The sequence below is a fragment of the Bacillus inaquosorum KCTC 13429 genome (assembly GCF_000332645.1).
In the GTDB taxonomy this organism is placed as follows: Bacteria; Bacillota; Bacilli; order Bacillales; family Bacillaceae; genus Bacillus; species Bacillus inaquosorum.
Genome location: NZ_AMXN01000004.1, coordinates 57672 through 115342 on the forward strand (window position 1 = coordinate 57672; position 57671 = coordinate 115342).

Consider the following 57671-nt stretch of genomic DNA (forward strand, 5'->3'; position numbering starts at 1 on the left):
TCACGACATCTTTATAGGGTTCCGTCCAAACGACTTGATCCGGAGTTTCAGCTGCAAGCTTATACCATGGTCTTGATGTCGGGTCATAATCATCAGCAAAGTCGGCTTTCGGATATGTAAACATTTCTTTTTTTGCGGTGCCTATGTAAGCCATCGCAACATAATCATCGTTATCTTTGATTTGTTTAATGTCATCATTAAACAGCCGAGAAGCTTCTTTACTTGATTTCGTGACAAATGTATGAGTTAATTCTCCATTAGCCAATCTTGTTAACGAAATGGCATAACTCTTTAATTGCAATTCAATATTTTGTTCAAGTGACTGTGTCACGTTTTGAGTTGTATTTTTCCCATCCTCTGTAATCATTGGTTTTAGCGTCAGATAAGAAGACAGCATTAAAAGAACAACTGTGACGATTAACATGATCGAAACAAAAACAGCAATCTTCATGTGAAGTTTTTTAAACAAACCAATCCCCTCCTAATTTCTATATCGGCCCTTTCATTTGAAAAATGAATAATAAAAAAATAAATTATATGAAAACCGGAATATATTTACTAAAAATTCAATCTTATTTATAATAAAACACATAAGGAGGGCGATGATCATACTAAAACAAATGTACGTGCACACCGGCAGAAAATTTGAGGCTCTGACCATTCGAAACTATTCAGAGGCTGACATAAAGGGGCTGATCTCACTTCAAAGAGAATGTTTCCCCCCTCCGTTTTCTCAGGAATTGCTGTGGTCAGAGGAACAGCTTGCAAGCCATATCAAAACCTTTCCGGAAGGGGCTTTATGCGCGCTGGTCAATGGCAGAATAGTTGGTTCTATGACTGCCCTTATCGTACATTTTAAGCCAGAGTCTCCTGACCATACATGGGCGCAGGCAACAGACAACGGATCTATTAATAATCATGATCCTCATGGAAATACTTTATATGTAGTGGATATTTCCGTTTCTCCTCATTATCGAAAGCTTGGAATCGGAAAATGGTTGATGAACACGATGTATGAGCTGACTGTTGACAAGCGGCTGGAGCGCCTGCTCGGCGGCGGGCGCATTCCTTTTTATCATAAATACGCAGACGAGATCAGCGCTGTACAATACGTTGAAGATGTGATGGAGGGCAGGAAAAAAGACCCTGTGCTGTCCTTTCTCCTGCATTGCGGCCGTTCTCCGATTCGTGTAGTCAGCAATTATTTAGAGGATGAAGAATCATTGAATTTCGGCGTTTTGATGGAATGGAAAAATCCTTTTTATAAAAAAGCGAGCTGTTCGTCACAACAGCCCTTTAAGTGAAATATTCGATTTTCGCATTTGGGAAATAAGTATCAATATAGGATTCAAGCGCTTCCCGAAGTGCATGCTCTTCATCTTTCTGATAAATATATTTTCCGATCCCGTAACGGCCCCATTTATAACGCCGCTTTTCTTCATCTAATTCGAGCTTCGTCTTTGGATAATTCTTCTCAATGACTCGTTTCGCCGGTTTTGTAAAACGGTGCTGAATTAATTCAAAAGTAATATCATGTCTGACATCTTGCGGCAAAGCGGCATCAAGTTTTTCAAACAGATGTTTGTATCCTTCTTCCCAGCCTTCATGAATATAAATCGGCGCAACAATAAAGCCTAGCGGATACCCTGCTTTTGCAACTTTTACCGCCGCTTCTATCCGCTTATCAAGAGGTGAGGTTCCCGGCTCAAAATTTTTAATCACGTAGTCGGCATTAATGCTGAATCTGAATCTCGTTTTCCCGTTATGCTTTGCATCTAGTAGGTGATCGACATGATGAAATTTCGTTACAAATCTGAGCTTTCCGAGCTCACTTTGTCCAAAATGTTCAATGGCGCGCTTCAGCGTGTGTGTCAGATGATCGATTCCTACAATGTCTGACGTACATGAAGCTTCGAACCTTGTGAACTCTGGTGCGCGCTCCTTCATATACTTATCTGCCTGGTCCAATATCTCTTCGACGTTTACATAGGTTCTGATATACGGCTTTGATCCCATGGTTGTTTGCAGGTAGCAGTAATGGCAGTGCCCCATGCAGCCTGTTGCAAACGGAATGGCATATTCAGCCGAGGGTTTAGAAGAATCAAACTTTAATGTTTTCCTGACACCGATAACTAAAGTTGACTTCGCATTACGATACTGCTGAAGATGATTTTTTCCAGGAATATTACGCACCTGATTGTGGGATGTCGTTTCTCTGATTTCAATGCCCATTTTTTCAAATTTATCTTGTAATTCTTGAGCCAGCGGATATTCCAGCGCTCTCGGTTCTATATACACAAGCTGCGGAACAAATGGGTTCTGCATGATGCCACATCCTTTTCCTTTACTAACGTTACTTTTCTCATAAGGCGGAAAGGATATGAGTTGTAATGATTTCCTTGTTACTCATACGGATCGATATCAAATAGTTCTTTGTAAAGTGATTTAGCTTCTTCATAGCTTGCAAACACAGCATCGTCCTCTGCAAACGGATGATAGGTTTCATAAATAAACAGGGAAAGCTCACCTTCATGGTATGGGTGGTGCACAATTTCAGCTTCCTTTATGTGGGCAACATTGGCGGCGTGCGGATTTCTGTAGATCACGTAAACTGTATCTCCTGCGTTAAATTGGTTTGACATACTATCCCTCCTAGCCATGTTATTGTGCCCTCCTATACCCTTACTTATGAAAAAAACCAGACAGGCCGGAGGCCGTCTGGTTTTTGTACATTACTTGAATGTTTCTTTTACGAACGCGACAACTTCTTCTGTCGTGCTCATAGATAAAATTTTCTCTTTGAATGACTCAGCTTCTTGTTTAGACAATTTGCTGATTTGTGTTCTTGCCGGAAGGATAGACGTTGCACTCATTGAGAACTCATCTAAGCCTAAGCCGAGAAGGATCGGAATCGCAATCTCGTCTCCTGCCATTTCTCCGCACATGCCAACCCATTTTCCTTCTTTGTGTGCTGCTTCAATTACGAGTGTAATTAAGCGAAGGATTGCCGGGTTGTATGGCTGATACAGGTAAGATACACGTTCATTCATACGGTCAGCTGCCATCGTGTATTGGATCAAATCATTTGTTCCAATACTGAAGAAATCAACTTCTTTAGCAAACTGATCAGCGATGACTGCAGTTGACGGAATTTCAACCATCATACCGACTTCAATATCGTCAGATACAGCCTGTCCCGCTTTTACAAGCTTTTCTTTCTCTTCAAGAAGGATCGCTTTTGCTTCTTTGAATTCGTTAACTGTCGCAATCATAGGGAACATGATTTTCAGGTTTCCGTATGTACTTGCACGAAGCAGTGCGCGAAGCTGTGTTCTGAAGATTTCTTGCTCTTCAAGGCAAAGACGAATCGCTCTGTATCCCAAGAACGGGTTCATTTCTTTAGGAAGCTGCAGGTAAGGAAGCTCTTTGTCTCCGCCGATATCAAGTGTCCGTACGACAACTGATTTTCCTTCCATACGCTCAAGAACCGTTTTGTAAGCATCAAACTGCTCATCTTCTGTAGGCAGCTGATCTCTTCCCATGTAAAGGAATTCTGTACGGTAAAGGCCAACTGCTTCTCCGCCGTTTTCAAGAACGCCTTTCACATCATCAGGAGTACCGATATTCGCTGCAAGCTCTACATGATGACCGTCTTTTGAGACAGTCGGTTCATTGACCAGCTTCGCCCACTCAGCTTTTTGAGCCAAATAAGCGTTATGTTTTTCTTCATACTCTTTTACAGTTTCTGCAGAAGGATCGATAATGACATCGCCATTAATACCGTCAACGATAACAGTCACGCCGTTTTGGATCGTGCCTGTAGCCGCTTTCGTACCAACAACTGCAGGAATCTCAAGAGAACGCGCCATGATGGCAGAGTGAGATGTGCGTCCGCCGATATCAGTTGTGAATCCTTTTACGAACTCACGGTTTAATTGAGCTGTATCAGACGGTGTTAAGTCTTCAGCTATAATAATAACCTCTTCTGAGATCATGCTTGGGTTTGGAATTTCGACGCCAAGCAGGTGGCCGGTTACGCGTTTTGTTACATCGCGGATATCTGCCGCACGCTCTTTCATATATTCGTTGTCCATTGATTCAAACATGGAAACGAACATAGAAGACGTTTCTTTTAAAGCGAATTCAGCGTTCACTGAATCAGTGCTGATTTTTTCTTTCACAGGGTTTAGAAGCTCAGGATCACTGAGAACTAAAAGGTGAGCAGAAAAAATATCAGCTTTATCCTGACCAAGTTCTTTTAAAGCGTGCTCTTTGATTTTTTCGAGCTCTTCTTTTGAACGTGCAATCGCTTTATCAAAACGGCTTACTTCCGCTTCAGAATCAGAGATGTTTTTCTTTTCAACCGTTAAATCTGGCTCTTCAAGCCGGTACGCTTTGGCAATCGCGATGCCGGCTGAAGCGCCAATCCCTTTTAATTCTTGCATTACTCGCCGAGTCCTTCGCTTTTCATTGTTTCTTCTAGAGCGTTAAGAGCATCGTTTTCGTCAGCGCCAGTAGCAGAGATTGTGATCTCAGCGCCTTTAGCAATACCTAGAGACATAACACCCATGATAGATTTAAGGTTAACTGTTTTGCCGTTATATTCTAAATTAACGTCAGCGTCGTATTTGCTTGCAGTTTGTACAAGAACTGTCGCAGGACGAGCGTGGATTCCAGAATCTGCAGTTACTTTAAATGTTTTTTGTGCCATTTTTATCATTCTCCTTTTAACTTAAAGCTATATTACTTCACAATATTATATCATACAGCCGTACTTGTCATCTGACAAGCACAGCGTACTAACACCCTTATTTTTCAATCTTCACAATGTCTTCTTGCTCTCTGTTAACTGAGCCGCTTGCTTTAATGCTGACTGTTTCTCCCTCAGCAAGGTTCGTAAACACAATCGGTGTCATGAGAGACGGTACATTCGGTTTGACTGCGTCCAGATCAACTTCAAGAAGTTTTTGTCCAGGTTCAACGCGGTCTCCTTCTGATACGAAAGACGTAAATCCTTCGCCCTTCAGGCTGACCGTATCAATACCAAAGTGGATCAAAATTTCTCTTCCGCCGTCTGATTGCAGGCCGATTGCATGTTTCGTCGGGAACACATTTAGAATTTTTCCTCTAACCGGTGATACGACAATACCTTCAGAAGGGAGAATCGCAAAACCGTCACCCATCATTTTTCCTGAGAAAACTTGGTCAGGAACATCAGTAATCGGGTGAATTTCACCGGTAATCGGAGAAACGAAAACTTCCTCGCCGATTTCATTTTGCAGCGGTTCTGCAATGACCTCCTCAACCTGCTGACCTACTTCCTCTTGAGCAGATGTTTTCGGTTCAGGTCTTGGTTTGCGTCCCGCAATGATGTCTTGCATTTGTGTTTTTAAACCGTCAGAACGCGGTCCGAAAATAGCCTGAATGTTGTTGCCGACTTCCAGTACCCCGGATGCCCCAAGCTGTTTCAGACGGTCTTTATCAACCTTTTTCTGATCGTTTACAGTCACACGCAGACGAGTGATACAAGCATCAAGGTGTTTGATGTTTTCCTGGTCACCCATTGCCTGAAGGATCTCATAAGGAAGATCTCCTGCTTCACCAGTTTTCCCAGATGCTGCTGTTTCTTCCGTAGCATCCTCGCGTCCAGGTGTTTTCAAATTAAATTTGCGGATGGCAAATCGGAATCCGAAGTAGTAAATGACCGCCAGCCCTAAGCCGACAGGAATCACAAGCCACCATGCCGTCCGGTTCGGCAAAATACCGAATAGGAAGTAGTCAATTAAACCGCCGGAGAATGTCATACCAATCTTAACATTCAACAGCTGCATGACCATGAATGAAAGTCCCGCAAACACACAGTGAATCGCAAACAGGATAGGGGCAACGAATAAGAATGAGAATTCCAAGGGCTCTGTGATCCCTGTTAAGAAGGATGTCAAGGCCGCTGAACCCATAATACCTGCAACGAGTTTTTTGTTTTGCGGTTTTGCTTCATGATAAATGGCAAGCGCCGCGGCAGGCAGACCAAACATCATAAATGGATATTTACCTGTCATAAACGTACCTGCTGTTAACTGTACGCCGTCTTTAATCTGCGCCATAAAGATACGCTGATCCCCGCGGATGATTTCCCCTGCTGCACTCTTATAGCTGAAGAATTCATACCAGAACGGCGAATAGAAAATGTGGTGCAAACCGAATGGGATAAGCGAACGTTCAATCACCCCGAAGATAAATGCAGCAAGGGTTGGATTCGCTTCCACTAATCCTGTTGAAAAGGCATTCAATCCATGCTGGATCGGAGGCCAGATCACTAACATAATAAGACCCAGAATCAGTGCAGAAATTGACGTAACAATTGGAACAAAACGTTTACCCGCAAAGAAACCAAGATATTGCGGCAGTTCAATTGTGTAAAATTTGTTGAACAATAATGCAGCTAACACACCGACGATAATACCGCCGAACACGCCTGTCGCCAAGGTAGGTATACCAAGCATGTTTACATATGCGGGATGGTTTTCCGTGAAGAACTTGGCTCTTTCGATTGAATCGGAAGGAATGGTTCCGTTTGCAAGAAGAACCGCACTCATAGACACGTTCATCACCAGATAACCGATAATCGCTGCAATCCCTGCAACTCCATCACCGTTGGCAAGCCCGATGGCTACACCTACTGCGAAAAGAAGCGGAAGGTTATCGAAAACAATCTGCCCAGCGCTTTCCATAACACCTGCTACGAGCTGAACATTGTCATTGCTCAAGAAATGCAGGACTTGAATCATGTCCTTATTTTGCATTGCATTTCCGATCGCAAGCAAAATACCCGCAGCCGGTAGGATCGCAACTGGAAGCATAAGCGCGCGCCCGATTTTTTGAAGAACGCCGAATAATGCTTTAAACATAAGAATTGACCTCCTCTTTTTACTAGTCTGACCTTACAGCTAAAAATCATGACAACGAATTCACAGGCGTAAGTCTTCCAGTTTAACCGTTTACATTTGCCCTTTTACACAACAAAAAAGGCATGAGCAAATTGGGTGCACAAAAGAACGAGAATAGACTTCCCGTTTTTTCCCCTCAATCACTCATGCCTGATCGGATCAGTAACACGTTATAAGGATAAACTGAATTTATGAAATTTTATTGGTTAATCGGTACAGATGAAGCGTTAGGTAAACCGCTTCCGCCTCATGAACTGGTTTCTTCAATGTTTGCTGCAAGATTTTAATCAATTTCCAAGCTGTATTGTAGCATAGTGGATATTCATTTTTCAATAACAACATTAATTTTTCTGGTTCTTTAGTCGGTTCTTCTTTTTTGATTCTCTCTATTGTAAATCTGATATGCCGGATCAGCCGCAAATAGTGGACACTTTCCTTATTTACTTTCATTTGAAATGAGTCTTCAATCACCTCAACAAGCTGCGCCATCAGCTGCGAGTGCTGATTGACTTCAGACAGCGGACGGTTTGTCAGGGCTGAATGGATATGCAGGGCGATAAAACCGATTTCTCCTTCCGGAAGGCAAATTCCCGCTTTTTCATTAATCATATCGATAACTTCTTTGGCAATTTGGTATTCCTCCGGATATAGCGACTGAGTCTCCATTAAAAATGGATTTTTCATATCAAAGCCCTGCTGCTGCCTTTTGATCGCAAATGCGATATGGTCTGTCAGCGCAATGTGAATATGCTCATTTAATGAGTGGTTTGTCCTATTACTGATGTGGTAGATCACATCGTTTGAAATATCAACGAGCTTTTCATCAACATAGTCAAGGAGCTTTTTAAACTGCTTTTGTTCCTTCTCGTCCTTTAAAATGAACATTTTATCGTAGCCTTTATCTTCAATGACATCATCTTGTTTTTTTCCGAAACCAATACCTTTTCCGATTAAAACGACTTCGCTGTATTTATGATGAGAAGCAATTAATACGTTATTATTCAGTACCTTTTTCACTGTGAAGGACCCATTCACGATCCTCAGCTCCTTTTGTCATTCAATACCTCATATCGTACATAACGAACGGAATGCACGTCAAACCTTTTTTCGATGCTTTCACTAAACAGTCGATCTTTCGACGAGACGGTAATCCAGAACTTTCCTTTCAATCGGCTGCCCTTGAATTCTTTTTTCCAGCATGGCAAATGCCTGCTTTCCCATTTCCTTTGTCTGAATATCGATTGTTGTGATACCAAGCGATTGGCTGATTTCATGGTTATCAACGCTTAAGATTGCAAGCTCATCCGGTACCGATACCCGCTGGGCTCTTGCTTCAAGTAAAAGCCCTGCTGACACTTGATCATTGGCAACAAAAATAGCTGTCGGCTTTTCCTTCCACTTTTGCCACTTATGAAAAAGCGCCTTGCCATCATTGATTGTAATCGCTTTCTCGATCACCCAGTCTTCACGAAATGCTTCTCCGATCTCTTCCAATGCTTCTTTATAGGCCTTGATTCGGAAATGGCTGTTCATGCCCTTTTTTCTTGCCAAACAGATGGCTATTTTTGTGTGCCCTTTGGCAATTAAATAGTCCAAGCCTTTCCGGAATGCTTGTTGGTGAGGAATGCTGATGGTTGGAAAACGGCTGATATCTGAATTCTGGCAAAGCAATATCGGGCCCTCCCATTCCATGAGTTTTTCATCAGCAAGCGCCTTTGAGCAAAAAATCAACCCGTCAACCTGACGCTGCTTTAATTGGGACAGCGCAAAGATTTCTTTTTGCACATCATAGTTTGTTTGGAATAAAGAGAGGTGAATCCCGGATTCCGCGGCTGCGTCAGCTATACCTGCGATCAGCTCTGCAAAATAAGGCAGATTAATCGTCGGCAAGACAACACCAATCATGTTTGAAAATCCTTTCGACAAATGAACAGCGTGGATATTTCTCGTGTACTCTAATGCTTCCATTGCCTCGAGCACTCTATTTCTTTTGTCTTCGCTGACGTAAGGATGATTGTTTATGACTCGGGAAACCGTTGTAACGGAGACACCGGCTTTTTCTGCAATGTCTTTAATATTAGCCATAGATTCCCTTCTTTCTAAATTCCCTTGATCTGGAATGCGTTTCATACAATATGATATGAGCGTACCAGACATATTTTGTGTTTTTAGCTGAAAGGAGAAGATCACATGGGTTTCTTCATTTTAATTGGATTATGTCTGACTGTTCTCGGCGGCAGCTGTCTTGCTGTAAAACCTCTCAACCAAAAACATGAAATTAAACCCTTTCGAACATTTGATGATTTTTTTATTTAATGCAGATAAAAAAGGACGATGTCGAGAACAAAGTCCTTTTTTATTTCCTGTTACGGCAGTATGATTAATTCCTTCGGATATTGGGTCAGAGCAACCGCTCCGTCCTTTGTTACATGAACGTCATCCTCAATGCGCACGCCGCCGATCTCAGGCACATAAATACCCGGTTCGATCGTGTAGACCATGCCTTCCTGCAGCAGTGTATCGTTGGCTTGGCTCATAGACGGGTACTCATGGACGGAAATCCCGAGTCCGTGTCCCAGCCGGTGAGGAAAATAATCTCCGTATCCCGCTTTTTCAATGATCCCGCGGGCAGTTAAATCCAGATCTCCGATTCTGACACCGGGTTTGCTTGCCTCAATCGCAGCTTTTTCCGCTTGAAGAACGGTCTCATAAATCTCCTCTTGCTTCGGATTGATGGTCTTGTATGCAAACGTTCTTGTAATATCAGAGCAGTAGCCGTCAAGAATAACACCGAGATCAAATAAAACGAAATCACCTTTCTTCAATGTGGCTGTCCCTGGATTTCCATGAGGCTGGCCTGATTTTTCTCCGAATAGAACCATTGTGGAGAAAGACATGCCCTGAATTCCTTTTTTCTTCAGCTCATACTCGATTTGAGCGAGCACTTCCACTTCACTGATGCCTTCACGCAAAGCGGCTGTGCCGACTTCAACACCAAAATCAGCAAGTTTTGCCGCCTCTTTCAGCAAACGAATTTCATTGTCGTCTTTAATCAGGCGAAATTGATTGAGTGTTTCTTCTGCTGAAACAAATTGAGCCCCGCCCACTGAATGCTTCAGCTGTTCTGCGCGTGATAGTGAGATCGAATCTTTTTCTACCGCGAGTGTATGTATGCTGATATTTCGCTTTTTCAAGGCTTTCTCTATCAGCTCCCACGGATTTTCGTGATCCGCATAGCCAATGATTTCATGATTCCAGCCTGCGCTGCGTGCCTGACCTGCTTCCATTCCAGGACAAACAAAGAAAGGCTCCTCTTCTTGAAAAATAAATAAACCCATTAATCTTTCATGCGGCTCTGTGTAAAAACCGGTTAAGTAAAAAACATTTTCTTTCGTATGAATAAATGCGGCAGTATGCCCCGCTTCCTTCAGCCATGAAGAGACGCGTTGTATTCTATTCACTTCTTGTTCCTCCCTGCCATTTGCAATGCATTGTTCTGTCTTCCATTGTAACAGGTTTTACAGGTGTTTGCCTTTCGCGGCGCCTTCATTTTCAGATTCATTTTATTTCCTGCCCCCCATCCTGTATACTGACAGTAGAGTTCAATCGCAGGGAGTTGTTCCGTTTGCTGATGAATTTTTTCAGGCGAAAAGCAGTTATGCTCTTAACGATTTTGGGAATTTCCGCTCCTTTTATCGGTATGAAGATGGTCGGATTTTATTATTACAGCTCTATCATCGGTTGTGCAGCGGGCTTCCTTTGCTGCAGCCTCGCTCTCATCATGGTTACAAAAAGATCCGATAAAGACAAAAAAGAAGAGAAAGCTTGATACATAAAAAACCAGCAGTCCGATTGGACTGCTGGTTTTATTTTAAAAGCCTTAACCCGTTTAATATTACCAAGATCGTACTTCCTTCATGACCGATCACGCCAAATGGCAATTCCATCACCTGCAAAAAGTTTGCACAAATCAGCAGGCAGATCACAGCTAGAGAGAACACGATATTTTGTTTGACAATCCTGTTCATTTTCCGAGACAAGCGGCACATGTTTACGAGTTTTTTCAAATCGTTTTGCATGAGTACCATATCAGCGGTCTCAAGAGCGACATCTGTTCCGCCGCCCATTGCAATGCCGACATCCGCCGCTTTAAGTGCCGGTGCATCATTGATTCCGTCACCGACCATTGCAATCGTTCCGAATTCTTCTTTTAACCGTTTGATTTCATTCACTTTTTGGTCAGGCAGGCATTCTGCCGCAACAGTTGTCATTCCGGCTTCCTTCGCTATCGCTTGAGCCGTGTCCTTATGATCTCCTGTCAGCATGGCCGTTTTAATCCCAAGCCGGTTCAATTCTTCCATGACCTCTTTTGCTTCGGGCCTGATTTGATCTTTCAGTGCGATACAGCCTGCTATTTGATCATCCTTTTTCACAAATACAATCGTATGGCCGCTTTGAATGACATCTGATTCTGTTTGTTTTATAAATTGTTCTGCCATTTCCTCGCCGATAAAACCTGCTTTACCAATCTTCCATTTCGCGCCAGAGACTTCTGCCATAACGCCAAATCCTGATGTTTCTTCTATAGATATGTAGCCGGACTGATTCACGCCGCGGCTTACAGCGTACGACGTTATAGCTTGAGCGAGCGGATGGCTTGATTGCGTTTCGATGGCGTAGACAGCCTCAAGAACCTCCGTTTCACTGAATCCTTCTGCGATTCTGACAGTCTCGACGGCAGGCTGGCCTTTTGTTACAGTGCCCGTTTTATCAAAGGCAATCATTTGCACAGAACCGAGCTGTTCAAGAAAGACGCTACCTTTTACAAGCATACCGTTGCGGGCGCCATTCGAAATCAAGGAAAGCGCCGCGGGCATAATAGAAGCGACAAGCGCACAAGGTGAAGCGACAACCATAAACACCATTGCGCGGTAGAAGGTTTCACTCCAGCTCCAGCCTAGCGCAAAGTGCGGCACGAATAACAAGAGCCCCACCGCAATCAGCACACCTTTTACATAAGCGTTTTCAAATCGTTCAATGAAAGCCTGCGCGGGTGAAACACTGCTTTGCGCAGATTCAACCAGTTTGATAATTTTTCTGAATAACGAATCTTCATTTGCTTTCGTGACACGAACGGTCAAGGAGCCGTTGCGATTCACAGTTCCCGTAAATACAGCGTCGCCGGTGTTTTTTTCTACAGGCATTGATTCACCTGTTAATGCTGACTCGTCAAGGCTTGTTGAGCCCGATTCAATGACACCGTCTGCCGCTATGCGTTCTCCAGGTTTGATCACAATCATATCACCGGCCTGCAAGTCCGAAACCGGAACTCTTTTGGTTTCGCCATTAACCAACAGTGTTGCCTCTTCAGGCTCAAGCTGCATTAAAGATGTTAAATCTCTGCTGCTTTTATTCATCGTGTATGTTTCTAAAGCGCCGCTTAAAGAAAAAATAAATATTAAAATAGCACCCTCCGCCCAGTATCCGATCAAGGCGGAGCCGATAGCAGCGAAAATCATTAAAAGTTCTACATTCAGCGTTTTGGATTCGAGCGTTTCTTCGATTCCTTCCTTTGCTTTAGCGAATCCGCCTATCACAAAAGCCAGCAAGTAAAGCGTTACTGATATTACTTGATGTCCGGATAAGAGCCAGCCTGCCAAAATAAGAGCGCCTGACACCAGTGCTGCGATAAGCTCAGCATGCTGTACCCAGTTTTTATCTTTCTGTTCTGTTTTTAATGGCTTATGCGGATCGTGTTGAACGATAACTTGTTCATTCATATTTAATTCTCCCCTCTAATTGAGAACGTAAATCATCTTCATTTCCCTTATAAAAAACAAAATCGCCGCCCAAAAGGCAGCTTCATCGTTGTTATTTCTTGATGTCTTCCTTAATTATAGCATGCGGGAAGAAAATTTCAATTATAATTATTTTAATTTCTTTTTGATAATAATTATCATTAATATCTGTTCACCTTTCATTATATGACAAAAAAGCTGAAAGGCTACGCTTTCAGCTTATTCTTCCGTCCATTCTTTCAGTTGTTCCGCCGTCATCGGACCTATTTTTGTTTTTTCAATTTCTCCCTTTTCATTCAATAAAAACGAGGTTGGGATCGTGATGATGCGATACTCCTTCATCAATTCCCCTTTTGAGTCAAGAACAATCGGAAACGTCAGCTTGTTTGCTTTAATAAAGTCTTCAACGGCTTGCTGATTTTGTTCCGAGTTCACTAAATTCACCGTTACCAGCTTTACGTTCTCAGATTGACGGGCATCATAAAATGATTGAAATTGCGGAAGCTCTTTTTTGCAGGGCGGACACCATGATGTCCAAAAATGCAGGATGGTTTTTTGCCCTTTATTCGGGATCGAGATATCCTCCCCTTCTATCGTTTTCATAAGAAAAACAGCGGGAACGGCAGGCTGTTTATCGTCAGCAGCTGCCACATCAGGAGACCATGCAATCATCCCCAATAACATAAGGCATACAGTAAGCAAGCGCTTCGTCAACATGGAATCTTCCTTTCATGCTTTTCAATTAGCTTGCCCCTGCTTTTTCTTTATCATCCTTCAATTCGCGGCGTTCTGTTTCCTCCCGTAAGGAAAACTGATACCCCCAGCGCTTTGCAAATCTGTGTATAGTGAAGACTCGTCAGCAAAATCATGCCGGTGTTCATCCCCAGGATGATCCCGAGCATTTGCAGATTCTCCATTGATCCCAGCACATACATCATACTTAGGGCAACGATATGGCTCCACACGTTGTGATAAAACGCTTCTTTCACAAACCCCATCCCGATTAAACACGCCTGCAGCGGCATGACAAACAGATGAAAGAGAAAGTAAGGCCATAACAGCTGCAAGTAATACTGCGCTTCAGGAGAGTGAAAAAACAGGTGGGTCAGAGGCTCCGCAAACTGGAACATAATCCAAACAGCCGGTATACCGTAACCAAATGTAATGAAAATCGACTGCTTCAGCCTTTTTAATACGATGTCATATTGTGAGAGCGCATAGGCTTCAGAAATACTCGGAATCATGACAACCATTAGCGAGTGGGCAATGAAAGCAGGAAACGATCCTATCGTCACAGCCACTCCGGCCAGCATTCCGTATTGATCGATCGCTGCTGTTCCGGCAACGCCCGCTGCCAAAAGCGCTCCTTTTACTAAAAAGGGTTCTATAGCGTTGACAACGGCATGAAAAATGCGCAGTCCTGTTGTAGGAATTGAAACGGCAAGCAGTCTTTTTCTTACATCCTTTCCGCGCAAATGAATGTGCTGCTGGCCGGACATAGCCCGCCTCGCCATGATAAATTGTGAATATAAATAAACAAGCACGACCACATCACTCACGACTAGGACAAACAAGGAAATCAGCACAGCCATGTCCAATTCAAATGAGTACCATTGAAAAAAGAGGAATAAGCACAAGAGCTGGATGATTTTTTTCAGCACATTGGCGATTGCGATCTTCCCCATTTTTTGCACACCCATAAAGTAGCCCCTGGCGATTGAAGTAAAGGCCACAACAGGAATTAAGCCGATGACAATCCCTTTAATAAACGGGTGGTATGTATCAAATACCGGAATAAACGGAAGCGCGATGCTGGCGGCGGCAGTAGAAAATGCTGTAAATATGGCTGTCATTCTGAAAGCGTGCCTCAGCATGCTTTCATGAAGCTTAGGATTTGATTCAGCAATGAATTTAGAAATCGAGATCGGCAGTTCCAGGCTTGCGATGACAATAATTAAAAAGATCGTGGGCAAAATACTCATGTAAAGCCCCATCCCGTGCTCGCCAAGTTCCCGTGCCAAAATCATATTCACCACAAATTCAAGGCATTCAGCGAAAAAGGCGGCAATGGATAAAAGAATGATCCCTTTCACAAATCGATTCATGATGTCTCCCCTTGTCTCTTGTACTACCAACATCATATGAGACAAGTTCAAAAATTATTTTATTTTTACTCTTTATATGAAAAAAAGCACAGTTGAGACAAATTGTCTCTTCTATGCTTAGATGGCAAAAACGTGCCCGCCGATTCTTTCTACGATTTTTCTTGAGCGAATCCAATCATCCGACGCTGTTTTCGGATTATAAAAGAATATGGCATCTGTTTCTCTATTTTTTGAAGACAGCGCTTCTTCGGCAGCAGCAATTGATTCTTTATCAGGCTTTTGATTAATGCTTCCGTTCGCGACCGGTTCAAAAGCGTTTTTCTGATAAATAACCCCTCTTATTGTATTAGGAAAACCTTTTTTCTCCGTCCTGTTCAGCACAACGCTTGCAACAGCGACCTTTCCTTCATAGGATTCTCCCTTAGCCTCTGCGTGAACAAGACGGGAAAGCAATTCTTTTTCAGACTGTGAATATGTTTCTTCCTTATCATTCGTTTTCTTTGGTTTTTCTTCTTCTTTCTTTTCAGTGTTCGCTGATAGCTTGATCGGTTTTATTTTTTTCTTGTCCTTATCAGCAGACAGTGAAGAGAAAGATGTGTCTGTATCTTGATTTATATGTGTAAGCAGCTTAGCTTCTTCATGTTTAGTCTTCTTTGTGCTCAGTAGTGAAGCTTGTGTATGTTCAATTTTCGAAGCAGGCATGAAACAAAGAAGAAAAACAGCCAGAGCAGTAAATTTTGTCGTCATACAGTTTCCTCCTTAAAGTGCTCAAAAAACACTTCATAACCTTAACAAGAGAACAAATCATTTTCACGGAAAAAGATTTTCCAACTCTCCCAAACAGGTACCAGGATGGAATATACCGGGTGATGCGCTGGTTACTGGCAAAAAAACAGGCTGTTTTTCTATAAATCTTGTCAACAAAAAGCATATTTATCCATTTTTTTCGATTTACATTTTATTTACGAATGTTACAGCCAATGTAATAAAAGGCTGTTTTTCTGTCATATATGATAACAAGGCTTCTCACTCATGAGAAACCTTGTTAACTTCTTGGCTGTTCTAAATATTGAAACACCACATCCCCGCCTTGCTGGGCTATGCCGCGGAAATACTTAAAATCGTCTTGTTTAGATAAAACGGCCCTGAAATCAAGAAAGTCTTCTTTTTGGACTCTCAGTTCCTTTATTTCGCCAGTGCGCAGCTGCTCAATCTGTTCTGTTATGTCTTCGGGACGCAATCAAAACTCCCCCTTTTTATTCTTTGGACGAAAAACAATATATCATCTTTATAACGCCAGGACAAATCCTTAGGGAGATAAAACTCCTTATCGCTTTACTTCTCAATGAAAATACTGCAAAATACTTTCAAAAGGAATAATTATGTTTAAAGGAGAGGAAGCTTGTGAAAATCGCTAAGGTCGGAAACGTAATTGAATTTAAAAACGGGTTAACCGGTGTTGTAGAAAAAGTAAATGAGAATTCTGTTATCGTAGATGTTACCATTATGGATAACTATCGGGATCTTGAGCTAGATTCACTGACGGTTGTCAATCATAAAAATTACAAGATCATCAGAGACTCCTATTAAAACCTCCTTTCATCCACACACTTTCGCAAAAACTGCAAGACGAGAAATTAAACACCTTACATATCAAATTTAGCTTTCTCAAAAGCTGCCGCCCGGCAGCTTTTTCACATAAAAAAACACCGATTATGAATCGGCGCTCCCGTCTGTTTCCGTTATTTCGATATGGAACTCACTGACGGCTCCCGCTTCGTACAGGTTGGTCAATGACGTTGAATAATTTGTGATTTCCCCGCGGAAGGCAAGATTCTCGTCAGGAACCTCGACTTTAAACGTTTTTTCATATAACAGGACAGCGATATCTTGATAAGTCTCACTTGTGACGTGTAAGGTGAAGGCAATTTTCCTCTTCGGCTCACTCTCTTCTTGATATGAAGCCATTTCTAACGTTACATCGTTTAAACGCAATGTTTTCACTCTGTACCACTCCTTATCAGTTCATGCATCTTAACATAACTTAGCTAACGTTTACAATGAATCTGTTCGGAGCAGTTATTTTAACCATTTCTTTAAAAAAGACGCCTTTACAAACATACGTTCGATGTTTTATAATGAAACAGACGAGCTGCCATCCAGCATCCCGTCTTTTCATTAGAAGGTGGCGAGTGGCATTCCCCCCGGATTCACTCGTCTTTTTTATGTATATAATCCCCTGCATTTTCGCAGGAGAAACTATATTAATGATTATCAGTCGTCTCCGCCTATATATTTTTAAACACTTTATTCCAGAATGACGAATCCTCTTGTCCAAGACTCCAGCTGCCAAGGCCTTTCAGATTATATTTTTGAATGAGTTTTATTTTTGCTCTGAGTGACTGTTCATTTTCAAACCATAATGTATATGCTCCTGGCGGTAATGGATCCTTCTTATCGTGTTTGATCGTAAAAACAGCTTTTGGAGATTGACTCTTTGTGTCAAAAATAATTGTTCCGTTATGTCTTTTTACTAGTGAGTTAACAAGGTAAAGGGAAATGGCTTGGGAGTTAGATTGGCCTTGCATCCAGCAACGGCCGTAGAATGGCAATCCTAAAACTAGTTTTTGGGGAGAGATGTTTTGGGTTAGAGCATATTGAATGGACTTTTCCACCCATCCTACACTTGCAGTAGGCCCAGCAAGGCGGCTTTCATCATAGGCCATAACCATTAGATAGTCCGCATGTTTAGCTAAATTCTCATAATCATATGATCCGTGCCAGCCCTTCGTCCAGCCAAAAGGATTTGCCGCCACTGCAACCGATACCTCTTTACGCTTAGGAATACCTTTTCTCACCAGTCTAACAAACTCTGTAAATGCCTGCCGATCTTTCTCTGTAAGGTTTTCTATATCGATATTGACTCCGTCTAGATCCAGTTCTTCTATTGCATTAGAAATTTGTTTAGCCAAAAGCACTCGGTTCTTTAATGCAGATCGTCCCAAATCCTGATCCCAATGATTGCTTAGAAAAGGAACTACTTTTAATTTTCTTCTATGAAGAGCTTTAATTACATCGGGATTAGCTGAACGGAGAAGCAATGATCCATCTTTCCTGATATAGAAAAAGTCAGGAGACACGACATTTAATACTCCGTTCGTTTGATCAACGTGTTGAATAAAATCGCAACCTAATCCAGAATAGAAATAGCTCATTTGAAACATCTCATAACCCCTTCATCCCCAAAAATATCAAGTTCCCAACAAATAAAATGATTGATCATTTCAATTTGTTTCGTTTCCGAAACTTCATAGATTACCTCTCTCTTATCTTTATCATTTGTCCAGGATAAATAATATCTGAAGAAAGCTTATTAAGATTCATAAGTTGTTGTACCGGAATATTAAAGGATTTGGAAATCGTCCATAGTGTATCACCAGATTCCACATGATACACTTCGTATGTCACGGGAAATTCCATATAACGAGGCGTTCTTTTTACTTTATTCGCTTGGTTTCTTGTTTTAGGTATTTTCCCCTTCATTCTTATTACTCTCCTTTAGAAAAATTTATTTTTCACATCTCTAGACCGTTTCTTTCTTATTTTAATAATTTGTCCAGCATATATTTGATCTGATTTGAAATGATTAAGCTCCATGATTTGCTGCAGAGAAACTTTATACTTCATGGCAATTTTCAATAATGTTTCACCGGGAGTAACATGATGAATCTCGTATTTTTCTTTGAGAACATCTACGTAATGTATGGTTTCCCCTACGTTCCTTATGATTCCTCTTCTTGTTAGCACCTCAATCATTCTCTCAGCTCTATGCCGATAGGAGTCATTCTTCACTGCCTTTTTACCGTTTATCTGAATCTTTTTTCTCTCGCTATCATGATTCAAATAGTATTTCACCTTTTCAAATGTTTCTTTTGGGGAGGAAGAGACGATGAGATCGCGGCCAGGTTTGAATTTACCTCGAACTGCCGGTGTATCCGATGTCAATAAAACCCCGCCGGAACCAAGAATTTCATAGGTGCGCTGCGTAAGTTGGCTTTCACAGTTTTGCAAACCGATAATGATTTTTGCTGAACTGTAAACTTTATATGCTTCAGTATAATCGAGGTATCCATGAATCCAATTGCGGGGAATTTCTTTTCCTATATGTTTACTCATTTTTTCCCAATTTTTGCCCCAAAAATCTATGCGAATCCCTTTTCGTATAAGAGGGCGAATAAGCGTTTTTAAAGAGGACGAACGGAACACTTCCGGATGTTCTTCAAGATAATTAGGGTAAGCATTAGCCACCACTGCTATATCACAACTGTATTTCTCCAATGGTTTAATCTGATGATGTATACTTTCGTGATATGCAAAGTCTAAGTGAGCTGCTTTAATCCCCATGCTTTCATAAATTTTACACAGAGAAGGTGTAACGGTGAAAACAAAATCCGGTTTCATCTTTTTAATTAACGGGATGGTAAAGTTTTGAGTGTGCAGTGGGTCTTCAGTTGCCCAATAAACGAGAGGAATATTCACCTTTTTAGTTGCGTTGCGAATCCAGGCTTGCTTTTCCCTTGAATGCTCTGGTGTCCATCCCATAGATACTATTAGATCCGGTTTAAATTCGTCTATCATTTCAGTAATATTTTCCCGGCTTACAGGACCCGAAATCATTACGGTATGGCCTGCTTCCCTAAACCCATTCGGTAAACCATAGAGCCACATGGGATGACTCTCAAGAAAAAGAATTTTCACACGTTTTCGTCCTCTCTTTCACTATTTAATGTCTACTTTATTGGTATGTATTTGTAATATAACTTGTCGCGGTACTAGTCTATAAAAAACGTTCAGGTGCGAGATGACATGATAGCTTGTGCAGATGCCCCACAAAAAAAGAAAGCGATCTACAGCATATTTGCCTTTGATTTTGCTAGCTTTTCTATCAAAATATTTACGTTAATAAATTGTTTTTGTGCATAAAAAAAAGACGTACACATTTGTACGTCTTAAATTACCTCTTAAATTACCTCTGCAATATCAATTTTTCACTGCATTAAGTTACACTTCAGGTTGCACCTCAGGTCACAATTTTATTGTAACTGAGTGTGACTTCTCATTAACGATTATCAATCGTCTCCGGATACAAGTCATGATTCATCATGCGGTACTCCGCCATTTTCTCGTACTTCGTGCCCGGCTTTCCGTAGTTTGTGTACGGATCAATGGAAATCCCGCCTCTTGGCGTGAATTTGCCCCATACTTCAATGTAGCGCGGGTCCATTAATTCGATCAAGTCGTTCATGATGATGTTCATGCAGTCTTCGTGGAAGTCTCCATGGTTTCTGAAGCTGAACAGGTACAGCTTTAATGATTTGCTTTCAACCATTTTTTCATCAGGAATGTAGCTGATGTAGATTGTCGCAAAGTCAGGCTGTCCTGTTTTCGGGCATAAAGATGTGAATTCAGGACAGTTGAATTTTACAAAGTAATCACGGTTTACATGTTTGTTCGGGAAGGATTCAAGCACGTCCGGCGCATATTCGAACAAATAATTTGTTCCTTGGTTGCCAAGCAGTGTGACACCTTCTAATTCTGATTCTTTTCTTGTCGTCATATTTATCTTCCTTTCTATTATACTCCGCGTTTGTTGCCCCATAACAGGGTGTGCAGCTGCGGAAGCACTCTGACCAGATTCAGCTCCGCATCGACAGCTACCTTATCAACAAGGGCTTCATATTTTCCAAGCAAATGTGCAATCAATGTCTGATCATCTGTCGTATGCACGTCATCATTACCGACCTGTAAATAAAACGGGATTCCCGGGTAACGCTTGTGCACCGTTTTGGCAAACTCCAAATCCTCATCATTAAAAATGACTACCTTCAAGCTGACAGCATGCTGTCTATTATTCTCTTTAAGTGAAGTCAAAATGTGATCAAGCTTTTGGAAGTTCGTCACCATTTTTGAGCTTGGCGGTTTTGGAGAAATCGTCAGATCATCGATCAGTGTAAACCAGTCTTGATAAACGGTCCCCTGGGTTTCAAGCGCTGCACGGATGTCATTTTCCTTTAGCAGTTCAATAAAAGCATCCAGCTGCTTTAACAGGGCCGGGTTGCCGCCTGAGATCGTCACGTGGGAAAACGCGTCTCCCCCAATTTCCTTAAGCTCTGCAAAAATCTCCTCAGCCGTCATCCAGCGAATATCTTTTTTAGCAGACCCGTCCCAAGTGAAGGCGGAGTCACACCAGCTGCAGGAATAATCACAGCCGGCTGTCCGGACGAACATCGTTTTCTGTCCGATCACCATGCCCTCCCCTTGAATCGTCGGGCCGAAAATTTCTAATACAGGAATTCCTTTAGCCATTCAAACCACCCTTTTTCGGACGGTAGACGCAATAACTTGTCGGTGTTTCACGGACAAACACCTGTACACAGCTTGGCTTATTCTCCAATGTGTCTAAGTAAGCCTGCACCTTGTCATAAATCGTTTTCGCCACGACTTCAGTTGTCGGCAGCGAATACCGGTCGTCCTGAGAAAATTCTTCATGATCATTTAAAAGCGTATGATCATAGTTTCCGTGCACCAGTTTTTTGAGCACGCTGAAATTGACAAGGAAGCCGGATTCGTCAAGTTCGTCGCCGGCAACGGTTATATTTACGGTATACGTATGCCCGTGAACCCTGCTGCACGCTCCCGCACTTTCCCGAGGGATAAAATGAGCAGCTGAGATGTGCATGTCCTTATTCAGTTCAAATGAATATGGATGCTGGGCCTGCGGATAAATTTGAGATAACAATTTATGCACGCTCTCCTTTCATCGCCATATATTCTTCATAACCTTTTGAACGAAGGTGGCATGCCGGACATTCGCCGCAGCCGTCCGCGATGATGCCGTTATAGCAGGTCAGCGTGTTGTTTTTTACAAAATCAAGCGCGCCAAGCTCATCTGCAAGCTTCCACGTTTCCGCCTTATTGAGCCACATGAGCGGTGTATGAATCACAAACGGCTTCTCCATCGCCAGGTTTACCGTTACATTGCAAGATTTTACGAATTCATCACGGCAGTCAGGATAACCGCTGAAGTCTGTCTCGCAAACTCCTGTAATAATGTGGCGCGCACCAATTTGGTATGCCAGGATAGACGCAAAAGATAAGAATACCAAATTGCGGCCCGGAACGAATGTGGATGGCAGTTCACCATCTTTTGCTTCTATTTCAATATCATTTCTTGTCAGGGCATTCGGTGCAAGCTGATTTAAAAGTGACATATCAAGCAAATGGTTTTTCACACCAAGCTTTTCTGCAATAGATTTTGCCACTTCAATTTCCTGCGAATGACGCTGATTATAATGAAAAGTCACCGTTTCGACTTCTTCGAATTCCTTTAGAGCCCATAGTAAACATGTGGTGCTGTCTTGACCGCCGCTGAATACGACAATTGCTTTTTCTTTTTTCATGATTCCTCTCCTTCTCCGCAATAAAAACGTCGGCGAGAGACATCGCTACAGCTGATTCACACAAAAAAACACCTTTTCGGAAGGTGCTCTAGAAAAACATAAAAAAGGCCGTATCCAAGGATACAGCTCGTCCTTAGTTTTTTATAGAGGGTGTAGCTAGAACCTCTCCCGCATATCGCACGGATTTTCTTCAATTTTTCACTTCTGCTATCTTACCATAATGTTGTTTTTCTTGACAATAAAAAAGTCAGCCCCTAGCTTCCCGAACAAGCGCCGTTCTGCAATGACGGCCCGCTTTATTATATATGTAATTATAAACTGCGCCGCCGGGGAGCCTTTTTGCAAATCAGGGCGCCTATGAAGGCCAGACTCACATAGCCAAACAATGGATAAATCGTTGAAATGAGCTTGCCGTATCCAATTTGGCTCGTGATATAAGCCGTGGTCATAATGGCTGCAAAGATATATTTGCTTTTGATTGGAAGAAAGCTCTGCACTTGTTTTTCCAACCCATATAGATTGCCGATAACCGATGTGAACACTTCGCCGAAAATAATGAGCAAATAAATCAAATGGACAGATCGTGCAAAGAGATAAACCACTTGGGCCATCGGTATATCATACAAAAATACATCCGGGAGCATCGACAAAGACAGAAAACTCGCGGACAGCACAATCGTCAGTATCGTGCCTCCGATTAAAGCGCCTTTTTTTATCACTTTTTCCGATGACATTTCATTCGCAAGCGGAACCAAAACCGCTTGGGCAAGCGATAAATTCAAAGCGCCGTAAGAAAACGCTGATAAGAGCCAGTCCCAGCGATGCGGCCATACCCACTGAGCTGTGTTCCGCGACTCGCTGAAAATAAAAGAGTCGGCCACCACAATCATAGAAAAGATGATCAAAAGAGGAACAACAAACACGTTGACACCGAAAATGCCTTTTACACCTCTAGTCATCACAATTAAGCTCAACCCAATTGTAATCAGCATCCCAATTTGAGCGGACATCCCCAGCTGCTCCTCAAAAAGCGCCCCTGCCCCAGAGAGCATAACAGATGTGACGCCGAGGAGAACAAACAGCATAAACACATTGATAATCCGGCCAGCCGTCGCCCCGAACAAGAATATGTTCATTTCTTGATATGACTTGGCATTGATTCGCTTTGAAATGATCATCAGCTTGGCTCCCAGTAACGTAAACATCCCGCCGCTGACGATAATGCCGAATAAACCGAACCAGCCAAACTTCAGAAAAAACTCAACAATTTCCCTGCCAGTAGCAAATCCAGCTCCAACTACTGTGCCGATATACACGAAAGCAAGCTGACTTGCTGATCCTTTTGATTGTTCCATTTCTCCCCTCCAAACGAACCGCAGTTTTGTCCATATATGCCTTTTTATAACCTATGAGACAAGTTCCTTGAAAAGACGAAGAAAACATGTTTTACTGTGTAAACAAATCAAAAATTTTTTACGCAAATGACTTGAAAGTCAAAGATAGTCAGAGTATACTATTAATCAAAGTTGGTCAAACGAACCGGCCTTTTTTTAAAATCAATTGGTCAAAGTTAGTCAAATAGTCAGACTGCTCTGAGCATATTGTTTTGAAAGCCGATAAGTTTGCCGTATACTTATAGTCAAAGAAGGTCAAATCCAAACGGCCTTTTTATTCACATCCATTGGTCAAAGAAGATCAAACTTTTAAGGAGGTTTTGGCAAATGCGTTGTCAACATTGTCATAAAAACGAGGCGACGATTCGCCTTAACATGCAAATAAATTCTGTTCATAAACATATGGTTCTATGTGAAACTTGCTATAACGAGCTGACCCGCAAACCTTCAATGAGCATGGGTCCTCAATCTTTCGGTTTTCCGTTTGAACAAGCATTCCAGCAGAAAGAACAAAACGCAGCAAAACAAAGCGAGAAAAAAGGATTGCTTGATGAGCTGGCTCAAAATATTACAAACGGTGCAAAAGCCGGTCTCATTGATCCCGTCATCGGCCGTGATGAAGAAGTAGCGCGCGTGATCGAAATTCTGAACCGCCGCAACAAAAACAATCCGGTTCTCATTGGTGAGCCTGGCGTAGGGAAAACAGCAATCGCCGAAGGACTCGCTTTAAAAATCGCTGAAGGTGATGTTCCAAACAAACTGAAAAACAAAGAGCTTTACTTGCTTGATGTTGCATCCCTGGTTGCAAACACAGGGATCAGAGGCCAATTTGAAGAGAGAATGAAACAGCTGATCACTGAGCTGAAAGAACGAAAAAATGTCATTCTGTTCATTGATGAAATTCATCTTCTCGTTGGCGCAGGCTCTGCAGAAGGTTCAATGGACGCAGGCAATATTCTCAAGCCTGCCCTTGCCAGAGGCGAACTGCAAGTCATCGGTGCGACAACATTGAAAGAATACCGTCAAATCGAAAAAGATGCCGCACTGGAAAGACGTTTTCAGCCTGTCATGGTGCAGGAGCCTTCTATTGAACAGGCCATCCTCATTCTGCAAGGGATCAAAGACAAATACGAAGCATACCATGGCGTGACATTCAGTGATGAAGCAATCAAAGCATGTGTGACTTTATCATCCCGCTACATTCAGGACAGACACCTGCCGGATAAAGCGATTGACTTATTGGATGAAGCTGGTTCAAAAGCCAACCTGTTAATTGATGAGCTGAATGATGAGGATGCGGCTAAACGATTAACTGCGATTGAAGCTGAAAAAACAAAAGCCCTGGAAGAAGAAAATTACGAACTGGCGGCAAAACTCCGTGATGAAGAAATTGCATTGGAGAAAAAACTGAACAGCTCTTCCGCTCATTCCGCTGTCACTGTGGAAGCTGAGCACATTCAGGATATCGTTGAACAAAAAACAGGCATCCCTGTCGGCAAACTGCAGGCAGATGAACAAACAAAAATGAAAGAGCTTGAAGCAAAACTTCATGAACGTGTGATCGGACAAGAAGCCGCTGTTCAAAAAGTGGCAAAAGCGGTAAGACGAAGCCGCGCCGGATTAAAATCCAAAAACAGACCAGTCGGCTCCTTCCTCTTTGTCGGTCCTACCGGCGTAGGGAAAACAGAGCTTTCTAAAACGCTGGCAGATGAATTATTCGGCACAAAAGACTCTATTATCCGCCTCGATATGAGCGAATACATGGAGAAACACGCCGTATCTAAAATCATCGGTTCACCGCCTGGATATGTCGGCCATGAGGAAGCTGGACAATTAACAGAAAAAGTGCGCCGCAATCCTTACAGCATCGTGTTGCTGGATGAGATTGAAAAAGCACACCCTGACGTTCAGCATATGTTCCTGCAAATCATGGAGGACGGCCGTCTGACAGACAGCCAAGGCAGAACCGTAAGCTTTAAAGACACTGTGATTATCATGACAAGCAACGCGGGTACCGGCGAAAAACAAACGAAAGTCGGTTTCCAATCATCAGATGACAGTGTAATCGAAGAACAAACATTGATTGATTCACTGAGCATGTTCTTTAAACCTGAGTTCCTCAACCGTTTTGACAGCATTATTGAGTTCCGCTCACTGGAAAAAGAACATCTGATCAAAATCGTCAGCCTGCTGCTTGGAGAACTTGAAGAAACGTTGGCAGAACGCGGCATCAGCTTGAGTGTGACAGACGAAGCGAAAGAAAAAATCGCTGAGCTGGGCTACCACCCTTCATTCGGTGCACGTCCGCTCAGAAGAACCATCCAAGAATGGGTGGAGGATGAAATGACCGATCTGCTGCTTGACAATAGCGAGATCACAAGTTTTCACGTCACTGCAGAGGATAATAAAATCAAAGTACAAGCGAAATAACGATCAGCGGTTTCCTATTTAGGAAGCCGTTTTTTTATGCATTCATACTCTTGGCTGAGAAAATACCGTCCCTTCCCCTGAAGCGCTACTCCCCTTCATCCTTTACCCTTTTCTTAAGGAGGGATGGAGCTTGTTTATATACAGTGAATATTTGTTTCTATTATTATATGAAGACCACCTGAGGAACAGCTTGCAATCAAGCTGTCAATTTCAATACCGTTAAGAGGGCTTTTCAATTTTGAAAGGTCCGGTTTTGTTTATTTCTCCCTTCTATGCCTCTTCCTTGAATATTTCATGAACAAATTCACAATGTCCCTAAAGTTCCGGGCACCGAAACCGATATTAACCATAGACAAGCTAGTAAAAAAGGATTTGGTGAAAACTATGGATAAAACTTCGTTAATCGGTATTATTCTTGCTTTTGTGGCATTGAGCGTCGGGATGGTTCTGAAAGGCGTCAGTTTCAGCGCGCTTGCAAACCCCGCTGCCATCTTAATTATTATCGCCGGGACAATCTCAGCAGTCGTTATTGCGTTCCCAACTAAAGAAATTAAAAAAGTGCCTGCGCTGTTCCGAGTGTTATTTAAGGAAAACAAACAGCTGACAATAGAGGAGCTCATTCCTATGTTCTCTGAATGGGCCCAGCTTGCGCGCCGCGAAGGCCTGCTTGCTTTAGAAGCAAGCATTGAGGATGTAGATGACGCTTTCCTGAAAAACGGGCTCAGCATGGCTGTTGACGGGCAAAGCGCGGAATTTATCAGAGATATCATGACAGAGGAAGTTGAAGCGATGGAGGACAGGCACCAAGCCGGAGCCGCTATTTTTACACAGGCGGGAACTTACGCGCCGACCCTTGGAGTACTCGGCGCAGTAATCGGACTGATTGCCGCCCTCTCTCATATGGACAATACAGATGAGCTTGGACACGCCATCAGTGCAGCCTTTGTCGCCACCCTTCTCGGTATCTTTACGGGATATGTGTTATGGCATCCTTTCGCAAATAAATTAAAGCGAAAATCAAAACAAGAAGTAAAACTGCGTGAGGTTATGATTGAAGGCGTCCTGTCCGTATTAGAAGGACAAGCACCGAAAGTCATCGAACAAAAGCTTTTAATGTACCTTCCTGCGAAGGACCGCTTGAAATTTGCAGAACAAGGAGAGGCGCAAAATGGCGAGAAAAAAGAAGAAGAAGCATGAGGACGAGCACGTTGATGAATCATGGCTGGTTCCTTACGCCGATATCCTTACTCTTCTCCTGGCATTATTTATTGTGCTGTACGCAAGCAGCTCAATTGACGCAGCTAAGTTTCAAATGCTTTCAAAATCATTTAATGAAGTCTTTACAGGCGGCACCGGCGTACTGGACTACTCCAGTGTCACCCCTCCCGAAAACAACTCAGACGGAATCGATGAAGTGAAGAAGGAAAAAGAAGAGAAAGAGAAAGAGAAAAACAAGAAAGAAAGAAAGAGAAAAAGCAGCTGATCAAGAAGAGCTTAAAAATGTAAAAAGCCAGGTGGAAAAGTTCATCAAAGATAAAAAGCTGGAACATCAGCTGGAAACAAAGATGACTAGTGAAGGACTGCTGATTACGATTAAAGACAGCATTTTCTTTGATTCTGGAAAAGCGACCATACGTAAAGTAGATGTACCGCTTGCAAAAGAGATATCTAATCTTCTTGTGATTAATCCGCCGAGAAATATCATTATCAGCGGACATACTGATAATATGCCAATTAAAAATTCTGAATTCCAATCAAACTGGCATTTAAGTGTCATGAGAGCGGTAAACTTTATGGGGCTTCTGATTGAAAACCCTAAGCTAGACGCAAAAGTGTTCAGTGCCAAGGGCTACGGTGAGTATAAACCGGTGGCTTCCAACAAAACAGCGGAAGGCCGCAGCAAAAACCGGCGCGTTGAAGTTCTCATCTTGCCGAGAGGCGCAGCGGAAACAAATGAAAAATAGTAAAAAAGGAAGCCTTGTGACATATCAGGCTTCCTTTTTTTACTTATTATGAAATTGTTTTGCGTTTAATCCTACTCTTTTTAACATTTCTGTGCACATCTCTACCTCTTCTTCGCTTAATACGCTGATCATTTCATCAATTTCAGCAGCGTGATCAGGGAAAATATCGTTCAAAAGACCGATGCCTTTTTCAGTGATTTGTGCGAATGTCACTCGTCTGTCTGTAGGAGACGCTTTCCGAATGAGGAGTTCTTTTTGCTCCAGCTTATCTACAACATATGTGATGCTCCCGCTAGCCAAGAGAATTTTATCCCCTATCTGCTGCAGCGGCTGATCGCCTTTATGGTACAACAGCTCAAGCACAGCAAATTCAGTCGGATTCAGTCCATGCTTATGAATATGTTTATTCATATGATCGTTAATAGACCGATACGCGCGCGACAGCACGATAAATAACTTCAGTGATTTTTCTGTCATGTCTCAATCATCCTTTTAGAAACCGTTACAGAGAAACATTAATAAACAAAGACCAAAATGTCAATAAAAATCTTTCCAATATTTCTCTTCTTTTTTATCATGTAAGCTGCTCAACATCTTTTTCTAATTTTTTTGGTTATTTTTTCTTATTAAAGAAGAAGAAACAATGATATAATACCTCTAATCAGGTGTATGTTGGAGCGATGCAAATTGAAAATACTAAAAGGCGCCTGCGGGAGAGTCAAACTTTATATTATACTGGTCGTGATTCCGGCAATCGTCATCAGCTTTTTCGTATATGAAAAAGAAAAAGATACAATAGCTGCAGAACATAAGCAAGAAGCTAGTGTCCTGCTGAACCTTCACCGCAACAAAATCAATTATTTAATCGGAGAAACAAAGGCGAGAATGACCTCCTTGTCCATCGCCATTGACAGACCGGTTGATATAAAGAAAATGCAGTCGATTTTGGAAAAAACCTTTGATTCAGAGCCGAGATTTTCCGGTCTCTATTTTCTGAACGCCAAAGGAGACGTTACCGTAAGCACAACGGAATTAAAAACGAAAGTAAACCTGGCCGACAGATCTTTTTTTACAAAAGCGAAGGAAACAAAAAAGACAGTCATTTCAGATAGTTATTCGAGCAGAATTACAGGCCAGCCGATTTTTACCATTTGTGTTCCTGTTTTGGACTCAAAGGAAAATGTGACAGATTATCTTGTCGCAGCTATTCAAATTGATTATTTGAAAAACCTCATTAACTTGCTGAGCCCTGATGTTTATATTGAAGTGATAAACCAAGGCGGGAAAATGATTTTTACAAGCGGACAGGCCTCTCATGCAAAAGATCAGAAACCAGTCAGCGGATATCTGGATGATATCAGCTGGAATATGAAAGTATATCCGAACCCCGTCACAATAGAAGAACTGACGAAAAGCCTTGTGCTTCCACTTTCATGTATTATTGTTCTGCTGAATATCCTTTTTATTCTCGTGCTGTATTATTTGCTGAAGCGGCAGACCCAGCTGGAGCGGTCAGAAAATGAGGCGCAAAAATTAGAGCTGATCGGGACGCTTGCTGCCAGCACGGCTCATGAAATCCGTAACCCGCTCACCGGCATAAGCGGCTTTATTCAGCTGTTGCAAAAGAAATATAAAGGTGAAGAAGATCAGCTTTACTTCTCCATTATTGAACAGGAGATAAAGCGCATTAATCAAATTGTGAGTGAGTTCCTCGTTCTCGGCAAGCCGACAGCTGAAAAATGGGAGCTGAACTCGCTTCAGGATATTATCGGTGAAATTATGCCGATCATCTATTCTGAGGGCAACCTATACAATGTTGAAGTTGAATTACAGTATTTAACCGAGCAGCCCTTACTCGTAAAATGTACAAAAGATCATATTAAACAAGTGATTTTAAATGTAGCAAAAAATGGCCTCGAGTCAATGCCTGAAGGGGGCAAACTGACGATCTCCTTGGGAGCTTTGGATAAAAAGGCCATTATCAAAGTCGTGGATAACGGTGAAGGGATTTCTCAGGAAATGCTCGATCATATCTTCCTCCCCTTTGTCACTTCTAAAGAAAAAGGAACCGGTCTCGGCCTTGTTGTATGTAAACGGATCGTGCTGATGTACGGAGGCTCCATTCATATCGAAAGTGAAGTGCGAAGAGGCACGGAGGTGACGATCACCCTCCCCGTATCCGCTTCATAACCCCCCTGACCGTGTCAGGAGGGTTTTTTATCTTCTTGAACGTGAATTGCCATTCGACTTGCTTGCTGTTCTGCCAGAAAAGAGTATTTTGATGAAACGCAACAGCAGTTTCAGAACCAAAAAAAACAAAAAGAATACCAAAAAACCCTTTAAACCCTCAGTGGCATCTAAAAACTCCATATTCCCTCTCCCCGTTACTTTTTGCTGAATTTCAATAGCAAATACGATGACAATGATGACTGTAACGGTATAGATAAAGGACAAGGCTGTCATGCTCCACTTAGATAGCCATGTAAACACAGCGTGAGTGACGCCGAAAAAGAAAATGCCAAAAATGCCGATCACCCAAAAATGCATCTCTTTGTCGGTTAAATGAATGCCAAACATTCCGCATAATGAAATAAAAGCATCATGAAATTGATTGACCATTTCAGTAATGATAATCGCCAGTTCTTTCATCAGTTCCCTCTTTCATATGAATTTTTCCAGAAAAAAAGAGCGCTTCTGAAAAGCTCTCTCTTTATATATGCATCTGATAGCGCCGCTATTTATTTGCATCATATGCAGGCATAACATCTCTGCGGGGCCACAAGCCTAATTTCTTTACAAGGCCTTGAATCCCTTGGGAATGTTCGTTTTCTTGCATGAGCTGGTGATATTCATTTATTAAACAATCCAGCTCCTGACTGTGTCTGATCGTGTCATGCCCTGTAAATCCCTGCTTTCTAGCGGCATCTATCATTAACTTTCTTTTTTCATCAATAGACACCAACAATCTTTCTTGTTCAGAAGAACCGCCCATTCACTTCACCCCTCGCCGCTAAGAAATAGGAAACAAGTTTGATTGGGTTATTGTGCATTATTACAGATTATACTTTATTTGTAAACATATTTTCATTAAATAAGTTAATTTTTCAGGTATAATAGATATATTGATAGGATTAGAAGAACAATACCCAGGTGAAGAATATCTTAAACACACCGCCAGGCAGGAGGTATGCCCGATGAAGAAAAAGAAAGCAATAATGCTCGGAGCGGCAGGCGGAAAAGCGATTTTAAAAAGGAAAAACCGAAAAAAATGTATCCAGCACATCACTGTTTTTTTTCAAATGCTTCGCGATTGGAGAAACGGCGACTACCCCCGTTCACAGGTTAAAACACTTTTGCTTCTAAGTGCTGCCATCTTGTATATCGCCATGCCGCTCGATATCATTCCAGACGTTATCCTCGGTCTTGGGATCATTGATGATGCAGCTGTTCTAGGTTTGATTTGGACACTGATTAAAAAAGAAATGTCACAATATGAAAAGTGGCGTTTGCAATAAATATAAAAAGCCCCGTTCGATTGAACGGGGCTTTTCCTGCTTATTGATTCACGCTGTCTTTTTCATAAATCGGAACCCAGCCTTCAGTTGTGACAAAAATTCTCACAGCAACAACTTTGCGGTCCTCCTGAAGCGTGAAGTAATGGCGGATATTCTCAGGCACTGAGATTAAATCTCCAGGGTTTAAACGGACATCAAAAAACGTTCCGTCTTTGCCTTGAATAACAAAAATGCCGTGTCCGCTTACGATAAAACGGACCTCATCGTCTGTATGGTGATGCTCTCTTTTAAAGTTCTCAAGCAGTTCATCAAGTTTCGGATTGCTGTCTGACAAGGAGATAACATCCTGTGCTTTATAGCCGCGTCGGGCTGAGATATCTTTAATTTCAGTTTCAAAGGTATCGAGGATTTGCTGTTTTTCTTCTTCTGTCAGATCATATTTCTCTGAAAGCTGTTCCGGAAGCTTTGTAATATCCCATTGCTCATAAATAACCTCTTGACGGTCCAGAAAGCTTGCAACTTCCTCTTGATTTTCAATCGTTGTATTCGCCTCATCATGAATTCGAATTGTTGCCATTTCAGTTCCTCCTTTTATTTAACCAGCTGATGCTGGAGTGTTTTCAATTTCAAATGGTAGCTGAACAAAAATTCATATGCTTCAAGCACTCTTTTTGCTTCAAATGCCGTTCTGCCCCAAGCGGTAATACCGTGGTTTCGGATCAGAACAGCTCCTGAATCTTCTGAAACCTCTTCGACAAACAGTGCCGCGAGTGTCGGAATATGAGCCGGATTTTCAATGATCGGAACGGTCACTTCTGCATTCTCTTCCCACAGGCCGAGCGCTTTTATAATTTCCTGGCCTCTGAATGTGATTTTCTTTTGGTCCCCGTATAGCTCTGAAATCACATTATTGTTTACCGTATGGACGTGCAGGCAGCATCCGGCATTGGTTTTATTGTACAAATGTGTATGCAAGAGCGTTTCTGCTGACGGTTTCAAAGAATGTCCGCTTTCGGCAGGCTCTCCGTTTTGATCCACCAGCAGAAAATCTTCATCCGTTTCTTTTCGTTTATCTTTACCGCTTGCGGTTACGAGAAATGTTAAAGGCTCATCAGTAACCTTAATAGACAGATTGCCGCTAGTCGCCGGAAACCAATCTCGTTCGGCCAATTCCCGTTTTACTTCAGCGAGCTCTCGCCAGCGTTGTTGTTTTGCAGCCATTCCTGTACCTCCGTTACATTCTCAATATCTTTTCTTATCTCATTAAAATCTTGATACGGAAGATGATTCAGGTTCCGCTCTCGGCATTCGTTTAATAAGTAATCCCTTGCAAAGCAAAGGTCAGACAGCTTTGCCGCCTCCACATCTGTAACCGAATCACCGATCATGATGATATATTGGTTTGGCTCAGAAAGTTCATGTATCACCGACGGCTTGCAGCAGCCGCATTGGTTGCTGCATGTTCCCTTGCAAGAATGAGGCCAGTCAATATGAATATAGTCACTGTCAAATGACGCATGGTTGCAATAAATACGATCTTTCTCCACAATGCCTTCAAGCAATGGATACACAAAAAAGTCCATTCCTCCGCTTACGACATAAAACGGAAGCTCATGCTCCTTGACAAACGCTACAAATTCCCGAAAGCCTTCCCTGATTTTTGCATCTTCCAATACAAATCTTGTAATCTCTTCTTTTAAACTGCTTGGCAGAAGGCCGAACATCCGCCCGACACCTTCCTTGATCGAAAGCGTTTTGGAAAGTACGCCGTCTTTTAATGCCGTCCACTCCGGCGGAGCGAAAGTTTTCATGATACTTATAATGTTGTCGTTCATCGTGATGGTTCCGTCAAAATCACAAATAATTAAAGGCTTTCGAGTCGTCATACGGCTTCAACCTTTCCCCATTTATCAAGCGCAAGCTTCAGATCCTTACATTGTTCGGCTTTTACATCAATTGGCTGAGCTTCTAAGACCGCATCAATAATGGCTCTGAATGCTTTACCCCCGCCTTGGGCGCCGTTCGGATGTCCGTGTACGCCTCCCCCGGCGTTAATAATATGATCTATACCGAAATCCCGCATTAAAAGCGGAACCATACCGGGATGAATGCCTGCTGACGGAACGGCAAATGTTTGATGAAAGGCATCCTCTCTCACACATTCTTCGTGAATCGCCAGCGCATCTTCTTTTGGAAGCGCAACCGAACCGTATGGAGATGGGAAGAGACTGAAGTCAGCACCGCAATACCGGTTTAATTTTCCGAGCAAAAGAGCGTGAGAAAAGCCGTAGAACGGTGAAGACGTAAACGCCCCGCTGACCGCTGGATGTGCCATAATCGGGATTGCGATTTCGGGATCTTCCGCTAGGCTTTGCATGACGTCCAAACCGTAAGCGAAGACATTAAACAAAAGCGCATCCGCTCCTAATTCGGCAGCGCGTCTCGCTCTGTCTTTCAGATCAGCCGTACGTCCAGTCAAATTGACAGCATACAGCGTTTTATGCCCGGTTTGCTCATACGTTTCTTTCAATATTTGCTTTCCTTCTGTAATTCTTGTTTCAAAAGGCGCCAGACCTGTCTCAAAGAAAATTTCATCGTCCTTAATCAAGTCAACTCCGCCAAGCGCCTGCTGTCTGAGCTGTTCTTTAATATCACTCAGGTCCCTTCCGATAACCCCTTTAAATATGCTCATTAACAGCGGTCTCTCAAACTCTCCCAACAGCTTCCGAATACCATATACGCCAAACTTCGGTCCCGGCAGTGTGCGCTTAAATGCTTCAGAGAAGTGAAGATCGATTAATTTGATTTTCCCGTCCAGCGACAGCTTGCCAAACACTGTTGTCAGCAAAGCCGGAATATCCTGAGAGAAATTCATTTCAGGATAGGCAATTGTGATCACCGCTTGTTTTCCTGATGCAAGAGTTCCCTCTCTCTCCTCGACCTTTATCACCCGTCCCTTGTGCTTTTGCATTTGCTCCTGTTTTACCAGGGGCAGATCAGTCCAGGAGCCTACTGTCAATCCTGTTGCGATTTGTTCTGCTTTTTTCTCTGCATCGGCTCCCGGTTCTGTCAGGAGATATGTTGCTAATAACTCACTCATGCCAGAGCTCCTTTCATTTTCATCCATATAAAAAAACCTCTTCAAACAGCAATTGCGTCTAAAGAGGTTTCGTTTCTCGTCCGAATCTTATCTCTCAGCCGCCAGCTGCAAGAATTAGCACCGTGCTTTACAAGTCGGTTGCCGGGCTTCATCGGGCTCGTCCCTCTGCCTGCTCTTGATAAGAAAATATAGATTTTATAAATTATTTTGAATTATCCCATCGTTATCAGATCTTGTCAATGCTTTTCTGGGTAAACAGGTTCAGTTTCCCAATTCGATAAGCGGCTTCCTTGAGTCTTTCTTCACTTGTCAGCAGTCCGACTCTGACGTAACCCTCACCATATGCACCAAAGCCGTTTCCAGCTGCAACCGCCACATTCGCTTTTTCCAGCAAAAGGTCTGAGAACTGCTCGGAAGTATACCCTTCAGGCACAGGCAGCCATGCAAAAAATGAACCTGCCGGGGCTGTCACATCCCAGCCGATTTCCCGGCATGCCGTGATCCAAGCGTTTCGCCTGCTTTCATATCGGGCATTTTGCTCCGCCACACATGCCTGATCAGCTAACAGTGCCGCCGCTGCAGCTTCCTGAGTCGCTCTGAAAAGGCTGACAAACATATGGTCTTGATAAAGATTAATCGCTTCAATGACCGAAGCGTTTCCGACGGCAAAGCCGACCCGCCACCCTGCCATATTATACGTTTTTGACAGCGTGTAAATTTCAATCCCGATATCCTTCGCACCCTCAGTCTGCAAAAAGCTTAAAGGCTTGCAGCCGTCAAACCCTACAGCGCCGTAAGCAAAATCGTGAACGACACAGATCCCGTTTTCTTTCGCAAAACTCACGGTTTCTTCAAAAAATTCAGAGGTAGCAACAGCTCCGGTCGGATTATTCGGATAATTTAAATACATCAATTTCGCCTGATCCCTCACTTCAGCGGCGATGCTGCTGTAATCAGGAAGAAACGCCCTGTCCTTTACGAGCGGCATCATTTCCATCTTCGCTTTCGCGAGTGTGACACCTGACCAATAATCAGGATAGCCCGGGTCCGGAACTAAAATCGTATCACCAGGATTCAGCAAGCATTGCGGGAGCTCGACCAGACCGGCTTTCCCGCCGAATAATACAGCGACTTCAGTTTCAGGATCAAGATCAATGCCGTATTCTCTTTTATAAAATGCTGCCGCTGCCGACTTCAGACTGTATGAGCCGCGAAAAGACGAATATTTATGATTTTCTGGATCAGCAACGGCTCGTTTCATTTCCTCAACGATATGTTCCGGAGTCGGCTGATCCGGATTTCCCTGTCCGAGGTTAATGACGTCGTGTCCTTCTGCGAGCTTTCGGTTCACTTTCTGCACCAGAGAAGCGAAGAATTGTTTAGGCAATTCCTTCAATACATGAGACTGTTCAAATTTCATCTATTCTCACCTTCTAAAAAATTCTTGAAATAATAGTCCATCATCATATATGGTTAAATGAAAAAAGTAAAGAAAAATTTGGGGTGTTAAAAAGATGAAATGGACGATATCTTGTCTTCAATTTGATATTTCATACGGTAAACCTTCGGAAAATATAAAAAAGGCTGAATTTTTAATCGGAAAAGAAAGTAAACATGCTGATGTTCTTGTTCTTCCTGAATTATGGACGACCGGATATGACCTGGCCAACCTTGATGAGCTCGCTGATGAAGACGGGCGTTCTGCTCAGAACTGGCTGAAGAAAACGGCAAAGAAACATGGCGTTCATATTGTCGCCGGATCGGTCGCTGTCAGAAAGGATTCTGATGTTTATAATACAATGTACATCGCGGATAAGGAAGGACAAATCATTAAAGAGTACAGAAAAGTCCATCTTTTTCAGCTGATGGATGAGCATGTGTATTTATCAGCCGGTTCCGAAGACGGCTACTTTGAGCTAGATGGCGTCAAAAGCTCAGGACTGATCTGTTACGATATCCGTTTTCCGGAGTGGATCAGAAAACATACGACGAAAGGAGCCAACGTGCTGTTTATTTCTGCGGAATGGCCCCTTCCCCGCCTTGATCATTGGAAAAGCCTGCTTATTGCGCGGGCCATTGAGAATCAATGCTTTGTCGCTGCCTGCAATTGTACCGGTTCAAATCCAGATAATGAATTTGCCGGGCATAGCCTGATTATTGATCCATGGGGGCGTATACTTGCTGAAGGCGGCCTGGAAGAAGGCATAGTACGTGCGGAAATCGACCTTCAGGAAAGCGTTGAAGTGCGGGAGAGCATTCCTGTTTTCGATGATATCAGAAAAGATTTATATTAAAAAATATATTGACAACTTAATAAAACACCTGTTACTATGTTCATCAACTGATAAATTAGAATTGTTTAACAAGTGAATATATTCTCTTATCGAGAGTTGGGCGAGGGATTTGGCCTTTTGACCCCAACAGCAACCGACCGTAATTCCATTGTGAAATGGGGCGCATCTTTTTCGCGCCGAGACGCTCGTCTCTTAAGGCACGGTGCTAATTCCTTCAGATCTGATCTGAGAGATAAGAGAGGCGGACATAGATGTTAAGCCTCCTTCTCTCTGAGAAGGAGGCTTTTTTACGGCCATTCAGCTGCAAACATATCAAAGAGATTACATAATTGGAGGTTATGACAATGGCAGTCACAAAAACACCTTTATACGAAACGTTAAATGAAAGCTCCGCTGTGGCACTTGCGGTGAAGCTTGGCTTATTTCCAAGCAAAAGCACGCTGACATGCCAGGAGATCGGCGACGGCAATTTAAATTACGTTTTTCATATTTATGATCAAGAACATGACAGAGCATTGATCATTAAACAGGCAGTTCCTTATGCAAAAGTGGTCGGAGAAAGCTGGCCGCTGACAATCGATCGCGCAAGAATTGAAAGCAGTGCTCTCATACGCCAGGGCGAGCATGTCCCCCATCTGGTTCCAAGAGTGTTTTATTCTGATACAGAAATGGCGGTTACCGTCATGGAGGATCTTTCTCACCTGAAAATCGCAAGAAAAGGACTCATTGAGGGGGAACATTATCCGCACCTGTCACAGCACATCGGTGAATTTTTAGGAAAAACACTTTTCTACTCATCAGACTACGCGCTTGAACCCAAGGTGAAAAAACAGCTTGTTAAACAATTTACAAATCCGGAGCTGTGCGACATAACGGAAAGACTTGTCTTTACAGATCCTTTCTTTGACCATGACACAAATGACTTTGAAGAAGAGCTTCGGCCTTTTGTCGAGAAGCTTTGGAATAATGACAACGTCAAAATCGAAGCCGCTAAGCTGAAAAAGTCGTTTTTAACATCTGCAGAAACATTGATTCATGGTGATTTGCATACAGGAAGCATTTTCGCCAGCGAACATGAAACAAAGGTGATTGATCCTGAATTTGCTTTTTACGGACCGATCGGCTTTGATGTAGGCCAATTTATTGCCAACTTATTCTTGAACGCACTCGGCCGTGACGGGGCTGACAGAGAGCCGTTATATGAACATGTTAAGCAGGTCTGGGAAACGTTTAAAGAGACGTTTAGTGTAGCCTGGGAGAAGGACAGTCTGGATGTTTACGCCAAAATCGACGGTTACCTTACTGATACGCTCAGTCATATTTTTGAAGAGGCGATCGGGTTTGCGGGCTGCGAGCTGATACGCCGCGCGATCGGACTTGCGCATGTGGCTGATCTGGATACGATCGTGCCGTTTGATAAACGAATCGGCAGAAAACGGCTGGCGCTCGAAACCGGCACAGCTTTTATCGAAAAACGTTCGGAATTCAAAAAGATAACGGATGTTATTGAATTATTTAAGTTACTTGTAAAGGAATGATCCATTCATGACCCATTCATTTGCTGTTCCGCGTTCTGTTGAATGGAAAGAAACAGCCATTACCATTTTAAATCAGCAAAAGCTTCCTGATGTGACGGAATATCTGGAGCTGACGACGAAAGAGGATGTATTTGACGCCATTGTCACGCTCAAAGTAAGAGGCGCTCCGGCCATCGGCATTACAGCTGCCTTCGGACTTGCGCTTGCTGCAAAAGACATCGAAACAGATGATGTCACGGAATTCCGCCGCAGACTGGATGACATCAAACAGTATTTAAACAGCTCACGGCCTACCGCCATTAATTTATCATGGGCGCTTGAGAGACTGAGTCATTCGATCGAAAACGCCATTTCCGTAAATGAAGCAAAAACAAACCTTGTCCATGAAGCGATTCAGATTCAGGTCGAAGATGAGGAAACGTGCCGAATGATCGGCCAAAACGCCCTGCAGCTTTTCAAAAAAGGCGACCGGATTATGACGATCTGCAATGCCGGTTCTATCGCGACAAGCCGTTATGGAACGGCACTCGCTCCATTTTACTTAGCCAAACAAAAGGATTTGGGATTGCATATTTATGCTTGTGAAACAAGACCTGTCCTTCAAGGTTCACGCCTCACTGCGTGGGAGCTGATGCAGGGAGGCATTGATGTCACTCTAATCACAGACAGCATGGCCGCCCATACGATGAAGGAAAAACAAATTTCCGCTGTCATCGTCGGAGCTGATCGAATTGCAAAGAACGGTGATACGGCAAATAAAATCGGAACATACGGTCTCGCGATTTTAGCAAACGCCTTTGATATTCCGTTTTTTGTCGCCGCACCATTATCTACATTTGATACGAAAGTGAAAAGTGGCGCTGATATCCCGATAGAGGAACGGGATCCCGAGGAAGTAAGGCAGATTTCCGGAGTCCGGACTGCACCAACCGACGTGCCTGTCTTTAATCCCGCTTTTGACATTACGCCCCATGATCTCATTTCAGGAATCATCACAGAAAAAGGGATTATGACCGGTTCGTATGAAGAAGAAATTGAACAGCTGTTCAGAGGCGAAAAGGTTCACTAAAAAACCGCTGCACTTTGCTCATTTTGGGCCGAGTCAGCGGTTTTTTTGTTTGTTTTTATTCATATTGATGATTTCATCTTTTTGAGCGCTTGATAAGATATGCAGTTTCACAAACAGTTTGGCAAAAACGGCAATTTTCTCAGAGCGGCTCGGCTTCAATTGCTTTGTCCTCCTTTTTCATCAGACCAACTTTTTTAACTTAATAAAATGATATGTCGGCCGTGAAAAAAGGGAACGTGCCATATGTTTTATTTTTCTTTGTAGGAGATTTGCTCGATGTTCAGCAAAAATGCTTTGATATCAGTTTTGCTCCCAGCGTACCCTGTTAACGCACTGTTTTTGCCGATCACTCTGTGGCATGGGACAAAAATCGGCAGGTCGTTTCGTTTATTAGCCTGTCCGACTGCGCGCACCGCTTTCGGACTGCCGACCGCAGCGGCGATGTCAGCATAGCTTCGGGATTCTCCGTATGGTATCATCGCCAGCGTTTCCCACACTTTTTGCTGAAAAGGAGTGCCCTTTTGGCTGAGCGGCAGTGAGAATCTCTTTCTTTCGCCAGCGAAATATTCATGAAGCTGTTTTTTGGCCTCTGCCAGATAAGGTGTTTCCATGTGCTCTGTATTCTGAACGCTTTCTTTCCAATCCATCCAATCTTCCTGACTGAGAAATAGACGGGTGATACGTCCATCCTCCTCGGCAATTATAATTTCCCCGAGCGGCGTTTCCGCTGTCGTATAGTAGTTCATTCATCAATCCTTCTTTCTTCAGCATTCTGTCTGACAGGAAGCGTAAGATGAAAAACGGTGCCCTTCCCTTCTTCACTTTCTACCATGATTTCGCCTTGATGCTCTTCAATAATTTTATAGCTTACCATAAGCCCAAGTCCAGTTCCCCGTTCCTTTGTCGTATAAAACGGTTCACCAAGGCGCTTTAATTTATCTTCTGTCATTCCGATTCCCTCGTCTTTTAAGGAGATGAGAACATGATCTTGATCCAATGTCCTTATCGTCACAAAAATGTTTCCGCCGTCAGGCATCACTTCGATGGCATTTTTTAATATATTGATAAATACTTGTTTCAGCTGATTCGGTTCACAGTAGATCGGTGGGATGTCGCCAATTAGCTCAAGATGCATTTGCACGTTGCTAAGATTGGCTTGCGCGTTGAGAAGGTCTATGGTGTCTCTCATAATTTGGGTAACATGTTTTTCTTCATACATAATGGCCTGGGGCTTGGCTAAAATCAAGAATTCGGTGATGATGGATTCGATGCGCTTTAGTTCTGAGGTGATCACATTGAAGTAAAGGGCGTAGTCTCCCTCCACACTTCCTTTCAGGAGCTGAATGAAGCCTTTAAGAGCTGTCATCGGATTTCTGATTTCATGAGCGATGCCTGCAGCGAGTTCGCCGACAACATGAAGGGTATCTGACTTGCGCAGGCGTTCCTCCAGTTCTTTTCGCTCTGTTACGTCTTTAAAGATGGCCAGGTTCATATTTTGAATAATATTTCGTTTAAATGAGAATTCCAATTTTCTGTTGTCATTGCTGCTCAGCAAAAACGGAATTTCGTTGTCCATTTCATCAAAATTAATCTGCCTTGCCGGCGAAGCAAGGTTTTCTATTTCATATGAAGAAATAATATCTAATAGGCTGTGCTGTTTAATCTCTTCATGTGACAGGCCTAAAATATGGCTTGCTAACGGGTTGGCGTCGATGATCCGGTATTGATTGTCGAACAATACATTGCCATCCATTGAGCCGTTGAACACTTTTCTGAATTTCAGCTCGCTTTCCCGAAGCTCCTTTTCCATCCGCTTTCTGTCGCTGACATTTCTTAAAATCGTCAAGTGCTGGTTTTCAAGTATTGTCCGCTTTGAGGTAAATTCGAGTTCTTTGAACTGCCCGTTCCCCATTTGAAACAGCAGCTCTTCTCTGATCTCTCCGTATTTTGCGTATTTCCTTTTCGTTATGCTGTATTTCTGCTGCGAGTCAACGAGAAAATCACACAGCCTTCTCTTCAACAGCAAATTCATCGGCAGCTCAAAGATTTTACAGGCTGACTGATTCGCCTTCACAATTCTTCCGTCATTCGACCAGATGATAATGGCGTCCATCGCATTTTCAAATATTTCTCTAAATCGCTCCTCACTTTTAAAGAGCTGCAGCTCCATAGACCGCTTCTCTGTGATATCCCTCATAATGGACATGTAAAAACCGCTGATGATGTTTGAAGTAATCGTGAATTCAAATAGCTTTTGGACTCCTGAACGAAGCTTGACGGGCAGCTCACCCTTCGCTTTTCCCTTGCGGTTGAGCGCCTTCCATATATTATCAAAGTCTTTTCGTGAGCCGCTGTCTATGAACTCATACAACGATAAATGAGACAGCTCATTTTGATTGATTTCAAAGCTTTTACAGAAGGACAAATTGGCATCAATAAAACCGCCATCTTTATCAAAAAGGACGATTCCGTCAACAGCTCTGTCAAACAAGTCCTTAAAAAGCTGTTCATTCATAGAGAATTCCCGCTCCAGAATCTTCTTGGAAGATATGTCTCTCATGACAACAAAAAAGAAATCCTCGCCAATCCCTCTTTTGGCCAGAAACTCTATGTATTTTGTCGCCCCGCCATCAAGCCTGATCGGAACCTCCTTCCACAGGAAACCTTTCTTAAAAAACTTCTTTACGGCAAGATTCAGTTCATCCTTTGGGATTGAAAACAAAAAATCCAAAACGGAACGCTTTTTCAAATCTTCCGAATCAACTTGAAGCATCCTCTCTGTCGCTTCATTCGCCTGAACGATCCGCATTTCATTATCACATATAAAAATAGCATCGAGCGTATTGTTGACAATCACTTGATGCTGATTCAATTCCTTTTTCAGCCGGACATTTTCTTCTTTGAGACGCTTCAGTTCTTCCTGCAGCTCTGAATTTGTCTGGACACCAAGAGTTTCCATACGTGTACACTCCTTCTTCAAAACCTATCCCTCAATATTTCTACAAAATGCGGGAACTTCCTTCATTTGCCCTATAAATTTCAGAAAATTTCAGCGCGGTTACATAACGAAGACATTTTCTACGATCCTTACCGTCACTTTACATCGTCCTAACAATCAGCGGTTTTTTAGATTCCTTTTTCATCTTTTATTTTAAAATATATACCAACAGGGAATAATCTCTTAGTGACTGATTAAAGAGAAGGTGATGCTATGAGTAAATCGCGGGACAGTTATTTCGATAATGCAAAATTCTTATTGATATTCCTTGTTGTATTCGGTCATATTCTTCGATCTTTTATTAATGATAACAACTTTATGCTCTACCTCTACAAGTTCATTTACACATTCCACATGCCTGCCTTTATTCTCGTATCCGGATATTTCGCGAAAGGCTTTAAACGCGCGGGATATGTGAAAAAGCTGGCGGTCAAGCTGATTATTCCGTATTTGATTTTCCAAATCATTTATTCCGTCTTTTATTACATTATGCAAGACGAAAGCATGGCAAATGTGAATCCGATTGATCCGCAATGGTCGTTATGGTTTCTCGTCAGCTTATTCTTTTGGAATCTGCTGCTTTATCCTTTTTCAAAGCTTTCTAAGCTGTGGGCGCTGTTTGTCAGCTGCGGAATTGCCGTGCTGATCGGCTATCTTGACTTTGTCAGCAGCACGCTGAGCTTGTCGCGGACATTTGTATTCTTACCGATGTTCCTTGTCGGGTTTTATTTAAATAAACATCATTTTGATTTACTGAGATCAAAACGAGGCAAACAAATTGCGACCGGGGTGCTTGGCGCCGTATTCGTTATCTGCTGGGGCATTGATTTTGACTATTCTTTTCTGTTCGGCTCTAAACCGTATTCTTCATTTGGAGACGTTACTCTGGCTAGCGGCCTGATCAGGATCGGCTGGTATGTACTCGCCTTCGCATCTACTTTCAGCTTTTTAGCGCTCGTTCCGCAAAAACGCTATTTCTTTACAAAATGGGGCACGCGGACCTTTTACGTCTATCTGCTCCATGGGTTTATTATTAAAACGCTGCGGCAGGTCGGTCTTGAGGATCAGCTTACTGACTATCAGAACTTAGTCATTCTATTACTTTTAACCGCTGCCCTTACGTCCGTTCTCTCCAGCAATTTTGTTAAGACAGTTGCTCAGCCCTTCATTGAGCTGAGAATGACCAGCTTATTGCAATTCGTCAGGGGAAGCAGCAAAAATGCTTATTTAAAATAGAAAAGCACCTCTTAAGCGGAACATCGCCTAAGAGGTCTTTTTTTATTTTTGTTTTTTCTCTTTTTTCTTTTTAGGCTTTGTGACTTCTAGCGTTTCGATGATTTTTCCGGCATTGTAATCCCCAAATTCACTTGAGAATTCTTCCTCCAGCACCTTCTTATTCATAGGCTTTTTATGATTTTGCATATCTTTGCTATGACGGTTTTTCTTCAAAATCACATGCCTCCTTGCTGACCCTGTTTGGAATTGCGGTTTGCACCCCTAAAATTCGGGTCGTCATGATACTGTGTCTTATATGAATTTGGGTCCATGCTCTCTGTAGGTGTATTGTTATTTTTAATGGCTTCATTCACTTCAGCTTTGCGCTTCATACGAATCCTCCTCGCCAGTTTTCAGATATTTTATTTCATTAAAGATGCAAGATCCTTAAGCTGCACCTGTTGATGTTAGGTTCTCCAACTGAAACGGCGTCACACATCTTTTTTTTGGCAATCAAAAAACACCGCAAAACATGCGGTGTTTTTTCTATCCGATAATCACTCTTTCCTTCGGATAATGATAATTCGCTTCGATTTCCTTTCTTCCGATCAGGTACAGGAAGGTCAGGATGCCGATTCGCCCGATAAACATCACAATCATAATGACGCATTTTCCAACGTTGCTCAAATCAGCAGTAATGCCAAGCGACAGTCCGGTTGTGCCGAATGCCGAACACACTTCAAACAACAGCTCCGGCAGAGAATGCTTTTCTGTGATGGTCAGGATAAGTGTCGCGCCAAAAACGAGCAGGATTGCCATCATCGTGACAACAAGCGACTTCATGAGATCTGCAGGGTGAAGCTCCCGCTTGAATACCTTTACCGCTTTATTGCCTCGGGCAAAATGAAACAGCGCAAGAAGGTTCAGAGCGAAAGTCGTTGTCCGTATGCCTCCCCCGACTGAGCTTGGCGACGCTCCGATAAACATCAGCGCGCAAACAAAAAATATTGTAGCATCTGATAATTGGCTGATATCAATGGTTGCCAGCCCCCCGCTTCGGGTTGCCGTTGATTGAAACAGGGACAGAAACAAAATGTCATGCCATGACTTTCCCGCAAACGCGTGGTTTGCTTCCAGGATATAAATGCCGATGGCTCCAAACAAGACGAGTGAGCCGAACGTAATGGTCGTGATTTTCGTAAAAAGTGTAAACGGATATCTCCGATGCTTTGAAAACAAGAAATCCTTTACTTCGACAAGCACGGGAAATCCAATTGCTCCAAATACAATTAAAAGCATTGTAATAAACTGCACAAAATAATCGTGGCGGAATGGAATCATGGAACTGCCGGTAATATCAAATCCGCCATTTGTGGTTGCGCTGATACTGGCAAAAAATCCGTGTAAATAAGCTTCCTGATAGGAATCATAGTAGGTTAAGAAATAGGTGCCGAGTATGAGCCCGCCAAAAAATTCAATCCACAAGATCAGAAAAAGAACCTGCTTCATGAGATTGACAATCCCTGAAAACTGGGATTGGTTTTGGTCAACCATAATCAATTTACGTTCTTTTAGCCCGATTCGTTTTCCCATGATCAGCCAAATAAACGTTCCGAGCGTCATAATCCCGATTCCGCCAAATTGCAGAACAAATGCCAATATAAAAATACCTATTGTGCTGAATGTGTCAGCTGTATCAACTACCGTCAGCCCCGTCACGCTGACTGAACTGACAGCCGTAAACAGCGCATCAATAAACGTCCAGTCCGCCCCCGGTTTATGGGCCGCCGGCAGACTCAGCAATATAACGGCCACAGTAACTGCAAGAAAATAATATAATGCAATCAGCTGGGCTGGAGATAGTGCCTGTATCAGTTTTCCAAGCTTAAATTTCATGTAAAATCCTTCTGCCTCTCTTTTTAGATACGGTAATTATTCTAAAGATATTAGGTCCATTTTTAAAGGCTTTTACGAAACATTTTCTTAACTTGCTTCATTTTTTATCGTTTTAGTCAAAGGAATAAAAAAACCTCTGAGGATTGTCTCAGAGGAATGTTGTTATTTCGCTTCTAACCGTCTGATTCGCTCATCTAAATCAGGGTGAGTAGAGAAAAGCGAAGATCGCTTCTTGCCATTAATCTTTAATGTTTGGACAGCTGTCTGATCGTCTTCTATAATGCGGGAAGAATAGCTCTTAAGCGTCCGGAGCGCATGAATCATCTTATCCTTGCCGGCAAGATCCGCTCCTCCCCTGTCAGCATGGAATTCACGATGGCGTGAGTACGCAAACACAACCAGGCTGCCGAGAATGGAAAAGACAATCTGAAAGACAATCATTGCAATAAAATGAACGATCGGCGCAAGATCTTCTTTGACAAAACGGCTCGCAATCCATGCTGCGATACGCGATAAAAAGACGACAAAGGTATTGACGATACCTTGTAAAAGCGTCATTGTCACCATATCACCATTAGCGATATGCGCGACCTCGTGTGCAAGCACACCTTCAACAGCGGCATCATCCATTTGCTCCAGCAGCCCTGACGACACTGCCACAAGGGAACGGCGTTTTGACGGTCCAGTCGCAAACGCGTTCACTTCAGGTGAACGGTAAATTCCGACCTCCGGCATTTTGGTTAAACCGGCAGAGCGGCTTAATCGGTGTACGCGTTCAACCAATTGCTGTTCCTCATAACTGAGTGTGTGCTTGTTCGGGTTCAGCACTCTGACACCCATCATCGTCTTTGCCATCCATCTGGACATCGCAAGAGATGTAAAGGAACCGACAAAACCAACGACTAAACTGAACACAAGGAGCGCTATTGGATCGATACCGCCATCAGCTGTAAAGTACGTTCCAACTCCAGTAACAGAGCTTAAAACAGACAAAACGATCCCGATTGTCGTAAGCACCAAAATATTCGTTAAAATAAACAGAAAAATTCTTTTCGCCATAATAACCTCCGTTATTTTAAGATCAAAAGAACCTGTATATTTAATTATAAAACAACCGTTTGAAAATGCAAGTAATTAGACGTATGATGTTAATGTATTGATGACGCTTTAATTTTGAATTCATACATAAACTTATATCCGCGTCAAATTGTTTTGAAGAGGTGAACAATGAACATTTTTAAACTCACTCGAACCGATATGGTGCGGCTGCTCTATTCCCTAAAAGGACAAGGAGAAATAAGCCCGCTCGACATTCTCGTCCAATCAGCGAACATGTCAGCAGACAATGCAGCCAATCATCTTGAAATTCCTGAATTTCTTACAAGATACGAACGAAAAAAACAGAAAAAAGAATACGGTCTCTCTACAAACGAAATCGTAGAACTTGGCAACTTATGCGAGCTGACTTCGTTAAAGTCAACCGCGATCCAAAACTGGGTAAAGCGTGATATCAAAGATCTGATCGGACATCCTGAACTGGGCAAAAAATATTCAGTTGAACAGGCAGTCATTCTTTTAATTGTACGTGATTTAAAATCCATTTATGACTTTGAACACATACGGGCTATTTTAAAAGTGGCCTTTAACACCATCTCAGACAGATCCGATGATGTCATCAGCCCGATTGATTATTATGAAAGCTGTGCATATGTGCTTGATGCCATTTATCACCAAGACACGCCTTCTATGAAAGAATCCAATCTTCAGGAGATCGTCGAACAGGAGACAAATCGTCTTCGCCACCGTTTTGAAGAACTGAATGACAGCCAATGGCTTAAAATCAGACAGATCATCGCAATTACAGTACTCTCCATTTTGACGTTCCATATTCAGGCAACCGCACATAAAATGACAGCTGACATTCTATAGTCCCCGGCTAAAGGCCGGGGTTTTCTTATTCTCCACAACAATTGCCAGCATAAATAAACCCCGTACATTTCAAACTAAATACGCGTTAAGAATTTCTTTATAGAAAAAGGAGATGAAAAAGATGGCGAGCAGAAATAAACTCGTTGTTCCAGGGGTGGAGCAGGCACTAGACCAATTTAAACTCGAAGTGGCTCAAGAATTCGGTGTGAACCTTGGTTCTGATACAGTCGCACGTGCTAACGGCTCTGTAGGCGGGGAAATGACAAAGCGTCTGGTACAGCAAGCACAATCACAATTAAATGGCACAACTAAATAAATTCAGGTCTTTATTCGCCGGGGTCACTCGGCGAATCTTCAGTTTGAGCTGAATTATTATTACTGCTGTAGCCGTTTGGATTACGGCGGTCAGAAGCGTTATTCCCGCCGGACGAAGAACGATTCTTTCCTTTGTCACCGTTATTCCAGTCCCTGTGATACTGGCTTTGGCCCTTTTCAGCGCTATTTTCCTCATTTCCTTTATCTTGAGGATCTTGTATTGGGGTTTGCTCATGATCCCCATCTTTTTCAGCATTTGTGTTTTCATCTGATTCCTTTACATCTTTATCTTTGTCACTATCATCTGTCTGGTCATCCGTTGTGTCTTCATTCTGTTCACCGGAATCCGTATCATCCAGCTGTTCATTATCTCCTTGCTTGCTGTCCTCGCCGTCTGTTTGATCGATGGTTTCATCCTCATTTCCGGCACTCTTTTGATCCTCTTCCCCGGATGGTTTGCTGGAGTCTTCTTTTGAATCTTTATGATTATTCTTTTCATTTGATTTGATGTAGCTGCCTGTTGAAACGCCTTCCTTCTTCGCTTTTTCCCTCGTTTGCATATCTGACTCGAGAGATTCCATGCGGTATGTCGTTTTATATTTTTCCGTCACATCATTAAGCTGCTTTTTCACAGCGGTTTTATATGTATTATCTTCCGTATTTTCATAAACAGTGGAAATCAATATTTCTTTCGATTCCTTTACATATCCGTGCTCACTGCAGTCGGTTATAATATCGTCAATCACCTTTTTAAAATCAGTCTTCTCCCAATCATCTATATCATTCACGACCTTCTTCCCCTCATCGTTCAGAGGCGTCAGTTCAATCACTTCGTAATCGCTGTTTAACGCCATTTCGAAGCTTGGATTGATATCAATTGTCATATACGCATAGGCCTTATTATTAGAAAAAACGGGGAGAACTATAAAAATAAAAAGCATAATAGCAGTCATCGTAAAAATCCCCATTTTGAAAGGGCGCAGTTTTAAAAAATCAAAAAAGCTGGCCCTTCTGCCCATGCGTGACTCACTCGGAAGCATGATTTCTTCTCCGATTTCATAGCTGTGGCGATCATTTTTGGCTTTTAAAAATTGTCCGTCAGGGGTCAGCAACGTGACGAATTTTCTATTTTTCTCTACTATAATCCCTCTTCTCATGAGTGCAGCACCCCTTTAAGATAATCTTTTAAATAAATATAATCACCCGTAATGATAATACACATCGCAATAATATATTTTCTGTTTCTCTCAATCGTTTTTCGGCTTACAGAGACAAGCTGTTCGAGCTGTTTCACCGGAAGCTGTTTCTTTGTATACAGGATAGCGGCCAATTCTTCATGTTCAACAAGGGTAATCGCCACCTTTATGGCGTTTTGCCTTGCGTCCGCATGCTTTGGAGAGTTTTCAAGCAGCTCCTTAAACGATAAACCATAATCTTTGAGCTGCTTCTGAAAATAGAGAATTTCCTCCCGCCTCTGCTCCTGTTCAATCTGACGGCGGTATTCATCAATGGAAAGCTCGGCTTCAATCAGGCTTTGTGATGACTCCTGATCGTCTCCTTCCTGTAAATCGATGTTTATATTTTGTGCGCTTCTAGCTTCTTTTCTGATGTAATCAATGACTTTTCTTTTTATAATAAGCTCAGCAAATGCGAGCAGAGAATTGCCTTTTTCAGGTGAGTATTTTTCAATAGCTTCATTAAACGCGATCAGTCCGATGCTGAACTCATCGTCTTTTTCATCTATATATCGTTTACAAACGGATGAAACCGTCTTTGCGATAAATGGCTTATATTGCTGTATTAATTCATTTTGCAGATCTTTATTGCCTTTTTGTATACTTTCAACAGTTTTTTCAAGCGTTTGCTTCTTTTTTCCCAATTTAAACAAAAGGCTAAGCACTGGTTTCACCTCAGTTCCTCCCTATAACTACTCATTAATGATAGCTAATTTGATAGGGATTCGCAAAGGAGAAAAAGAAATATTAATTTCCAATGTCTCAATTATGACAAACCATTCTGACGTACTATACATGATTTCGTGCCTTTCTAGAGAATTAAGGGGGTTTTAACAGTGTTTTTTGTAACAAAGCTGTTATAAAAATGTTATTTTATTTCGCCCATGAAAACGTTTTAAACATGAAAAGACTCTGCTTTTCAAGCAGAGTCTTTAAGATTACGCCCTTTCCCGGCTGCTGTTTTTTTGTTCGATTTGTGCGCCCTCCGGCTGTTTTTTTGCACCTGACATGAACCAGCCGCAAACCGCGATTGCCGCTAATACACCCCAGAATATCAACTTCCATGTTCCAGAATGGATAAAGTGCTCGGAAACAACCGCTATATCTTGATGAGCAAGTGTATATAAAGCAAGCTTCACTCCGACCCAGCCGACAATCACAAAGGCTGCTGTTTCTAGGCTTGGACGTTCCTTTAATAATTTAACAAACATTGAAGCCGCAAACCGCATAATCACCAGGCCGATGATACCTCCGGCCAAAATGACGATGAATTGTCCTCCGTCAAGTCCGCCGATCTTCGGAAGCGATGTGCCAGGAAGCGTAACCGCCAGTGCTACTGCCGCTAAGATGGAATCAACCGCAAACGCGATATCAGCCAGTTCAACTTTTAAAACAGTCGGCCAAAAACCGCTTTGTTTCGTCTCTTTATGCGTGTCTTCTTTCTTAAATACATACCTTTTCAATAGGTGGCTTGCTGAGATATACAGTAAGTAGATCGCGCCGATCGCTTGAACCTGCCATACGTTGACCAAAAAAGAAATCGCGAATAAAGAGCCAAACCGCAGAACAAAAGCCCCTGCCAATCCGTAAAATAAAGCCTTTTTTCTTTTTTCCTCCGGCAAATGTTTTACCATTACCGCCATAACCAACGCGTTATCGGCGGCTAAAATGCCTTCCAGCCCGATCAAGACGAGAAGAACCCAACCATACTCTAATAATAATGCTGCATCCATAAATGATACCCTCCCAAAAAAGTTGTTTTCTTTCTCTTCATCCGATCTTATGCCGGCCGGACCATGCAAAAAAGACCTTTGCCGACATAAGGCAAAGGTCTTGCTAGACATGAATTCAGGCATGCCAACAAAGCCGATGGATATGACAATCCATGAAATGACGACTTTGTTTCCGGAAAACATTCCGGACGCTACTCCCCTTTGGGATTTCAAGAAATATGATATTATACGTCAATGATATGCGCAGCGCGATTATTTGTCAACGTTTATTTTTTAAAAATACAGATAAATGTTCGGAGTGCGTGCGTTTTTTCCTCTTTTTCAACAGCAAGTAAAACACAAACAGCACCAAAATCGCTATCCCGATCGGAAGCATATATTGATCGAGAATAGAGCCGACTTCCTTCCAATTTTCACCGAGTTTCACACCGAGATAAACATATACAAATGTTATCGGGACCATGGCGATGAACGTATAAAGCGAAAACACCCAAACGTTCATTTTTGCAATTCCGCACGGTATGGAGATCAATGTGCGGATGCCTGGCAAGAAACGGCCGCTGAAGGCTACAAAGCCCCCATGCTTTTTGAAAAATTCATCCGACTTATCGAGAGCCTCAGGTTTAATAAAGAGGTACTTCCCAAAACGCTCAAGAAACGGCCTTCCTCCGTATCGCCCTATCCAATACAGCGTGAGCGGGCCGGCCACTCCCCCAAGCGACCCCGCCAAAACGGCGCCGGCAAGCGTCATATCACCTTTAGATACCCAATAACCCGCAAGCGGCAGGACGATTTCAGCAGGGATAAACTCAATACAGAGCGCTAGAAATATTCCAAAATAAGATAAGCTTTTAAATGCTTCTATCCAAGACATAATCAGCTCTTCGATATCCATCACTTCCCCTTTGTCCAAATTTATGTAAAATACATTTGTTTTTTCGGAAAACGTCAACATGATTTTAACACATTTTTCACGGTCAGCTGAACTAAAAATAAATCTCAGATGTATTTCTTGCAATTTCTATAGTCTTAAAGGCTGAAACTCTGCGGTTAAGCAGCCGATATTAAGGAGAGTCAACTAGACTGGAACACACGGGGGGAATCTCCATTTGGAAATACACGTAACGTATAATACAACACTCATATGTTTATCTATTCTAATTGCCTGTGCCGCATCGTACACTTCCCTTGAACTGTCAAGGAAAGTCACCATCAATACGGGTTTAAAAAGCAAAGTTTGGCTGATCAGCGGCTCACTTATTATGGGATTCGGTATTTGGGCAATGCATTTTGTCGGGATGATGGCCATGCATATGGAGATGCCGATGCAATATGAATTCATGCCTTTAATGGCATCCATTGGCGCAGCTGTTTCCGGATCATTTGTATCATTATATTTTGTCAGCCGGCACATTCTTACATATTACAGACTGCTTACCGGATCAGTAGTGCTGGGCGCATCTATTGCATCTATGCACTATATCGGAATGTCTTCCATTTCCCGGGTAATGATTATGTACGAACCGATTCTTTTTACAGTTTCAATAATTATTGCAATTGTAGCATCTTTCGTCTCGTTAAAAATATTCTTTGATTTGGCTGTAAAAAAACATTCTGATCATCTTATGTTCTATAAAGTCATCAGTTCGATTGTAATGGGTATAGGGATTTCAGGCATGCACTATACGGGGATGCTTGCGGCGACTTTCCACATGGACATGGCACCACCCGGAAGCCATATGGAGGTCCATACGTTTCATTGGTCGATTTTTGTTACGTTACTCATTTTCTGTATACAAACACTATTATTATTCAGTTCCCATGCCGACCGAAAGTTTATTAAACAGAGCGAACGCATAAAAGATAACGAACAGAGGTTTCAGTCTTTAATCATTCACAATATTGATGCCATTTTTATTTTGTCATTAGAAGGAGAGATTATATCATCCAATCATGCTGGTGAGGACATGGTCAGCAAATTTGGATTTAGCATGCACGATTGGAGAAACTATACATCGCAGAAGATTAAGCGCCTTTTTGAGCAAGTCAAAAAAGAGAAACAAGCCATTAACAGCGATAGCGACCTTACCACTGAAAAAGGCCAGTTCCACTTAAATATTACGCTCATACCCGTTGAGGTCAATCAAGAGCTGGACAGCATTTATGTTATCTGCAAGGACATGACAAAGCAGTATAGAGCAGAAAAAGAAATCCATAGAATGGCTCATTACGATTCGCTAACAGATTTACCCAACAGACGGCACGCCATCTCGCACTTAACAGAGGTGCTGAATCGCGAGTATACCTTAAATTATAACACCGTTGTATTCTTTCTGGACTTAAACCGCTTTAAAGTGATTAACGATGCACTAGGACATAATGTCGGCGATCAGCTGCTTCAGCTGGCAGCTAGACGTCTGTCTTCTGTTGTCCCTGATAATGGATTTATCGCCCGCCTTGGCGGAGATGAATTTATTATCATATTGACGGACGCCAATACCAGAACAGGCGAAGCAGATGTTTTAGCAAGAAAAATTATCCAAAAATTCAAAAAGCCATTTAAAATCCAGGATCACACGCTTGTCACATCTGTCAGTATCGGGATTGCGATATCACCGAAAGACGGGACGGACGGCCTTGAATTGATGAAAAAAGCAGATATGGCGATGTATGCCGCTAAAGAACGAAACAAAAGCAAATACAGATACTATTCTTTTTCAATCGGCAACAAAGAAACCGTCAAGCTTAACCAAGAGATGGTGCTCAGAGAAGCCATAGAAAACAATCGATTTGTCTTGCATTATCAGCCTCAATTCAGTACAAAAAATCAAAGAATGACGGGTGCCGAAGCACTAATACGCCTTGTCACCCCCGATGGGCAGCTGTGTCCGCCCGGAGAATTCATTGGTGTTGCTGAAGAGACGGGTCTCATTATTGATATCGGAAAGTGGATAATAGATGAAGCCTGCAAGCAGGCAAGGGCTTGGTATGACAAAGGCTTTGATCTTTCTGTCGCTATTAATATTTCCGCCAGACAGTTTCAATCCGAAGATCTGATTCCCCTGATCAAGGACACGCTAATGAAATACCAGCTTCCTCCGCAGCTTCTTGAAGTTGAAGTGACAGAAAGCATGACAATGGACAATCTCGATCACTCCAAAAAGGTTTTGTCGTCTTTAACGGAATTAGGAATCAGAATCAGTATTGACGATTTCGGAACGGGGCACAGTTCTCTTAGCTATTTGAAGGATTTTCCGATTCACAGGCTGAAAATCGACAAATCGTTTATCGATGATATTCAAACCCATCCGAAATCAGAGCAAATTACCGGGGCTATTATTGCCATGGGCCATCAGCTGTCTTTGCAGGTGATTGCTGAAGGCGTGGAAAATTCAGCTCAAAAACAGCTTCTTTACGAAAAAGGCTGTGACCATTTACAAGGCTTCTATTTCAGCAGGCCGATACCGCCGGAACAACTCGAACAATTAATTCTCGAACAGCCGCCGCAATAACAGTGCCGGCTGTTTTTTTACCCATAAGTTGCTACACATGAATCGTACTCCTCCTCTTCACACTAAAGAAAAAAAGGGGTTTATCGATATGCATACAATGTGGAAGGGATCGATCAGTTTCGGATTAGTAAACATTCCCATCAAGCTATATGCGGCCACAGAGGATAAAGACATTAAGCTGCGAAGCCTTCATAAAGAGGATCACGCGCCAATCAAATACGAAAAAATTTGCACGAATTGCGAAAAAACACTCGGTCCTGATGAAATTGTAAAGGGATACGAATATGTAAAAGGAAAATATGTGGTGCTGACGGACGATGATCTAAAAAGCTTAAAGCAGGAGCATGAGGAGAAAGCCGTTGAGATTGTTGATTTTGTTCAGCTTCAGGAAATTGACCCGATTTATTTTAATCGCTCCTACTTTGTCGGCCCCGGGGATAACGGCACGAAAGCCTATACCCTGCTGCGTGAGGCGCTGCGCTCTACCGGAAAGATCGGCATCGCCAATATGACAATCAGGTCCAAGCAGCAGCTTGCCATTCTCCGTGTTTATGAAAATTGTATCATTATGGAGTCTATCCATTATCCGGATGAGGTCAGAAGCGCTGCCCATGTCCCAGGTGTACCGGATCAATCGAATGTAAACGATAAGGAACTGCAAACCGCTATCACATTAATAGATGAGCTGACGACTGAGTTTGAGCCTGAGAAATATGAAGATACGTACCGGCACGCCCTGCTGCAAAGAGTCAATGACAAGCTCGAAAATAAAGAAACAGCCGTCACTCCTGATAAAGCGCCTCCTCGTGAAGATGTCATCGACCTTGTCAGCGCTCTGCAAGCCAGCATCGACCGCACGAGAAAGCCGAACCGGGAAACCCCGGCAGCCGCACCAGAACAGGCCGCTGAACCGAAAGGAGCCGGAGATAAAAAACAAAAAACGACTAGAAAAAAAGCCTCCGGCACGTCATAACACATGGCGTTTACGATGCAGCCCGTCCTTACTTCGTCACCGCCAAAAGGAGCAGAATGGCGCTACGAAGTAAAATATGATGGATACCGCTGCATTCTCCGTATCCATTCAGCAGGTGTGACTTTAACTAGCAGAAATGGCTTGGAGCTTAACAGCACCTTCCCTGAAATCACTCAATTCGCCAAGACAGCCTTTCAGCACATGGAAAAAGATCTTCCGCTGACACTCGATGGCGAAATTGTATGTTTGGTGAACCCTTGTCGTGCAGATTTTGAACACCTTCAAGTGCGGGGGCGTTTGAAAAGACCAGACAAGATTCAGGAATCGGCAAACGCGCGGCCGTGCTGCTTTCTCGCCTTTGATCTGTTAGAGCGAAGCGGAGAAGATGTATCATCTCTTGCATATCTGGATCGAAAAAAATCGCTGTACGATCTCATGTCTGCGGCAAAGCTTCCTGCGTCTCCAGATCCTTATGCTAAGGAAACCATTCAGTATATCCCCTGCTATGATCATTTTGATCCTATTTGGGAGATGGTTACGAAATATGACGGAGAAGGAATTGTAGCAAAGAAAACAAACAGCAAATGGCTTGAAAAAAAGCGGTCGTCCGATTGGCTCAAATATAAAAATTTTAAACAAGCTTATGTTTGTATAACAGGTTTCAACCCCAACAATGGCTTTCTGACGGTGTCTGTGTTAAAAAACGGCGTCATGACACCTATTGCCTCCGTCTCACACGGAATGCGAGATGAGGAAAAAAGCGCCATACGCGAGATTATGGAACAGCACGGACATAAAACAGCATCAGGTGAATTTACGCTTGAACCGTCGATTTGTGCAACCGTTCAATACTTAACGATTCTCCAAGGTACATTAAGAGAGGTATCGTTTGTCAGCTTTGAATTCCATATGGACTGGACTGAATGCACGTATGCGCAAGTCATACGCCACTCAAAACCGGTCCATCCAAAGCTTCAGTTCACAAGCTTGGATAAAATCGTATTTGAAAAGAATAAAAAAACAAAGGAAGATTTTATTCAGTACATGATTGAAGTCAGTGACTACCTGTTCCCATTTCTGAAAAACCGTGCTGTCACCGTCATCCGCTATCCGCATGGATCAAGGAGCGAATCGTTTTTTCAAAAAAATAAGCCAGATTATGCACCGGATTTTGTTCAATCTTTCTTTGACGGAAGCCATGAGCATATCGTCTGCGAGGACATGTCCACTTTATTATGGCTTGCCAACCAGCTTGCTTTGGAGTTTCATGTTCCTTTTCAAACCATTAAAAGCAGACGTCCGGCTGAGATAGTCATTGATTTGGACCCGCCTTCACGAGATGACTTTCTCATGGCCGTGCAGGCTGCAAATGAACTGAAGCGGCTGTTTGACTCCTTTGGCATCACATCGTACCCGAAGCTGTCCGGCAACAAGGGCATCCAGCTTTATATTCCTTTGTCTCCTGAGGCATTTACGTATGAAGAAACACGCCAATTTACACAGCTGATCGCAGAGTACTGCACCAATGCATTTCCCGAGCTCTTTACGACAGAACGCTTGATTAAAAACAGGCACGGCAAATTGTATCTTGATTATTTGCAGCATGCAGAAGGTAAAACGATTATCTGTCCTTATTCGACAAGAGGGAACGACCTTGGCACTGTCGCGGCACCGCTCTATTGGCATGAGGTACAAACATCCTTAACGCCCGCCCTGTTTACGATTGATACTGTCGTTGATCGTATTAAGAAGCTTGGCTGCCCATTTTTTGATTTTTACCGTTACCCGCAAGACGAGCCTCTTAGCGCCATTTTACATCAGTTGCAGAAAAAGAGCTGACTAATTAAGTCAGCTCTTTCCGTTCAACTGTACTTTTTTTCCAACCGTTCTTCTTCCTGGCGCTGGAGCGGGCTCAGCGGATCATTATATAAATCGATATCAATTGCATATTTCGGCCGTCTTTTCACTTCAGAAAAAATCGTACCGATATACTCTCCGATGATCCCGATTCCCATTAATTGCAGCCCGCCCAAAAACCAAATGGAAATGATGAGCGACGCCCAGCCTGCATTTGTATGGCCGAGCAGCTTTTGAATGAACGCGCCGATTCCCGCCACAGCACTGACGAAAAGTAAAACAAAACCTAAAAGCGTAAAGAATCGAATTGGCGCAACACTGAATGATGTAATCCCGTTAAAAGCGAATGATAGCATTTTTTTGAGCGGATATTTCGTTTTACCGGCAAAGCGTT

Annotated in this window: 59 protein-coding genes, 1 pseudogene and 3 riboswitches (2 of these 63 cut by a window edge); of the genes and pseudogenes, 17 read left to right on the forward strand and 43 right to left on the reverse strand. The window is 42.7% G+C overall.

The window, feature by feature from the left end; translation table 11 throughout:
- Nucleotides 1-469, reverse strand: the start of a protein-coding gene (mcpC, locus tag BSI_RS10430; RefSeq protein ID WP_003238956.1) for a methyl-accepting chemotaxis protein McpC. 1499 nt of this gene lie to the left of the window's left edge; only the first 469 of its 1968 coding nucleotides appear in the window; its start codon is at nt 467-469; the stop codon falls past the left edge of the window.
- Between the two features lie 133 nt (nt 470-602).
- Between mcpC and BSI_RS10425 the strand changes: the two genes are divergently transcribed.
- Nucleotides 603-1304, forward strand: coding sequence for a GNAT family N-acetyltransferase (locus BSI_RS10425; protein ID WP_003238957.1), 702 nt, complete (start codon nt 603-605; stop codon nt 1302-1304).
- Here BSI_RS10425 and splB read toward each other — a convergent pair.
- From splB to papB, 8 genes are all read right to left on the reverse strand, one after another.
- A complete protein-coding gene (gene splB / locus BSI_RS10420) occupies nt 1297-2325 on the reverse strand; it encodes a spore photoproduct lyase (RefSeq protein WP_003238958.1) in 1029 nt (342 codons plus the stop codon). The genes BSI_RS10425 and splB overlap by 8 nt on opposite strands.
- A gap of 77 nt (nt 2326-2402) precedes the next feature.
- Nucleotides 2403-2642 (reverse strand): splAB operon transcriptional regulator SplA, encoded by a 240-nt coding sequence (gene splA, locus BSI_RS10415; protein WP_003218644.1) that lies wholly within the window; start codon nt 2640-2642, stop codon nt 2403-2405.
- Nucleotides 2643-2732: 90 nt separating this feature from the next.
- A complete protein-coding gene (ptsP, locus tag BSI_RS10410; protein WP_003238959.1) occupies nt 2733-4445 on the reverse strand; it encodes a phosphoenolpyruvate--protein phosphotransferase in 1713 nt (570 codons plus the stop codon).
- A complete protein-coding gene (locus BSI_RS10405; RefSeq protein WP_003218637.1) occupies nt 4445-4711 on the reverse strand; it encodes a phosphocarrier protein HPr in 267 nt (88 codons plus the stop codon). Before BSI_RS10405 ends, ptsP begins: the two co-directional genes overlap by 1 nt.
- Before the next feature lie 97 nt (nt 4712-4808).
- Nucleotides 4809-6908: a PTS glucose transporter subunit IIABC gene (ptsG, locus tag BSI_RS10400; RefSeq protein WP_003238960.1), complete on the reverse strand. Its 2100-nt coding sequence runs from the start codon at nt 6906-6908 to the stop codon at nt 4809-4811.
- Nucleotides 6909-7136: 228 nt separating this feature from the next.
- The gene (gene glcT, locus BSI_RS10395; protein WP_003238961.1) at nt 7137-7982 is read right to left on the reverse strand and encodes a glucose PTS transporter transcription antiterminator GlcT; all 846 of its coding nucleotides are present in this window, start codon (nt 7980-7982) and stop codon (nt 7137-7139) included.
- An 84-nt stretch (nt 7983-8066) separates the two neighbouring features.
- Entirely contained in the window at nt 8067-9032 is a 966-nt protein-coding gene (locus BSI_RS10390) for a LacI family DNA-binding transcriptional regulator (protein ID WP_003238962.1), read from the reverse strand.
- A gap of 281 nt (nt 9033-9313) precedes the next feature.
- Entirely contained in the window at nt 9314-10408 is a 1095-nt protein-coding gene (gene papB / locus BSI_RS10380) for an aminopeptidase PapB (RefSeq protein ID WP_003238963.1), read from the reverse strand.
- Between the two features lie 164 nt (nt 10409-10572).
- Between papB and BSI_RS10375 the strand changes: the two genes are divergently transcribed.
- Complete coding sequence (locus tag BSI_RS10375) at nt 10573-10776, forward strand: hypothetical protein (RefSeq protein WP_003238964.1); 204 nt, start codon at nt 10573-10575, stop codon at nt 10774-10776.
- 37 nt (nt 10777-10813) lie between these two features.
- Here the strand turns inward: BSI_RS10375 and pfeT are convergent, their stop codons facing one another.
- From pfeT to ykzS, 5 genes are all read right to left on the reverse strand, one after another.
- The gene (gene pfeT / locus BSI_RS10370) at nt 10814-12727 is read right to left on the reverse strand and encodes a metal-transporting ATPase PfeT (protein ID WP_003238966.1); all 1914 of its coding nucleotides are present in this window, start codon (nt 12725-12727) and stop codon (nt 10814-10816) included.
- A 237-nt stretch (nt 12728-12964) separates the two neighbouring features.
- Nucleotides 12965-13462, reverse strand: coding sequence for an endospore biogenesis thiol-disulfide oxidoreductase StoA (stoA, locus tag BSI_RS10365; RefSeq protein ID WP_003238968.1), 498 nt, complete (start codon nt 13460-13462; stop codon nt 12965-12967).
- Between the two features lie 50 nt (nt 13463-13512).
- Entirely contained in the window at nt 13513-14850 is a 1338-nt protein-coding gene (ykvU, locus tag BSI_RS10360) for a sporulation protein YkvU (RefSeq protein ID WP_003238969.1), read from the reverse strand.
- A gap of 117 nt (nt 14851-14967) precedes the next feature.
- Nucleotides 14968-15597 carry a cell wall hydrolase gene (locus tag BSI_RS10355; protein WP_003238970.1) on the reverse strand — a complete coding sequence of 210 codons (630 nt, stop codon included), beginning with the start codon at nt 15595-15597 and terminating at the stop codon, nt 14968-14970.
- A gap of 298 nt (nt 15598-15895) precedes the next feature.
- Nucleotides 15896-16090, reverse strand: a complete 195-nt coding sequence (gene ykzS, locus BSI_RS10350; protein ID WP_003238971.1) for a protein YkzS — start codon at nt 16088-16090, stop codon at nt 15896-15898.
- Nucleotides 16091-16254: 164 nt separating this feature from the next.
- On the opposite strand from ykzS, the gene BSI_RS10345 reads away from it, so the two are divergent.
- Nucleotides 16255-16440 (forward strand): YkvS family protein, encoded by a 186-nt coding sequence (locus BSI_RS10345; protein ID WP_003232446.1) that lies wholly within the window; start codon nt 16255-16257, stop codon nt 16438-16440.
- A gap of 123 nt (nt 16441-16563) precedes the next feature.
- Here BSI_RS10345 and BSI_RS10340 read toward each other — a convergent pair whose 3' ends face one another.
- From BSI_RS10340 to BSI_RS10300, 9 genes are all read right to left on the reverse strand, one after another.
- A complete protein-coding gene (locus BSI_RS10340) occupies nt 16564-16854 on the reverse strand; it encodes a DUF3219 family protein (protein ID WP_003238972.1) in 291 nt (96 codons plus the stop codon).
- Between the two features lie 284 nt (nt 16855-17138).
- A complete protein-coding gene (locus tag BSI_RS10335) occupies nt 17139-18074 on the reverse strand; it encodes a glycosyl hydrolase family 18 protein (protein ID WP_003238973.1) in 936 nt (311 codons plus the stop codon).
- 91 nt (nt 18075-18165) lie between these two features.
- Nucleotides 18166-18393 (reverse strand): LysM peptidoglycan-binding domain-containing protein, encoded by a 228-nt coding sequence (locus BSI_RS10330; protein WP_003238974.1) that lies wholly within the window; start codon nt 18391-18393, stop codon nt 18166-18168.
- 15 nt (nt 18394-18408) lie between these two features.
- Entirely contained in the window at nt 18409-19608 is a 1200-nt protein-coding gene (locus BSI_RS10325) for a DUF3880 domain-containing protein (RefSeq protein ID WP_032732105.1), read from the reverse strand.
- Between the two features lie 361 nt (nt 19609-19969).
- Complete coding sequence (gene queF, locus BSI_RS10320) at nt 19970-20467, reverse strand: preQ(1) synthase (RefSeq protein WP_003218613.1); 498 nt, start codon at nt 20465-20467, stop codon at nt 19970-19972.
- A 17-nt stretch (nt 20468-20484) separates the two neighbouring features.
- A complete protein-coding gene (gene queE, locus BSI_RS10315) occupies nt 20485-21216 on the reverse strand; it encodes a 7-carboxy-7-deazaguanine synthase QueE (protein ID WP_003238976.1) in 732 nt (243 codons plus the stop codon).
- Nucleotides 21209-21658 (reverse strand): 6-carboxytetrahydropterin synthase QueD, encoded by a 450-nt coding sequence (gene queD, locus BSI_RS10310; protein WP_080030833.1) that lies wholly within the window; start codon nt 21656-21658, stop codon nt 21209-21211. The genes queE and queD overlap by 8 nt, the downstream gene beginning before the upstream one ends.
- Nucleotides 21651-22310, reverse strand: a complete 660-nt coding sequence (gene queC / locus BSI_RS10305; RefSeq protein ID WP_003238979.1) for a 7-cyano-7-deazaguanine synthase QueC — start codon at nt 22308-22310, stop codon at nt 21651-21653. Before queC ends, queD begins: the two co-directional genes overlap by 8 nt.
- Nucleotides 22311-22437: 127 nt before the next feature.
- Nucleotides 22438-22482: riboswitch (PreQ1 riboswitch) on the reverse strand.
- A gap of 139 nt (nt 22483-22621) precedes the next feature.
- Entirely contained in the window at nt 22622-23665 is a 1044-nt protein-coding gene (locus BSI_RS10300) for a YkvI family membrane protein (protein ID WP_003238981.1), read from the reverse strand.
- A gap of 366 nt (nt 23666-24031) precedes the next feature.
- Here BSI_RS10300 and clpE point away from each other — a divergent pair, with 366 nt between their 5' ends.
- The 3 genes and pseudogenes from clpE (at nt 24032) to motB (ending at nt 28098) form a co-directional block, all read left to right on the forward strand.
- Nucleotides 24032-26134 (forward strand): ATP-dependent protease ATP-binding subunit ClpE, encoded by a 2103-nt coding sequence (gene clpE / locus BSI_RS10295; RefSeq protein ID WP_032732107.1) that lies wholly within the window; start codon nt 24032-24034, stop codon nt 26132-26134.
- Between the two features lie 384 nt (nt 26135-26518).
- Entirely contained in the window at nt 26519-27331 is an 813-nt protein-coding gene (gene motA, locus BSI_RS10290) for a flagellar motor stator protein MotA (protein ID WP_003238984.1), read from the forward strand.
- Nucleotides 27303-28098: pseudogene (gene motB, locus BSI_RS0121210) on the forward strand (flagellar motor protein MotB). The gene motA and the pseudogene motB overlap by 29 nt, the downstream one beginning before the upstream one ends.
- A gap of 39 nt (nt 28099-28137) precedes the next feature.
- On the opposite strand, the gene mhqR reads toward motB, so the two are convergent.
- A complete protein-coding gene (mhqR, locus tag BSI_RS10285) occupies nt 28138-28575 on the reverse strand; it encodes a MarR family transcriptional regulator MhqR (RefSeq protein ID WP_003232475.1) in 438 nt (145 codons plus the stop codon).
- 192 nt (nt 28576-28767) lie between these two features.
- On the opposite strand from mhqR, the gene kinD reads away from it, so the two are divergent.
- Nucleotides 28768-30288 (forward strand): sporulation kinase KinD, encoded by a 1521-nt coding sequence (gene kinD, locus BSI_RS10280; RefSeq protein WP_080010785.1) that lies wholly within the window; start codon nt 28768-28770, stop codon nt 30286-30288.
- A 27-nt stretch (nt 30289-30315) separates the two neighbouring features.
- On the opposite strand, the gene BSI_RS10275 is transcribed toward kinD, so the two are convergent.
- Both BSI_RS10275 and spo0E read right to left on the reverse strand, forming a co-directional pair.
- The gene (locus BSI_RS10275) at nt 30316-30747 is read right to left on the reverse strand and encodes a hypothetical protein (RefSeq protein ID WP_003238990.1); all 432 of its coding nucleotides are present in this window, start codon (nt 30745-30747) and stop codon (nt 30316-30318) included.
- 85 nt (nt 30748-30832) lie between these two features.
- The gene (spo0E, locus tag BSI_RS10270) at nt 30833-31090 is read right to left on the reverse strand and encodes an aspartyl-phosphate phosphatase Spo0E (RefSeq protein ID WP_003218598.1); all 258 of its coding nucleotides are present in this window, start codon (nt 31088-31090) and stop codon (nt 30833-30835) included.
- 202 nt (nt 31091-31292) lie between these two features.
- On the opposite strand from spo0E, the gene BSI_RS10265 reads away from it, so the two are divergent.
- The gene (locus BSI_RS10265; RefSeq protein WP_003238991.1) at nt 31293-31613 is read left to right on the forward strand and encodes a YkvA family protein; all 321 of its coding nucleotides are present in this window, start codon (nt 31293-31295) and stop codon (nt 31611-31613) included.
- Between the two features lie 40 nt (nt 31614-31653).
- Here BSI_RS10265 and mtnD read toward each other — a convergent pair whose 3' ends face one another.
- From mtnD to mtnE, 5 genes are all read right to left on the reverse strand, one after another.
- A complete protein-coding gene (gene mtnD / locus BSI_RS10260) occupies nt 31654-32190 on the reverse strand; it encodes an acireductone dioxygenase (protein WP_003238992.1) in 537 nt (178 codons plus the stop codon).
- A 14-nt stretch (nt 32191-32204) separates the two neighbouring features.
- On the reverse strand, nt 32205-32834 hold the full coding sequence (locus tag BSI_RS10255; RefSeq protein ID WP_003238993.1) for a methylthioribulose 1-phosphate dehydratase: 630 nt from the start codon (nt 32832-32834) through the stop codon (nt 32205-32207).
- On the reverse strand, nt 32792-33499 hold the full coding sequence (gene mtnX, locus BSI_RS10250) for a 2-hydroxy-3-keto-5-methylthiopentenyl-1-phosphate phosphatase (RefSeq protein WP_003238994.1): 708 nt from the start codon (nt 33497-33499) through the stop codon (nt 32792-32794). The genes BSI_RS10255 and mtnX overlap by 43 nt, the downstream gene beginning before the upstream one ends.
- On the reverse strand, nt 33496-34713 hold the full coding sequence (gene mtnW, locus BSI_RS10245; protein WP_032732165.1) for a 2,3-diketo-5-methylthiopentyl-1-phosphate enolase: 1218 nt from the start codon (nt 34711-34713) through the stop codon (nt 33496-33498). The genes mtnX and mtnW overlap by 4 nt, the downstream gene beginning before the upstream one ends.
- A gap of 84 nt (nt 34714-34797) precedes the next feature.
- A riboswitch (SAM riboswitch) is annotated at nt 34798-34898 on the reverse strand.
- A gap of 41 nt (nt 34899-34939) precedes the next feature.
- A complete protein-coding gene (gene mtnE, locus BSI_RS10240; protein WP_003238996.1) occupies nt 34940-36133 on the reverse strand; it encodes a methionine-glutamine aminotransferase in 1194 nt (397 codons plus the stop codon).
- 94 nt (nt 36134-36227) lie between these two features.
- On the opposite strand from mtnE, the gene BSI_RS10235 reads away from it, so the two are divergent.
- The 3 genes from BSI_RS10235 (at nt 36228) to mtnA (ending at nt 39614) form a co-directional block, all read left to right on the forward strand.
- Nucleotides 36228-37007, forward strand: coding sequence for a carbon-nitrogen family hydrolase (locus BSI_RS10235; protein WP_003238997.1), 780 nt, complete (start codon nt 36228-36230; stop codon nt 37005-37007).
- Nucleotides 37008-37090: 83 nt separating this feature from the next.
- A riboswitch (SAM riboswitch) is annotated at nt 37091-37246 on the forward strand.
- A gap of 105 nt (nt 37247-37351) precedes the next feature.
- Nucleotides 37352-38545, forward strand: coding sequence for an S-methyl-5-thioribose kinase (mtnK, locus tag BSI_RS10230; protein ID WP_003238998.1), 1194 nt, complete (start codon nt 37352-37354; stop codon nt 38543-38545).
- Nucleotides 38546-38552: 7 nt separating this feature from the next.
- Nucleotides 38553-39614 (forward strand): S-methyl-5-thioribose-1-phosphate isomerase, encoded by a 1062-nt coding sequence (mtnA, locus tag BSI_RS10225; protein ID WP_003238999.1) that lies wholly within the window; start codon nt 38553-38555, stop codon nt 39612-39614.
- A gap of 33 nt (nt 39615-39647) precedes the next feature.
- Here mtnA and BSI_RS22760 read toward each other — a convergent pair whose 3' ends face one another.
- From BSI_RS22760 to kinE, 3 genes are all read right to left on the reverse strand, one after another.
- Nucleotides 39648-39773: a hypothetical protein gene (locus BSI_RS22760; RefSeq protein ID WP_003239001.1), complete on the reverse strand. Its 126-nt coding sequence runs from the start codon at nt 39771-39773 to the stop codon at nt 39648-39650.
- Nucleotides 39774-39862: 89 nt separating this feature from the next.
- The gene (ogt, locus tag BSI_RS10215) at nt 39863-40360 is read right to left on the reverse strand and encodes a methylated-DNA--protein-cysteine methyltransferase (RefSeq protein ID WP_003239003.1); all 498 of its coding nucleotides are present in this window, start codon (nt 40358-40360) and stop codon (nt 39863-39865) included.
- The gene (gene kinE, locus BSI_RS10210) at nt 40357-42573 is read right to left on the reverse strand and encodes a sporulation two-component system sensor histidine kinase KinE (protein WP_003239004.1); all 2217 of its coding nucleotides are present in this window, start codon (nt 42571-42573) and stop codon (nt 40357-40359) included. Before kinE ends, ogt begins: the two co-directional genes overlap by 4 nt.
- Nucleotides 42574-42825: 252 nt before the next feature.
- Here kinE and BSI_RS10205 point away from each other — a divergent pair, with 252 nt between their 5' ends.
- Entirely contained in the window at nt 42826-43848 is a 1023-nt protein-coding gene (locus tag BSI_RS10205; RefSeq protein WP_019258225.1) for an acyltransferase family protein, read from the forward strand.
- Between the two features lie 42 nt (nt 43849-43890).
- Here BSI_RS10205 and ykzE read toward each other — a convergent pair whose 3' ends face one another.
- From ykzE to htpX, 4 genes are all read right to left on the reverse strand, one after another.
- The gene (gene ykzE, locus BSI_RS10200) at nt 43891-44061 is read right to left on the reverse strand and encodes a protein YkzE (protein ID WP_003239006.1); all 171 of its coding nucleotides are present in this window, start codon (nt 44059-44061) and stop codon (nt 43891-43893) included.
- 2 nt (nt 44062-44063) lie between these two features.
- A complete protein-coding gene (gene ykzP, locus BSI_RS10195) occupies nt 44064-44219 on the reverse strand; it encodes a protein YkzP (protein WP_003232510.1) in 156 nt (51 codons plus the stop codon).
- Nucleotides 44220-44373: 154 nt separating this feature from the next.
- Nucleotides 44374-45723, reverse strand: coding sequence for a Ktr system potassium transporter KtrD (ktrD, locus tag BSI_RS10190; RefSeq protein WP_003239007.1), 1350 nt, complete (start codon nt 45721-45723; stop codon nt 44374-44376).
- Between the two features lie 162 nt (nt 45724-45885).
- Nucleotides 45886-46782, reverse strand: coding sequence for a protease HtpX (gene htpX, locus BSI_RS10185; protein ID WP_003239008.1), 897 nt, complete (start codon nt 46780-46782; stop codon nt 45886-45888).
- Between the two features lie 168 nt (nt 46783-46950).
- On the opposite strand from htpX, the gene htpK reads away from it, so the two are divergent.
- Both htpK and sspD read left to right on the forward strand, forming a co-directional pair.
- Nucleotides 46951-47652, forward strand: a complete 702-nt coding sequence (htpK, locus tag BSI_RS10180; protein ID WP_003239009.1) for a transcriptional regulator HtpK — start codon at nt 46951-46953, stop codon at nt 47650-47652.
- 121 nt (nt 47653-47773) lie between these two features.
- The gene (gene sspD, locus BSI_RS10175) at nt 47774-47968 is read left to right on the forward strand and encodes an acid-soluble spore protein SspD (RefSeq protein WP_003218568.1); all 195 of its coding nucleotides are present in this window, start codon (nt 47774-47776) and stop codon (nt 47966-47968) included.
- 10 nt (nt 47969-47978) lie between these two features.
- Here the strand turns inward: sspD and BSI_RS10170 are convergent, their stop codons facing one another.
- From BSI_RS10170 to BSI_RS10155, 4 genes are all read right to left on the reverse strand, one after another.
- Nucleotides 47979-49124: an anti-sigma factor domain-containing protein gene (locus BSI_RS10170; protein WP_003239010.1), complete on the reverse strand. Its 1146-nt coding sequence runs from the start codon at nt 49122-49124 to the stop codon at nt 47979-47981.
- Nucleotides 49121-49876 (reverse strand): RNA polymerase sigma factor SigI, encoded by a 756-nt coding sequence (gene sigI, locus BSI_RS10165; protein WP_003239011.1) that lies wholly within the window; start codon nt 49874-49876, stop codon nt 49121-49123. The genes BSI_RS10170 and sigI overlap by 4 nt, the downstream gene beginning before the upstream one ends.
- Nucleotides 49877-50140: 264 nt before the next feature.
- On the reverse strand, nt 50141-50935 hold the full coding sequence (locus BSI_RS10160) for a MeeY/MeeF family manganese export membrane protein (RefSeq protein WP_003239012.1): 795 nt from the start codon (nt 50933-50935) through the stop codon (nt 50141-50143).
- Nucleotides 50936-51194: 259 nt separating this feature from the next.
- Entirely contained in the window at nt 51195-51890 is a 696-nt protein-coding gene (locus BSI_RS10155) for a DedA family protein (RefSeq protein ID WP_003239015.1), read from the reverse strand.
- A gap of 154 nt (nt 51891-52044) precedes the next feature.
- Here BSI_RS10155 and BSI_RS10150 point away from each other — a divergent pair, with 154 nt between their 5' ends.
- The 3 genes from BSI_RS10150 (at nt 52045) to BSI_RS10140 (ending at nt 57259) form a co-directional block, all read left to right on the forward strand.
- Nucleotides 52045-54447, forward strand: a complete 2403-nt coding sequence (locus BSI_RS10150) for an EAL domain-containing protein (protein ID WP_003239016.1) — start codon at nt 52045-52047, stop codon at nt 54445-54447.
- Between the two features lie 88 nt (nt 54448-54535).
- Complete coding sequence (gene ku, locus BSI_RS10145) at nt 54536-55420, forward strand: non-homologous end joining protein Ku (protein ID WP_003239017.1); 885 nt, start codon at nt 54536-54538, stop codon at nt 55418-55420.
- 3 nt (nt 55421-55423) lie between these two features.
- The gene (locus tag BSI_RS10140) at nt 55424-57259 is read left to right on the forward strand and encodes a DNA ligase D (protein ID WP_003239018.1); all 1836 of its coding nucleotides are present in this window, start codon (nt 55424-55426) and stop codon (nt 57257-57259) included.
- A gap of 23 nt (nt 57260-57282) precedes the next feature.
- Here BSI_RS10140 and BSI_RS10135 read toward each other — a convergent pair whose 3' ends face one another.
- Nucleotides 57283-57671, reverse strand: partial view of a glycosyltransferase family 2 protein gene (locus BSI_RS10135; protein WP_003239019.1) — the 3' end only. 625 nt of this gene lie beyond the right edge of the window; only the last 389 of its 1014 coding nucleotides appear in the window; the start codon falls outside the window, past its right edge; its stop codon occupies nt 57283-57285.

Excerpts from the sequence above, each read along its gene's own strand:
- BSI_RS10425 (WP_003238957.1), top strand. The coding sequence starts at position 603 with ATGATCATACTAAAACAAATGTACGTGCACACCGGCAGAAAATTTGAG.
- splB (WP_003238958.1), bottom strand. The coding sequence starts at position 2,325 with ATGCAGAACCCATTTGTTCCGCAGCTTGTGTATATAGAACCGAGAGCG.
- splA (WP_003218644.1), bottom strand. The coding sequence starts at position 2,642 with ATGTCAAACCAATTTAACGCAGGAGATACAGTTTACGTGATCTACAGA.
- ptsP (WP_003238959.1), bottom strand. The coding sequence starts at position 4,445 with ATGCAAGAATTAAAAGGGATTGGCGCTTCAGCCGGCATCGCGATTGCC.
- BSI_RS10405 (WP_003218637.1), bottom strand. The coding sequence starts at position 4,711 with ATGGCACAAAAAACATTTAAAGTAACTGCAGATTCTGGAATCCACGCT.
- ptsG (WP_003238960.1), bottom strand. The coding sequence starts at position 6,908 with ATGTTTAAAGCATTATTCGGCGTTCTTCAAAAAATCGGGCGCGCGCTT.
- BSI_RS10390 (WP_003238962.1), bottom strand. The coding sequence starts at position 9,032 with ATGGCTAATATTAAAGACATTGCAGAAAAAGCCGGTGTCTCCGTTACA.
- pfeT (WP_003238966.1), bottom strand. The coding sequence starts at position 12,727 with ATGAATGAACAAGTTATCGTTCAACACGATCCGCATAAGCCATTAAAA.
- stoA (WP_003238968.1), bottom strand. The coding sequence starts at position 13,462 with ATGTTGACGAAGCGCTTGCTTACTGTATGCCTTATGTTATTGGGGATG.
- ykvU (WP_003238969.1), bottom strand. The coding sequence starts at position 14,850 with ATGAATCGATTTGTGAAAGGGATCATTCTTTTATCCATTGCCGCCTTT.
- BSI_RS10355 (WP_003238970.1), bottom strand. The coding sequence starts at position 15,597 with ATGACGACAAAATTTACTGCTCTGGCTGTTTTTCTTCTTTGTTTCATG.
- BSI_RS10335 (WP_003238973.1), bottom strand. The coding sequence starts at position 18,074 with ATGTTTCAAATGAGCTATTTCTATTCTGGATTAGGTTGCGATTTTATT.
- BSI_RS10330 (WP_003238974.1), bottom strand. The coding sequence starts at position 18,393 with ATGAAGGGGAAAATACCTAAAACAAGAAACCAAGCGAATAAAGTAAAA.
- queF (WP_003218613.1), bottom strand. The coding sequence starts at position 20,467 with ATGACGACAAGAAAAGAATCAGAATTAGAAGGTGTCACACTGCTTGGC.
- queE (WP_003238976.1), bottom strand. The coding sequence starts at position 21,216 with ATGGCTAAAGGAATTCCTGTATTAGAAATTTTCGGCCCGACGATTCAA.
- queC (WP_003238979.1), bottom strand. The coding sequence starts at position 22,310 with ATGAAAAAAGAAAAAGCAATTGTCGTATTCAGCGGCGGTCAAGACAGC.
- BSI_RS10300 (WP_003238981.1), bottom strand. The coding sequence starts at position 23,665 with ATGGAACAATCAAAAGGATCAGCAAGTCAGCTTGCTTTCGTGTATATC.
- clpE (WP_032732107.1), top strand. The coding sequence starts at position 24,032 with ATGCGTTGTCAACATTGTCATAAAAACGAGGCGACGATTCGCCTTAAC.
- motA (WP_003238984.1), top strand. The coding sequence starts at position 26,519 with ATGGATAAAACTTCGTTAATCGGTATTATTCTTGCTTTTGTGGCATTG.
- mhqR (WP_003232475.1), bottom strand. The coding sequence starts at position 28,575 with ATGACAGAAAAATCACTGAAGTTATTTATCGTGCTGTCGCGCGCGTAT.
- kinD (WP_080010785.1), top strand. The coding sequence starts at position 28,768 with ATGTTGGAGCGATGCAAATTGAAAATACTAAAAGGCGCCTGCGGGAGA.
- BSI_RS10275 (WP_003238990.1), bottom strand. The coding sequence starts at position 30,747 with ATGAAAGAACTGGCGATTATCATTACTGAAATGGTCAATCAATTTCAT.
- spo0E (WP_003218598.1), bottom strand. The coding sequence starts at position 31,090 with ATGGGCGGTTCTTCTGAACAAGAAAGATTGTTGGTGTCTATTGATGAA.
- BSI_RS10265 (WP_003238991.1), top strand. The coding sequence starts at position 31,293 with ATGAAGAAAAAGAAAGCAATAATGCTCGGAGCGGCAGGCGGAAAAGCG.
- mtnD (WP_003238992.1), bottom strand. The coding sequence starts at position 32,190 with ATGGCAACAATTCGAATTCATGATGAGGCGAATACAACGATTGAAAAT.
- BSI_RS10255 (WP_003238993.1), bottom strand. The coding sequence starts at position 32,834 with ATGGCTGCAAAACAACAACGCTGGCGAGAGCTCGCTGAAGTAAAACGG.
- mtnX (WP_003238994.1), bottom strand. The coding sequence starts at position 33,499 with ATGACGACTCGAAAGCCTTTAATTATTTGTGATTTTGACGGAACCATC.
- mtnW (WP_032732165.1), bottom strand. The coding sequence starts at position 34,713 with ATGAGTGAGTTATTAGCAACATATCTCCTGACAGAACCGGGAGCCGAT.
- mtnE (WP_003238996.1), bottom strand. The coding sequence starts at position 36,133 with ATGAAATTTGAACAGTCTCATGTATTGAAGGAATTGCCTAAACAATTC.
- BSI_RS10235 (WP_003238997.1), top strand. The coding sequence starts at position 36,228 with ATGAAATGGACGATATCTTGTCTTCAATTTGATATTTCATACGGTAAA.
- mtnK (WP_003238998.1), top strand. The coding sequence starts at position 37,352 with ATGGCAGTCACAAAAACACCTTTATACGAAACGTTAAATGAAAGCTCC.
- mtnA (WP_003238999.1), top strand. The coding sequence starts at position 38,553 with ATGACCCATTCATTTGCTGTTCCGCGTTCTGTTGAATGGAAAGAAACA.
- ogt (WP_003239003.1), bottom strand. The coding sequence starts at position 40,360 with ATGAACTACTATACGACAGCGGAAACGCCGCTCGGGGAAATTATAATT.
- kinE (WP_003239004.1), bottom strand. The coding sequence starts at position 42,573 with ATGGAAACTCTTGGTGTCCAGACAAATTCAGAGCTGCAGGAAGAACTG.
- BSI_RS10205 (WP_019258225.1), top strand. The coding sequence starts at position 42,826 with ATGAGTAAATCGCGGGACAGTTATTTCGATAATGCAAAATTCTTATTG.
- ykzP (WP_003232510.1), bottom strand. The coding sequence starts at position 44,219 with ATGAAGCGCAAAGCTGAAGTGAATGAAGCCATTAAAAATAACAATACA.
- ktrD (WP_003239007.1), bottom strand. The coding sequence starts at position 45,723 with ATGAAATTTAAGCTTGGAAAACTGATACAGGCACTATCTCCAGCCCAG.
- htpX (WP_003239008.1), bottom strand. The coding sequence starts at position 46,782 with ATGGCGAAAAGAATTTTTCTGTTTATTTTAACGAATATTTTGGTGCTT.
- htpK (WP_003239009.1), top strand. The coding sequence starts at position 46,951 with ATGAACATTTTTAAACTCACTCGAACCGATATGGTGCGGCTGCTCTAT.
- sspD (WP_003218568.1), top strand. The coding sequence starts at position 47,774 with ATGGCGAGCAGAAATAAACTCGTTGTTCCAGGGGTGGAGCAGGCACTA.
- BSI_RS10170 (WP_003239010.1), bottom strand. The coding sequence starts at position 49,124 with ATGAGAAGAGGGATTATAGTAGAGAAAAATAGAAAATTCGTCACGTTG.
- BSI_RS10160 (WP_003239012.1), bottom strand. The coding sequence starts at position 50,935 with ATGGATGCAGCATTATTATTAGAGTATGGTTGGGTTCTTCTCGTCTTG.
- BSI_RS10155 (WP_003239015.1), bottom strand. The coding sequence starts at position 51,890 with ATGTTGACGTTTTCCGAAAAAACAAATGTATTTTACATAAATTTGGAC.
- ku (WP_003239017.1), top strand. The coding sequence starts at position 54,536 with ATGCATACAATGTGGAAGGGATCGATCAGTTTCGGATTAGTAAACATT.
- BSI_RS10140 (WP_003239018.1), top strand. The coding sequence starts at position 55,424 with ATGGCGTTTACGATGCAGCCCGTCCTTACTTCGTCACCGCCAAAAGGA.